Annotated in this window: 56 protein-coding genes (2 of these 56 cut by a window edge); 20 read left to right on the top strand and 36 right to left on the bottom strand. The window is 38.6% G+C overall.

What is annotated here, in order from left to right:
- From NYQ66_RS21315 to NYQ66_RS21295, 5 genes are all read right to left on the bottom strand, one after another.
- A protein-coding gene (locus tag NYQ66_RS21315) for a class II fructose-bisphosphate aldolase (RefSeq protein ID WP_259872464.1) crosses the window boundary here: on the bottom strand, positions 1 to 577 show its 5' portion. 278 nt of this gene lie to the left of the window's left edge; the window shows 577 of its 855 coding nt (coding positions 1-577); it begins with the start codon at positions 575 to 577; its stop codon lies beyond the left edge, outside the window.
- 262 nt (positions 578 to 839) lie between these two features.
- A complete protein-coding gene (locus NYQ66_RS21310) occupies positions 840 to 1,208 on the bottom strand; it encodes a response regulator (RefSeq protein WP_259872463.1) in 369 nt (122 codons plus the stop codon).
- Positions 1,209 to 1,529: 321 nt separating this feature from the next.
- Complete coding sequence (locus NYQ66_RS21305) at positions 1,530 to 3,140, bottom strand: CTP synthase (RefSeq protein ID WP_259872461.1); 1,611 nt, start codon at positions 3,138 to 3,140, stop codon at positions 1,530 to 1,532.
- A gap of 365 nt (positions 3,141 to 3,505) precedes the next feature.
- On the bottom strand, positions 3,506 to 4,090 hold the full coding sequence (rpoE, locus tag NYQ66_RS21300) for a DNA-directed RNA polymerase subunit delta (protein WP_259872460.1): 585 nt from the start codon (positions 4,088 to 4,090) through the stop codon (positions 3,506 to 3,508).
- 726 nt (positions 4,091 to 4,816) lie between these two features.
- The gene (locus NYQ66_RS21295; RefSeq protein WP_259872459.1) at positions 4,817 to 5,401 is read right to left on the bottom strand and encodes an AAA family ATPase; all 585 of its coding nucleotides are present in this window, start codon (positions 5,399 to 5,401) and stop codon (positions 4,817 to 4,819) included.
- Between the two features lie 320 nt (positions 5,402 to 5,721).
- Between NYQ66_RS21295 and NYQ66_RS21290 the strand changes: the two genes are divergently transcribed.
- Complete coding sequence (locus NYQ66_RS21290) at positions 5,722 to 5,898, top strand: hypothetical protein (protein ID WP_259872458.1); 177 nt, start codon at positions 5,722 to 5,724, stop codon at positions 5,896 to 5,898.
- 30 nt (positions 5,899 to 5,928) lie between these two features.
- On the opposite strand, the gene NYQ66_RS21285 is transcribed toward NYQ66_RS21290, so the two are convergent.
- Positions 5,929 to 8,067: a heterodisulfide reductase-related iron-sulfur binding cluster gene (locus NYQ66_RS21285; protein WP_259872457.1), complete on the bottom strand. Its 2,139-nt coding sequence runs from the start codon at positions 8,065 to 8,067 to the stop codon at positions 5,929 to 5,931.
- Between the two features lie 147 nt (positions 8,068 to 8,214).
- Here NYQ66_RS21285 and cls point away from each other — a divergent pair, with 147 nt between their 5' ends.
- Together cls and NYQ66_RS21275 are read left to right on the top strand one after the other, a co-directional pair.
- Positions 8,215 to 9,417, top strand: a complete 1,203-nt coding sequence (gene cls / locus NYQ66_RS21280; protein WP_259872456.1) for a cardiolipin synthase — start codon at positions 8,215 to 8,217, stop codon at positions 9,415 to 9,417.
- A 14-nt stretch (positions 9,418 to 9,431) separates the two neighbouring features.
- Entirely contained in the window at positions 9,432 to 9,608 is a 177-nt protein-coding gene (locus NYQ66_RS21275) for a XapX domain-containing protein (protein WP_259872455.1), read from the top strand.
- Positions 9,609 to 9,680: 72 nt separating this feature from the next.
- Here the strand turns inward: NYQ66_RS21275 and NYQ66_RS21270 are convergent, their stop codons facing one another.
- The 6 genes from NYQ66_RS21270 to speE all read right to left on the bottom strand — a co-directional run bounded on the left by NYQ66_RS21270 (position 9,681) and on the right by speE (position 16,271).
- Complete coding sequence (locus tag NYQ66_RS21270; RefSeq protein WP_259872452.1) at positions 9,681 to 10,472, bottom strand: GNAT family N-acetyltransferase; 792 nt, start codon at positions 10,470 to 10,472, stop codon at positions 9,681 to 9,683.
- Positions 10,473 to 10,767: 295 nt separating this feature from the next.
- Entirely contained in the window at positions 10,768 to 12,435 is a 1,668-nt protein-coding gene (gene argS, locus NYQ66_RS21265; protein ID WP_259872451.1) for an arginine--tRNA ligase, read from the bottom strand.
- Positions 12,432 to 12,869, bottom strand: a complete 438-nt coding sequence (locus NYQ66_RS21260; RefSeq protein ID WP_259872450.1) for a DUF1934 domain-containing protein — start codon at positions 12,867 to 12,869, stop codon at positions 12,432 to 12,434. The genes argS and NYQ66_RS21260 overlap by 4 nt, the downstream gene beginning before the upstream one ends.
- 402 nt (positions 12,870 to 13,271) lie before the next feature.
- On the bottom strand, positions 13,272 to 14,339 hold the full coding sequence (locus tag NYQ66_RS21255) for an AimR family lysis-lysogeny pheromone receptor (RefSeq protein ID WP_259872449.1): 1,068 nt from the start codon (positions 14,337 to 14,339) through the stop codon (positions 13,272 to 13,274).
- A gap of 198 nt (positions 14,340 to 14,537) precedes the next feature.
- Positions 14,538 to 15,410, bottom strand: a complete 873-nt coding sequence (gene speB, locus NYQ66_RS21250; protein ID WP_259872448.1) for an agmatinase — start codon at positions 15,408 to 15,410, stop codon at positions 14,538 to 14,540.
- Between the two features lie 33 nt (positions 15,411 to 15,443).
- Positions 15,444 to 16,271, bottom strand: a complete 828-nt coding sequence (speE, locus tag NYQ66_RS21245; RefSeq protein ID WP_259872447.1) for a polyamine aminopropyltransferase — start codon at positions 16,269 to 16,271, stop codon at positions 15,444 to 15,446.
- A gap of 257 nt (positions 16,272 to 16,528) precedes the next feature.
- On the opposite strand from speE, the gene NYQ66_RS21240 reads away from it, so the two are divergent.
- Positions 16,529 to 18,616, top strand: coding sequence for a transglycosylase domain-containing protein (locus tag NYQ66_RS21240; protein ID WP_259872446.1), 2,088 nt, complete (start codon positions 16,529 to 16,531; stop codon positions 18,614 to 18,616).
- Positions 18,617 to 18,842: 226 nt separating this feature from the next.
- On the opposite strand, the gene NYQ66_RS21235 is transcribed toward NYQ66_RS21240, so the two are convergent.
- A complete protein-coding gene (locus NYQ66_RS21235; protein WP_259872445.1) occupies positions 18,843 to 19,358 on the bottom strand; it encodes a YwhD family protein in 516 nt (171 codons plus the stop codon).
- A 739-nt stretch (positions 19,359 to 20,097) separates the two neighbouring features.
- Between NYQ66_RS21235 and NYQ66_RS21230 the strand changes: the two genes are divergently transcribed.
- Positions 20,098 to 20,280 (top strand): 2-hydroxymuconate tautomerase, encoded by a 183-nt coding sequence (locus NYQ66_RS21230; protein WP_259872444.1) that lies wholly within the window; start codon positions 20,098 to 20,100, stop codon positions 20,278 to 20,280.
- 109 nt (positions 20,281 to 20,389) lie between these two features.
- Here NYQ66_RS21230 and NYQ66_RS21225 read toward each other — a convergent pair whose 3' ends face one another.
- Both NYQ66_RS21225 and NYQ66_RS21220 read right to left on the bottom strand, forming a co-directional pair.
- On the bottom strand, positions 20,390 to 20,890 hold the full coding sequence (locus tag NYQ66_RS21225) for a YwgA family protein (protein WP_259872442.1): 501 nt from the start codon (positions 20,888 to 20,890) through the stop codon (positions 20,390 to 20,392).
- A gap of 60 nt (positions 20,891 to 20,950) precedes the next feature.
- Entirely contained in the window at positions 20,951 to 22,252 is a 1,302-nt protein-coding gene (locus NYQ66_RS21220) for an HD domain-containing protein (RefSeq protein WP_259872440.1), read from the bottom strand.
- Positions 22,253 to 22,556: 304 nt separating this feature from the next.
- On the opposite strand from NYQ66_RS21220, the gene NYQ66_RS21215 reads away from it, so the two are divergent.
- Positions 22,557 to 23,399: a lipoate--protein ligase family protein gene (locus tag NYQ66_RS21215; RefSeq protein WP_259872439.1), complete on the top strand. Its 843-nt coding sequence runs from the start codon at positions 22,557 to 22,559 to the stop codon at positions 23,397 to 23,399.
- Positions 23,400 to 23,933: 534 nt separating this feature from the next.
- Here NYQ66_RS21215 and menC read toward each other — a convergent pair.
- Entirely contained in the window at positions 23,934 to 25,049 is a 1,116-nt protein-coding gene (gene menC, locus NYQ66_RS21210; RefSeq protein WP_259872438.1) for an o-succinylbenzoate synthase, read from the bottom strand.
- A 153-nt stretch (positions 25,050 to 25,202) separates the two neighbouring features.
- A complete protein-coding gene (locus tag NYQ66_RS21205; RefSeq protein ID WP_259872437.1) occupies positions 25,203 to 25,622 on the bottom strand; it encodes a hypothetical protein in 420 nt (139 codons plus the stop codon).
- Between the two features lie 236 nt (positions 25,623 to 25,858).
- Here NYQ66_RS21205 and NYQ66_RS21200 point away from each other — a divergent pair, with 236 nt between their 5' ends.
- On the top strand, positions 25,859 to 26,128 hold the full coding sequence (locus tag NYQ66_RS21200; protein ID WP_259872436.1) for an AbrB/MazE/SpoVT family DNA-binding domain-containing protein: 270 nt from the start codon (positions 25,859 to 25,861) through the stop codon (positions 26,126 to 26,128).
- The gene (locus NYQ66_RS21195; RefSeq protein ID WP_259872435.1) at positions 26,121 to 26,531 is read left to right on the top strand and encodes a PIN domain-containing protein; all 411 of its coding nucleotides are present in this window, start codon (positions 26,121 to 26,123) and stop codon (positions 26,529 to 26,531) included. Before NYQ66_RS21200 ends, NYQ66_RS21195 begins: the two co-directional genes overlap by 8 nt.
- 91 nt (positions 26,532 to 26,622) lie before the next feature.
- On the opposite strand, the gene pta is transcribed toward NYQ66_RS21195, so the two are convergent.
- On the bottom strand, positions 26,623 to 27,594 hold the full coding sequence (gene pta, locus NYQ66_RS21190; protein WP_259872434.1) for a phosphate acetyltransferase: 972 nt from the start codon (positions 27,592 to 27,594) through the stop codon (positions 26,623 to 26,625).
- A 263-nt stretch (positions 27,595 to 27,857) separates the two neighbouring features.
- Between pta and hemQ the strand changes: the two genes are divergently transcribed.
- From hemQ to NYQ66_RS21170, 4 genes are all read left to right on the top strand, one after another.
- Positions 27,858 to 28,607 carry a hydrogen peroxide-dependent heme synthase gene (hemQ, locus tag NYQ66_RS21185; RefSeq protein ID WP_259872433.1) on the top strand — a complete coding sequence of 250 codons (750 nt, stop codon included), beginning with the start codon at positions 27,858 to 27,860 and terminating at the stop codon, positions 28,605 to 28,607.
- Between the two features lie 578 nt (positions 28,608 to 29,185).
- Positions 29,186 to 29,608, top strand: a complete 423-nt coding sequence (locus NYQ66_RS21180) for a cell wall hydrolase (RefSeq protein ID WP_259872431.1) — start codon at positions 29,186 to 29,188, stop codon at positions 29,606 to 29,608.
- Positions 29,609 to 29,698: 90 nt separating this feature from the next.
- A complete protein-coding gene (gene gerQ / locus NYQ66_RS21175; RefSeq protein ID WP_259872429.1) occupies positions 29,699 to 30,208 on the top strand; it encodes a spore coat protein GerQ in 510 nt (169 codons plus the stop codon).
- A 68-nt stretch (positions 30,209 to 30,276) separates the two neighbouring features.
- Positions 30,277 to 30,525 (top strand): hypothetical protein, encoded by a 249-nt coding sequence (locus tag NYQ66_RS21170; protein ID WP_259872427.1) that lies wholly within the window; start codon positions 30,277 to 30,279, stop codon positions 30,523 to 30,525.
- 10 nt (positions 30,526 to 30,535) lie between these two features.
- Here the strand turns inward: NYQ66_RS21170 and NYQ66_RS21165 are convergent, their stop codons facing one another.
- The 3 genes from NYQ66_RS21165 to NYQ66_RS21155 are packed head-to-tail and all read right to left on the bottom strand — an operon-like array spanning position 30,536 to position 32,619.
- On the bottom strand, positions 30,536 to 30,907 hold the full coding sequence (locus NYQ66_RS21165; protein ID WP_259872425.1) for a DUF423 domain-containing protein: 372 nt from the start codon (positions 30,905 to 30,907) through the stop codon (positions 30,536 to 30,538).
- A gap of 18 nt (positions 30,908 to 30,925) precedes the next feature.
- On the bottom strand, positions 30,926 to 31,225 hold the full coding sequence (locus NYQ66_RS21160; protein WP_259872423.1) for a YwdI family protein: 300 nt from the start codon (positions 31,223 to 31,225) through the stop codon (positions 30,926 to 30,928).
- Positions 31,226 to 31,254: 29 nt separating this feature from the next.
- Positions 31,255 to 32,619: a sodium-dependent transporter gene (locus NYQ66_RS21155; RefSeq protein WP_259872421.1), complete on the bottom strand. Its 1,365-nt coding sequence runs from the start codon at positions 32,617 to 32,619 to the stop codon at positions 31,255 to 31,257.
- 180 nt (positions 32,620 to 32,799) lie between these two features.
- Here NYQ66_RS21155 and NYQ66_RS21150 point away from each other — a divergent pair, with 180 nt between their 5' ends.
- On the top strand, positions 32,800 to 33,522 hold the full coding sequence (locus tag NYQ66_RS21150) for a YwaF family protein (protein WP_259872420.1): 723 nt from the start codon (positions 32,800 to 32,802) through the stop codon (positions 33,520 to 33,522).
- Positions 33,523 to 33,720: 198 nt separating this feature from the next.
- Here NYQ66_RS21150 and NYQ66_RS21145 read toward each other — a convergent pair whose 3' ends face one another.
- Positions 33,721 to 33,849, bottom strand: a complete 129-nt coding sequence (locus NYQ66_RS21145) for a hypothetical protein (protein WP_259872417.1) — start codon at positions 33,847 to 33,849, stop codon at positions 33,721 to 33,723.
- A 329-nt stretch (positions 33,850 to 34,178) separates the two neighbouring features.
- On the opposite strand from NYQ66_RS21145, the gene NYQ66_RS21140 reads away from it, so the two are divergent.
- The gene (locus NYQ66_RS21140) at positions 34,179 to 35,048 is read left to right on the top strand and encodes a fructosamine kinase family protein (protein WP_259872415.1); all 870 of its coding nucleotides are present in this window, start codon (positions 34,179 to 34,181) and stop codon (positions 35,046 to 35,048) included.
- 51 nt (positions 35,049 to 35,099) lie between these two features.
- Here NYQ66_RS21140 and ku read toward each other — a convergent pair whose 3' ends face one another.
- Positions 35,100 to 36,014 carry a non-homologous end joining protein Ku gene (ku, locus tag NYQ66_RS21135; RefSeq protein WP_259872413.1) on the bottom strand — a complete coding sequence of 305 codons (915 nt, stop codon included), beginning with the start codon at positions 36,012 to 36,014 and terminating at the stop codon, positions 35,100 to 35,102.
- Positions 36,015 to 36,164: 150 nt separating this feature from the next.
- Here ku and NYQ66_RS21130 point away from each other — a divergent pair, with 150 nt between their 5' ends.
- On the top strand, positions 36,165 to 37,985 hold the full coding sequence (locus NYQ66_RS21130; RefSeq protein ID WP_259872411.1) for a DNA ligase D: 1,821 nt from the start codon (positions 36,165 to 36,167) through the stop codon (positions 37,983 to 37,985).
- A gap of 37 nt (positions 37,986 to 38,022) precedes the next feature.
- Here NYQ66_RS21130 and NYQ66_RS21125 read toward each other — a convergent pair whose 3' ends face one another.
- The 3 genes from NYQ66_RS21125 to NYQ66_RS21115 form a co-directional block, all read right to left on the bottom strand.
- Complete coding sequence (locus NYQ66_RS21125) at positions 38,023 to 39,264, bottom strand: aminopeptidase (protein ID WP_259872408.1); 1,242 nt, start codon at positions 39,262 to 39,264, stop codon at positions 38,023 to 38,025.
- A 37-nt stretch (positions 39,265 to 39,301) separates the two neighbouring features.
- Positions 39,302 to 39,748: an OsmC family protein gene (locus NYQ66_RS21120; protein ID WP_259872407.1), complete on the bottom strand. Its 447-nt coding sequence runs from the start codon at positions 39,746 to 39,748 to the stop codon at positions 39,302 to 39,304.
- Between the two features lie 117 nt (positions 39,749 to 39,865).
- Positions 39,866 to 40,630: a TerC family protein gene (locus tag NYQ66_RS21115; RefSeq protein WP_259872405.1), complete on the bottom strand. Its 765-nt coding sequence runs from the start codon at positions 40,628 to 40,630 to the stop codon at positions 39,866 to 39,868.
- Positions 40,631 to 41,067: 437 nt separating this feature from the next.
- Here NYQ66_RS21115 and NYQ66_RS21110 point away from each other — a divergent pair, with 437 nt between their 5' ends.
- On the top strand, positions 41,068 to 42,150 hold the full coding sequence (locus NYQ66_RS21110) for an AI-2E family transporter (protein ID WP_259872400.1): 1,083 nt from the start codon (positions 41,068 to 41,070) through the stop codon (positions 42,148 to 42,150).
- Between the two features lie 364 nt (positions 42,151 to 42,514).
- On the opposite strand, the gene NYQ66_RS21105 is transcribed toward NYQ66_RS21110, so the two are convergent.
- From NYQ66_RS21105 to NYQ66_RS21095, 3 genes are all read right to left on the bottom strand, one after another.
- Positions 42,515 to 43,552 (bottom strand): DctP family TRAP transporter solute-binding subunit, encoded by a 1,038-nt coding sequence (locus tag NYQ66_RS21105; RefSeq protein ID WP_407652138.1) that lies wholly within the window; start codon positions 43,550 to 43,552, stop codon positions 42,515 to 42,517.
- A gap of 83 nt (positions 43,553 to 43,635) precedes the next feature.
- A complete protein-coding gene (locus NYQ66_RS21100; protein WP_259872399.1) occupies positions 43,636 to 44,907 on the bottom strand; it encodes a TRAP transporter large permease in 1,272 nt (423 codons plus the stop codon).
- Between the two features lie 36 nt (positions 44,908 to 44,943).
- On the bottom strand, positions 44,944 to 45,510 hold the full coding sequence (locus NYQ66_RS21095) for a TRAP transporter small permease (RefSeq protein ID WP_259872398.1): 567 nt from the start codon (positions 45,508 to 45,510) through the stop codon (positions 44,944 to 44,946).
- 393 nt (positions 45,511 to 45,903) lie between these two features.
- Here NYQ66_RS21095 and NYQ66_RS21090 point away from each other — a divergent pair, with 393 nt between their 5' ends.
- From NYQ66_RS21090 to recQ, 3 genes are all read left to right on the top strand, one after another.
- A complete protein-coding gene (locus NYQ66_RS21090; protein ID WP_311202045.1) occupies positions 45,904 to 46,095 on the top strand; it encodes an SE1832 family protein in 192 nt (63 codons plus the stop codon).
- Between the two features lie 194 nt (positions 46,096 to 46,289).
- The gene (gene brnQ / locus NYQ66_RS21085; protein WP_259872396.1) at positions 46,290 to 47,567 is read left to right on the top strand and encodes a branched-chain amino acid transport system II carrier protein; all 1,278 of its coding nucleotides are present in this window, start codon (positions 46,290 to 46,292) and stop codon (positions 47,565 to 47,567) included.
- A 732-nt stretch (positions 47,568 to 48,299) separates the two neighbouring features.
- Positions 48,300 to 50,456 carry a DNA helicase RecQ gene (gene recQ / locus NYQ66_RS21080; RefSeq protein ID WP_259872395.1) on the top strand — a complete coding sequence of 719 codons (2,157 nt, stop codon included), beginning with the start codon at positions 48,300 to 48,302 and terminating at the stop codon, positions 50,454 to 50,456.
- Between the two features lie 52 nt (positions 50,457 to 50,508).
- Here the strand turns inward: recQ and NYQ66_RS21075 are convergent, their stop codons facing one another.
- From NYQ66_RS21075 to NYQ66_RS21045, 7 genes are all read right to left on the bottom strand, one after another.
- Complete coding sequence (locus tag NYQ66_RS21075; protein WP_259872394.1) at positions 50,509 to 51,123, bottom strand: hypothetical protein; 615 nt, start codon at positions 51,121 to 51,123, stop codon at positions 50,509 to 50,511.
- Between the two features lie 32 nt (positions 51,124 to 51,155).
- The gene (locus NYQ66_RS21070; protein ID WP_259872497.1) at positions 51,156 to 51,962 is read right to left on the bottom strand and encodes a GNAT family N-acetyltransferase; all 807 of its coding nucleotides are present in this window, start codon (positions 51,960 to 51,962) and stop codon (positions 51,156 to 51,158) included.
- Between the two features lie 16 nt (positions 51,963 to 51,978).
- Entirely contained in the window at positions 51,979 to 52,512 is a 534-nt protein-coding gene (locus NYQ66_RS21065; protein WP_259872391.1) for a DUF4269 domain-containing protein, read from the bottom strand.
- Positions 52,513 to 52,607: 95 nt separating this feature from the next.
- Positions 52,608 to 52,766 carry a hypothetical protein gene (locus NYQ66_RS21060; RefSeq protein WP_259872390.1) on the bottom strand — a complete coding sequence of 53 codons (159 nt, stop codon included), beginning with the start codon at positions 52,764 to 52,766 and terminating at the stop codon, positions 52,608 to 52,610.
- Positions 52,767 to 52,885: 119 nt separating this feature from the next.
- Positions 52,886 to 54,127: an aminopeptidase gene (locus NYQ66_RS21055; protein WP_259872389.1), complete on the bottom strand. Its 1,242-nt coding sequence runs from the start codon at positions 54,125 to 54,127 to the stop codon at positions 52,886 to 52,888.
- A gap of 84 nt (positions 54,128 to 54,211) precedes the next feature.
- Positions 54,212 to 56,101, bottom strand: coding sequence for an ABC-F family ATP-binding cassette domain-containing protein (locus NYQ66_RS21050; protein ID WP_259872387.1), 1,890 nt, complete (start codon positions 56,099 to 56,101; stop codon positions 54,212 to 54,214).
- Positions 56,102 to 56,609: 508 nt separating this feature from the next.
- Complete coding sequence (locus NYQ66_RS21045) at positions 56,610 to 57,431, bottom strand: VOC family protein (protein WP_259872385.1); 822 nt, start codon at positions 57,429 to 57,431, stop codon at positions 56,610 to 56,612.
- A gap of 148 nt (positions 57,432 to 57,579) precedes the next feature.
- On the opposite strand from NYQ66_RS21045, the gene NYQ66_RS21040 reads away from it, so the two are divergent.
- Positions 57,580 to 57,671, top strand: partial view of a winged helix-turn-helix transcriptional regulator gene (locus NYQ66_RS21040; RefSeq protein WP_259872384.1) — the 5' end (the start) only. It continues 244 nt past the right edge of the window; the window shows 92 of its 336 coding nt (coding positions 1-92); its start codon is at positions 57,580 to 57,582; the stop codon falls past the right edge of the window.

The raw sequence follows: 57,671 nt of genomic DNA, 5'->3' as shown, positions 1-57,671 counted from the left end.
CTTTGAAGCCTAGGTTTGGTTCGCCTTTGTAAGGACCGTGTACAGAACCTAATGCTGGAGCAAGACAGTCGATACCAGTACGCTCAACTAGTTCTTGACACTCTTTAGGGTCAGCATAGATGATGTCACCAACAACGTCATCTTCTTGTCCACCAACTGTTCCAAGCTCTGCCTCAACAGATACACCGTGGAAGTGTGCAAGTTCTACTACTTTAGAAGTAGTTGCAATGTTTTGTTCGAATGGGTCATGAGAAGCATCGATCATTACAGAAGTGAATCCTGCATGAATTGCTTTTGCACAAGCTTCGAAACTTGAACCGTGGTCTAAGTGGATCGCAACTGGTACAGTTGTACCGTATGCTTCCATAAGTGATTTAACCATAGCTACTACTACGCCATAACCACCCATATATTTTCCAGCGCCTTCAGATACACCAAGGATTACTGGAGATTTTTCTTCTTCTGCAGCTTGTAGGATTGCTTGGATGTACTCCAAGTTGTTGATGTTAAACTGACCTACAGCATAGCTGTTAGCTTTAGCAGTATCAAGCATTTCTTTCATTGAAACTAATGGCATGATATTTCCTCCTTTTAACTATACAAAAATGACAAAATATTATTTCCTTCGTCAATAGTATAAGAATACCAACTACTCGTCAAAGGTGCAACAGATGTAGAAATAGTAAGCGTTTTCTTCTTGTGTTTTCTTCTTTTCTATATAGTTATTTGTCACAAAAAAGAAAACATGCATATAAATTATGCATGTTTATCTCCTTAGAAAATCGTTATATCTCGTCTAGTAAAACTAAAGTTTGAACATTTTATGTATAATTTATGAATTATTTTTCTAGTAATAAGCGATTGATCGTCTCACGTGCGTCTTCCACATTAAAAGGCTTTGCAAATATATTTTTGACCGTGGAAAGTCCTTCACATTTTTTAGAAGCTTCATCAGCTAATCCACTCATTAAAATGGTGGGAATATTCGTTCCTTGCTCTTCTAAGCTTTTTATTAAGGCGTATCCATCCATAATGGGTAGTTTATAATCAACTACGAGTAGATCAGGAGCTTCCTTATTTATTTTATCAAAGGCCTCTTTACCATTTTCACAAGCAGTAACGGCATGCCCTTCACTTTTAATAATTTCTTCTAGTAATAAGCGAATTCCTATTTGATCATCTACGATCATTACCCTTTTCCCCATCATTCATTACCCTTCCCTTCCCTTTTCACACTCTATTTATGCATATAGTTATAGTCGAATATAGGTAATAAGTTACTTAAAAATAGCCAAAATATAATAACTAAATTTGATTATTCTAGAAGTAACTGATTACTTCCTGCTAATAGAAAAAAAAAACTCCGATTATCTGTAAAAACATGTGTAAAGACAACCTCATCCCTTCTATGAAGCTAATCCTTTCTTACCCCTTCTGTCCAACTATAAAACATAAAAAATGATTTTTTTCACCTTTTCTGTATTGAAATTGAAAAACTCTTATTTGCATAACAAATAAGAGTTTCCATTTTAGTTGCTATCTTTTGATTGAACGGAAGCACCAATAAATCCATAAAACAAGCGTTGCGGACGGTTTGGTCTAGATTTAAACTCAGGGTGATATTGAGACGCTACAAACCAAGGGTGATCTGTCACTTCTATCGTTTCAATTAAGCGTCCATCAGGGCTTGTTCCAGAGAATACGAATCCAGCTTCCTCCATTTGATCTCTAAACTGATTATTAAATTCAAAACGATGACGGTGTCTCTCATAAATAACATCTTCATCATTGTACACTTCTCTTGTTTTTGTACCTTCTTTTAGACGGCAAGGGTACACACCTAAACGAAGTGTTCCACCTAAGTCAGATACATCTTTTTGTTCAGGCAGAAGGTCAATAATTGGGTATGGAGTTTCCGGATCAAATTCAGCTGAATGTGCTCCTTCTAAACCAACCACATTACGGGCAAATTCAACAGTAGCTAACTGCATGCCAAGACAAATACCAAGGAATGGTATCTTTTCTTCTCTAGCATATCGTGTCGCTTCGATTTTACCTTCAATACCACGGTCGCCAAAGCCACCAGGTACGAGGACGCCATCTACTCCGTTTAATTGTTCCGCTACATTATCTTTATTTAACTGCTCTGCATTAATCCAACGCACTTCTATATCTGCATCAAACGCATATCCTGCGTGCTTAAGCGCTTCTACAACGGAGATATATGCATCTGGCAACTCTACGTATTTTCCAACAAGTCCTATCGTTACTTTTTTGGTTAGGTTCTGCACACTCGCAACCAGTTCATTCCACTCGGTCATATCTGCTTGTCCACAATCTAATCCAAAATGATCACAAGTAAGTTGATCTAAATGTTGCTCTTGTAGCGCTAGTGGAATATGGTAAAGCGTTTCTGCATCTCTTGATTCAATTACCGCTTTTTTATCAATATCACAGAACAATGCGATTTTTTCTTTCATTTCATCGCTTATCGCCATATCGGTACGTAAAATAATCACATCTGGTTGAATACCAAGTGAACGCAACTCTTTTACACTATGTTGCGTTGGTTTTGTTTTCAGTTCACCAGCTGCTTTGATATACGGTACTAATGTACAGTGAATGTACATGACGTTTTCTTTTCCAATATCACTTTTAATTTGGCGAATTGCTTCTAAGAATGGTAAAGATTCTATATCTCCAACGGTTCCACCAATTTCTGTAATAACAACGTCTGCATTTGTTTGTTTCCCTGCTTGGAAAACTTTTTCCTTGATTTCATTTGTGATATGGGGGATTACTTGCACTGTTCCACCAAGGTAATCGCCACGACGCTCCTTCTTAATAACAGTGGAGTACACTTTACCTGTCGTGATGTTACTATACTTGCTTAAGTTAATGTCGATAAAGCGTTCATAATGACCAAGATCCAAATCTGTCTCCGCACCATCTTCTGTTACAAATACTTCGCCGTGCTGATACGGACTCATCGTCCCAGGATCAACGTTGATGTATGGATCAAATTTTTGAATGGTTACTTTTAATCCTCTATTTTTTAGTAATCGTCCTAATGATGCTGCTGCGATTCCTTTCCCAATGGAGGAAACCACCCCACCTGTTACAAAGATATATTTCGTCACCGATTATCCCTCTTTCTTTTCTTATAATTATTTGAATTTAGTATTGGAAAAAAACTACTTAAATCATGCGTGTAAAAGCGATCTATCGAAAATAATGTAATTAGAAAAACTCGCATTCACGTCTTTTTGTGAATGTGCAAGTGCCTAAAGAGATGACCTAGGCCCTTTTTTCTTATACTTTGCACCCTAAAAATTTCCACTACGTCGAAAGACTTCTAGCAAAAATTTTATACTTTCGTAACGTAAAACAAAAAAAGCGCTCCCCAGCAATAGGGGAACGCTTATTACTCATAAAAATTAAATGATAGAGCCCAATTTGCATTTTACTTTTTTATTTATGGAAAGTCAAGTCTGTATTTAGAGGATTATTTTTCTTCTTCCTCTTCGTCTTCATCATCGAAGTCTTCTTCTATTTCTTCTTCATCATCGTCATCGTCGTCGAGATCTTCATCCAAGTCATCATAATTATAGTCATCGTCGTCACTTGTATCATCACTATCGTCATCATCGCTAGAATCATCATCTAGATCATCATCATAATCGTCTAGGTCATCATCTAAATCTGCGTCATCAAAGTCAAGTTCCTCTTCATCCAGATCCTCGTCAAGATCATCTTCGACAACTGCTTTCTTCTTTTTCGCAGCCTTTTTCTTTTTCTTCTTCTTCGGTGCGGATGTAATTTCTTCTTCTATTTGTTCAACTGGATACCAGCTTTTTAGTCCCCATAAATTTGAACCAATTGTCATAAAGCGGCCATCGATGTTTAAGTCAGTATAAAATTGTGTTAATGCATCTTGCTTTGCGTGGCCAGTAAGCCCTTTTAACTTTGCTATTTCCTCAAATACTTCACGGAAATCCGTTGCTTTATTTGCTTCAATTAACATTTCATTTGCCAAATCGATCATTGACATATCTTCTATTTGTTCACTGCTAAATTGTTTAAAACTCATGGCTATTGCACTCCCTCTATGTGTTATTTAAATCGGCTCTCGCTGTAACTATCCTTAATCGTTACAACGCAGCTAATCGCGGGTCCACTTGTATGTCTATTTATGTACGTTGTTATTATTTGCAAAACCTACCATACATTATATTGTTATAAAAATCAAAAAGCAATAATAGCTACTCTTCTATCCTTCACCATTATACATGATTTAAAACGCTTCACATAATGAATTTATTGTTGAGTGGAGTGCCTTGTCTTTATTTTGGGGTTGTTGTCTGGAACTTGTTGAGTATGACTGGATTTGTATAAACTGCGTCGTAAGCCCATCTTCTCGACGAGCTCAATCACTGACTTCATTTAAACCCGTTTGTCATTTGATGTCGGTGATGTGCTTGATCTCTGACTTCATTTAAACCTTTGTGCTGTTTGATGTCAGTAAAGTGTATGATCTCTGACTTCAAGTAAACCTTTGTGCTGTTTGATGTCAGTAAAGTGTATGATCACTGACTTCAAGTAAACCTTTGTGCTGTTTGATGTCAGTGAAGTGTATGATCTCTGACTTCAAGTAAATCTGTGTGCCATTTGAAGTCGGTGATGAGCTTGATTACTGACTTCAATTAGACCCAAGAGCCTATTACTGTCAGTGAAAAACCTATTGAAAAAAGGTACGATATGCTATTGCAACATAATCGTACCCTTTTCAACATATCTCGCGGACTGCATTCTTAAATTAGCCAATAAACTTGATTAAATCATTCACTTTTTCTTCCGTTAAATCACCTGAGTTATCAAAAATTTTAATATTTGATTCTGGAATGTCCCAGTTGATCGTTGGTACGAAGTCTACTCTTGTTTCGTAAGAGCTCCAATTATCTAGCTTCCATTTGTCACGGACTGTCCCTCGGTCTTCAATGCGGTCTTTTTGTGTTTCGATATCGCTTAGTGTAACAACGATAACCTTCACGTCCACTTCACTCTTTGTCTTACCGCTAGCTTCGATTACTTCATCAATCCACTGTTTGTTTTTTAGCTCAGCAGTGAATGGAGAAATCATGAAGACATCTTGTCCAACACGAAGGTTTTCAATACAAATTTCTTTCGTAGTATCATATTCTAAATCACGAAGATTCTCTTTATAAAATTCGGAGTCACGATCATCCGTATCGAGGCCATTCACTTCTAGAAATTTCTCTACAAATCTGCCTCCAACCGTATCACGATCTAAAAATGCACACGGTTTATGTGCTGCAATTTTCTCTGCGACCGTTGTTTTACCTGTTCCTGCTACTCCAACAAAAAACACTAATTTTTGCAATCTTAACACCTCTACTTTTATATTCCTAGATAGGTTATGTACGTTACCTATATGTTAACGTATTATTACCCAAAACGCACATGTTATCTGTGACCATTTACTAAACCTTACGCTCGATTATGATGTAATGAATGACTAGTTTCAAACTTAATGCCAGTGTTGGGCACGCATACTTCTGATTATGTATTGCCTCAATGTCATCATACAGTTAGTAGTCGGCTTGCAACGGTCCGTATCCTACTTTTCCATCCTATATCATTTTAAAAATCTAGAACTTTTTAAAGTAGCTAATCGTACATAAGAATAAAGGGAGTGGTATGATGAGAACAAATATATTAAATGTCATCTGTGCCGGTATATTCTTTGGACTATTTATCATTGGAATGGTTTTTGCTGAAGAAATGAAATGGCTCGTATCGGTAGGGATCTTGGGGCTATCTGGATTTATTTTCTTTATCTATCGGATTGTTTCTTTACTAAAAACAAAAAGGACGTAGAATTCTACGTCCTTCCAATTCCAATACAGGTTATGCGGTTTGTTCTTCCCGCTTACCACAGACGGACAATGCCAGTATTTCCGCAACATCCATTGTGCCGATTTCATCTTCTACTTGCTTTGCTTTTGTACCATCGCTTAGCATCGTTAAGCAAAATGGGCAAGCACTAGATATCATTGTTGGATTCACCCGCATTGCTTGTTCCGTCCGCGCTTCATTAATCCGATTGCCTGTTTTATCCTCCATCCACATCAGACCACCGCCAGCGCCACAGCACATGCCGTTTTCTCTCGTTCGGTCCATTTCGACAAGCTTGATTCCTGGTATTGCTTTTAATATTTCACGTGGTGGATCATAGACCCCATTGTATCTCCCGAGGTAGCAGGAATCATGATACGTCAATGTTTCGTTAATCTCTATTGTCGGCCTTACTAATCCTTCAGAAACCCAATCATACAACAGCTGCGTATGGTGATAGACTTCTGCTTCAAATCCGAAATCAGGGTATTCATTTTTGAATATGTTGTACGCATGTGGGTCGATTGTGACGATCTTCTTTACATCATGTTTCGTAAATTCCTTTATGTTTTTCTCGGCAATCTCTTGGAACATAAATTCATTCCCTAAACGGCGGGCGGTATCGCCAGAGTTTGCCTCTTTATTACCTAGAATGGCAAATTTAATGCCAGCTTCGTTCATTAAACGAGCAAAAGCTAACGCGATTTTTTGACTACGACTATCGTATGACCCCATGGAGCTCACCCAGAATAAATACTCAAAATCCTCTCCTTGCTTCTTCAATTCTTTTACTGTAGGAACCGAAACGTCTGGATCTTGGTCTCTCCAGTTTTCTCTTTCGCGCTTGGAAAGCCCCCACGGATTGCCTTGGCGCTCGATATTTTGCATCGCACGTTGGGCATCTGGGTCCATTTTACCTTGTGTTAAAACGAGGTAACGGCGCAGGTCAATAATTTTGTCGACGTGCTCATTCAACACTGGACATTGGTCTTCGCAGTTTCGACAGGTCGTACATGCCCAGATTTCTTCCTCGGTAATAACATCTCCAATAAGAGAAGATTGTTCAAAAGCTTCGACTGTTGCAGCAGCTTCCTCCTTCGTTGTCTTATTAACCTGAGCCATTTTTGCTAGACGATTGCCTTCCGTATGTGCAAAAGCTGTTGCCGGGACCCATGGAGATTTGCCTGTAACCGAAGCGCCTGTCATCGTCAGGTGATCACGAAGTTTTATAATTAAATCCATCGGAGATAGCATTTTTCCTGTTCCGGTTGCTGGACAAACGTTTGTACAACGTCCACATTCGACGCAAGCATAGAAATCAATCATTTGCAGTTGCTTGAAATCTTCTATCTTTCCTACCCCAAATGCGATGTCCTCGGTTGTTTCCTCGTCATCAATTTCAAAATCAATTTTTTCTAGTTTACCTGGATTTGTTTGTCTACTTAAAAAGACATTGATTGGTGCGGCAATTAAGTGTGCGTGTTTGGATTGAGGTACATAGACTAAGAAGCTAAGTAAAGCGAGTAAGTGAATCCACCAGGATACAAAGAACAAGGAGGCGGCTATTGTTGTTGGCAGAAACGAGAAAGCGCTTGCAAATATGCTTGCAATTGGTTCTGTCCACGTTACACTCTCTCCATGCCACACCATTGCCATTCCATTCCCGAATAAGACAGATAGCATTAACGTGCCGATAAAAATAAGGACAAGACCTGCTTTGAATCCTCTTTTTAAGCGGACTAACTTTTCAATATAACGACGGTAAAACGCCCATACAACCGCTACTAGGATCATGAGCGTGACAAGCTCTTGGAAAAAGGTAAAGCCTGGATAAAGTACACCGAGCGGTAAATGATTCCCTGGAACGAGACCTTTGTAGATAAAATCAATGGCACCAAATTGAACTAATAAAAATCCGTAGAACATCATTACGTGGATGATTCCAGATTTTTTGTCCTTTAACAGTTTCTTCTGCCCAAACACATTGACGATTACCCGGTTGATGCGCTCTTTTAATTGCTGATCATAGGATTCTTTTTTGCCCAGTTTAATATATGCTATACGCGTTAGAATGACACGCACAAATAAGTAAACCGCATAGACCGTGACCAATAGAAACAAGATACCGTTAATCCATAACCTTTCGTCCATCTTTCTCCCCCTCACAAAATGTTTGTTACCCCTCTCTTATGTATACTGTAAAATATGAATGAACATTCAGTCAATATTTTTCTTCCTATTCCACATTATTTCTTTACCCTGTGGGAATAGTATACGAGCAAAGAAAGGGGAATAGACTTGATATTGCTTGGATTACTTATCGCGGTTATTGTTTTTGTCGTTTTGCTACTGATTGATTATGAACTCGGAAAACGAGCATATCAAAAGAAAGCTCCTGTGTTTGACTTCGGGAAAAATCAAGCGGACAGAGATTTATTCACGAATGGTGACGCTCTATTTTCTTCTCTTTTTGAGGATATAAAACAGGCAAAGAAAAGCATAGATATGATGTTTTTCATCATTCGAGACGATAGCATTAGTAGAGAGTTGTACCATTACCTCGAACAAAAAGCTTTAGATGGGGTGAAGGTACGTTTAGTTGCCGATTATGTCGGAAGTTTTTCGATGAATAAAGACATCGTTAAAGAGTTAGAAGCTAGCGGTGTTCAATTTGTATTTAGCGACCGACCAGCAGTCCCTTATTTTTTTTACCGATTGAACAGACGAAATCATAGAAAAATCACGATTATTGATGACGAGATTGCCTATGTCGGTGGCTTTAATGTTGGAACAGAGTATATGGGCAATGACCTGAGATTTGGAAAATGGAGGGACTATCATTTACGGATGACTGGTGAAGTGGTAGGAAATATCGCTAGGGTCTACCAGTATGATTGGAATGATGCTACCAAAGAAGAGCAATTCAACAAGAAGATTATTTCTAAGTCCTCCAGTGGTAAGGATAAAACGATTGAACTTGTTGTAACAGAGTCTGGGCAGTTAGAAGAAATATTCCTTTCGTGGATTAATCAAGCTACACATGAAATATTAATAGGGACGCCCTACTTTATCCCGAGTAAAAAAGTTTTTCAAGCATTAGTTAATGCAAGAGAACGAGGGGTTGAGCTTCATATTCTTGTTCCTATTAAAGCAGATCACCCACTAGTTAAACCAGCTGCCTTTCCCTATTACAAAAAATTATTGGATTGTGGAGCAAATCTCCACTTATATACAGATGGGTTTTATCACGCAAAAATTATGATTATTGACGAATCGTTTTGCGATATTGGAACAGCAAACTTTGATATGCGTAGCATTTTTTTAAACAAAGAAATAAATACTACGATTGATAGCGATCCGGATTTTATCAGTCATATTAGACAAGCTTATTTTCATGATTTAAAATCCAGTAATTCGATGACACATGATTGGATCAATAAGCAACCGTTGAAAACAAAGATTTCGGCTTGGATTGCTTATTGTGTTAGACCTTTGTTATAAAGGAGGGTTTTTGCATGACAGAAGTAATACTTGCACTCATTACGGGTACGATTGTTGGTTTTTTATTTGCTTTGCTAAAATTACCAATCCCAGCTCCCCCTGCACTTGCTGGTGTAATGGGAATTGTCGGTGTTTATTTGGGTTTCAAGCTTTTTCATTGGGTTGTACCAATGTTAAAGGATATGTTTTAGCGGAGTGGAAGCCCCTTCTGTTTTTGTTGGAAGGGGCTTGTTTTATCTGGCAAGTTAAGGACTTAATCACACTTAATCCAAGTAATACATCGTCCAAAAGCCGATATCTCTAAATCCGATCCGCTTATATATTTTCCCTGCATCTGGATTATCATAAAATAAGCACAGTTCTTTTCCTTCCGCTAACACATCCTGACAAAGTTTACTGACACACTTCGTTGCATAGCCTCTTTTTTTGTAGTCTTTATCCGTGCCTACACCAACGATCATGGCAGACTTACTATTTTCTGCGGTTGTAGCTGCTGTGGAGACCATTTCCCCGTCTTCCTCAACATAATAGGCTCTAGTCACACCTTTTTCCATATTTCTTTTCTTCGTTTCTATTTCAAACTGAATGTTTTCAAACTCTGGAATGCTTGTTAATAGCTGTTTCAACCTCGGAAGATCCTCTACTGTTACTAGCTTGATTTCTAAATCAGTAACAGGTTGTATCGCAGCATCATCGGTGCATTTGGCATAGTAGAGCTCTTTTTTGTTTGCTATTCTTCTGTCTATAAAAGGCTCTAGTTGCTCTGTTACGTGTTTTAGTCCTGATAACATTTTTCCGTTATCGTCTTGGTTAATGATCTTAGCAAAACCCACTGCATCGAACGCACTATTCGCGTATGGCAGAAAATTTTTCTCATACTTTAGAAGAACCGCTCTTAGCTGCCCTTCATCATCAAAATCTCCCCAGATTTTTTGAAAGTCCTGTTCATAACCGTAAGCTTCTATATCTCCAATAATAAATAAATTTTCCGCCGGTTGTTGCTGGATTAGTTGTTGGCAAATTTCATCATCTGCCTTTGTTAATTGTCTAATCACGCGAGATCCCCCTCTGTAGTTTTTAGAGAATATCATACCATTGGTAAATTGCGAGAGTAAAGTATTTTTTTGGCAAGAGCGAGAAAAGTTGGGGTAGGAGGTCTGTGCCTCTGCCCCAGCGGTGTAGGTAATCCAGTGAACCCGACACCGTATTCGGTTACTTTTTGCGTTAATTCAGTGAACTCGACAGCTAATTCAGTAACTTTCATGCTAATTCAGTGAACTCGACAGCTAATTCAGTAACTAACAAAAAAAAGCGCCCCTGATGACCGAATCATCAAGGACGCTTTAGCTGTTACATACTTTCTGGTGCGTGTACGCCGATTAATTGTAGGCCGTTTGCGATCGTAATGCGTACGGCTTTCATTAAAGCTAGGCGTGCTTTTGTTAACTCTGGATTTTCTGGATCTAGTACTTTTTCTGCATTGTAGAAGCTATGCAGAGTAGATGCAAGATCAAAGATATATTGTGTGACGCGGTGTGGTGTGCGATTTTCCGCAGCATCTGCTACGACTTGAGCAAATTCACCGAGACGCTTTAATAATTCTTCTTCTTTTTCCGCAGTAAGCAAGGACACGTCGAAGTCATCTGCTGCTAAACCTTTTTCTTCTGCCTGTTTTAACATTGTACAAATACGCGCGTGTGCATATTGTACGTAAAAAACAGGATTTTCGTTTGATTGTGAACGAGCTAAATCCATATCAAAATCTAGATGTGAATCAGCCGAGCGCATCACGAAGAAATAACGCATCGCATCAATGCCAACCTCTTCCATCAGTTCACGTAACGTAACTGCTTTACCGGTACGTTTACTCATTTTCACTTTTTCACCGTTTTGGAATAGGTTCACCATTTGGATGATCTCTACCTCTAACGTTTTGGCATCATAGCCCAATGCTTGAATGGCAGCGCGCATTCTCGGAATGTAGCCGTGGTGGTCTGCGCCCCAAATATTGATTAATGTTTCAAAACCACGGTCGAGCTTGTTCTTATGATATGCAATATCTGGTGTTAAGTACGTGTATGTGCCATCATTCTTAATAAGTACACGATCCTTATCGTCACCAAAATCAGTGGTACGGAACCATGTTGCACCGTCTTGTTCATAGATGTAGCCTTTTTCTTTAATAACATCAAGTGCCGGTTGGATTTTTCCATCATCATATAAAGAAGTTTCTGAGAACCAGTGGTCAAACTCCACTCGGAATTGGGTTAAATCGTTTGCCAATTTATCTAACTCATACTTTAGTCCATATTCACGGAAAAATGCTAAACGGTCTTCTTCAGACTGATTTACATATTTATCCCCGTATTCTTTTGCTAATGCTTCTCCAAGATTGATGATATCTTTCCCGTGATAACCATCCTCAGGCATGTCCCAGTCTTTGCCCAACGCTTGCATGTAACGAGCTTCTACAGATGTCGCTAGGTTAGCAATCTGATTTCCGGCATCGTTGATGTAGTATTCTCTAGAAACATCATAGCCTGCTTTTGCTAAAATGTTACAAAGAGAATCCCCTACCGACGCACCACGCGCATGACCTAGGTGTAGGTCACCTGTTGGGTTAGCTGATACAAACTCAATTTGGATCTTGTGACCTTTCCCGGTATCAGATGAGCCGTAAGCATCACCTTGCTCTAAGATCGTTGGAACCAAGTCGGCTAAATATTGGTTGTTCATATAAAAGTTTATAAAACCAGGTCCTGCAATCTCTACTTTGTTAATGGACGCTTTTGTTTGATCAAAGTGGTTAATAATCTCTTCTGCAATTTGTTTTGGTGCTTTTTTTGCAATTCTCGCTAGTTGCATTGCGATATTGGTTGCATAATCACCGTGCGTTTTATCCTTTGGTTGCTCTAAAATAATAGCTGGTAATTCTGCTTCTGAAGCAAGCTCCGCCTTTACTACGGCTTGCTTGATTTCTTCCTTTAACGTTTCTTGCATTTGTTGCATGACGTTCATGGGGTAACCTCCTTCATCGTTATCGTTAAGCGGTGCCTTCTTTCCCCTTCACCATTTAACTTTGTTGTATAGCTAATAAATAATTTTCCTGTACTTCCGTTTTCAGGTTTTTGATATGTAATCTGGTCTGTATGTGTCTCCATATGAATTGTACCATATGCATGTCGATATACATTTTCAGTCACTTGTTTCTTTCGGAATTGTTGAAACATGTCCATCGGTCCGGTTCGTTTCACGCTCACCTTTTCTGGATATATGGTGATCATTGCGTTCACATCATCGTCTTCCTCTTGATGCTCGACAAAGGTCAAAACCGTCGTTTTTCCCTTTTCCAATAACATGCCCTCTTCTTCCAAAACGTTGACATCTTTTTGTCCTAATTCTCTAATTTCCGTTGTCATCTTTATTTTAACTGGGGTTTTTTTGGTCTCCATTTTTCCATCCTTTACAAACGGGATATGAAACTAAGTATAAAAACGAATACGTAAAAATACAAGTTTTGCGGTATATCTTTTTATTGTTGCTTTTATCACACCGAATCAAACATCTTAATGGCTCTTTTTGTGAAAATTGCTGTTGATTAATGTCGTTGTTGACATAAAGTTTGTGTCAACTACATTACAGCAATTATAGTAACGCTTCAACAGTCCTTTAACTTTCCGCGTGTGCGGCGTCAGGGGTGATTCTGACTCTCAATGACTTTCGTTCGCTCTTCTTGTCCGAATACGGACCTCATTCTGACTCTCAATGACTCACGCTCGCTCTTCTTGTCCGAATACAGGGATGATGCTTTACAATAACCCGCCACATGAAAAGCGCTCCCAATTAAGGAAGCGCTATATAGTGTCATTTAATTTCTTTAATTCTAAAAGCGGTAACCTGGCAAAAAAGAAATCACTGCGTTCTTTCATAAATCGTTGGTATGACGCCATGAGAAGATCTTCATCTCTTGTAGCTTTTCCAAGATAGTATTGTTGAAACGGTGTCAGTGGTTCCATGGTTTTCAGAATGTTAACGCATGTTTCCACATCGTCATTTGCTAGAGCAAGGTGTGCCTGCTCTGATGGATCGTTCGATGTGATGCCTTCTGTTTTTCGATGGAATGCGGCGATAAAAGGGATGGTTTTATTGTTAATTCTATCAAGCGCCAATGTGAAGCCTTCATTTTCTGCAAGTTCTTTCGCTTGGTTAGCATGATAGATTGCTTGTTGGAAATTATCAAAAAGGTAACCCAATGCCAATGTGTTATGCATATCAATTTTTTTATGAGCACTTGATGTTCTATTTAATACCCGATAACCAAACTTACGAGCTATAATCATTTCATTTCGCTTCCAGTGGTAGATGACTATGACTTTATCAAGTCTAGTTGTAAACAACTCCATGATCAGTGGGTCTTTTATTTGATCGATTGATGACAATAAACGATCCGTAAATTTCCCTAATTCACTGTACCTTTTCATATCGAAATAACAGTACACGTGTAGAAAATCTCGTAAGCACTGTAGCTCTACATCTTGTTGTTCCCCTAGAGCTTTTACTTTCTCTAACAGTTCTTGTAATTGCATATTGTCCTTATTTGGTTGATTAATATATTTTTTGCGCTCATTCACTAATTGATACATTATTGCCCAGTCGACATTAGCACGTTGATTGGTAGCTAGATTTCGATTTATAAGTGCATCTAACTCTTCCATTGAACCGTGCACTTGAATGAATTCGAGGCCTTTTCTCATATTTTCTTCCGACTTAGCTTGTAGACATAATGCACGCATTTTGTTGATCGCGATTTCCTCTTTTTCGGTAACTTTAAGCATTTGAAACACTTGATAGAGAGGTAATTCGTTACCGTGAAACGTAAAAGATGCCCAGTCTACTGTTTGACCATAATTGTTGAAATCCATTGCCTCCCCTGCCATTCCCCTGTGACATTCGACTAATCTTGACAAAAAAGTCATAATACTATTTATTTTATCATAAATAGTATTGGTAAACATATACAAAAATACGACAATTATATGAACAATATAAAGAAGCCCGCGAATGACAAAACTGCCATTCTAAGGGCTTCTATGTTCATTACCTAAAGCAAGCTCGCTCCGTTATTTCACCCAACCCAACAACATTTCTCTGACAAATTTACTAGCTGCGATAACCGTTTGTTCCGTTGGGTCATAAACTGGGGCAACTTCAACAAGATCGGCTCCAACTACATTTACATCTGATTGTGCAATGTATTGGATCGCTTGTAATAGTTCCTTCGATGTTATTCCACCCGCTTCTGCCGTCCCCGTTCCAGGCGCAAACGCCGGGTCTAACACGTCGATATCAATCGTTACATAGACGTTTCTTCCCTTTAATGTTGGTAAAATTTCTTTTAATGGCTCTGCCACCTCGTACCTAGACATATGCATGCCACTTTCTTTTGCATATTGAAATTCCTCACGCATACCGGAACGAATACCAAACGAATAGACATTTTCTGGCCCGATTAATTCACACGTTTTACGCACAGGAGTCGAGTGGGATAATGGCTCTCCCTCGTATTCTTCTCGTAAATCTGCGTGTGCATCAATATGAATCAAAGCCATGTCTGGATACTTTTTATAGAAGGCTTGAATAACTGGCCATGATACGAGGTGTTCACCGCCCAAGCCTAAAGGAAATTTTCCTAAGTCTAGTAACTGTGTCACGTAATCTTGGATCATATCAAGGCTACGCTGTGGGTTACCAAACGGAAGCGGAATGTCTCCCGCATCAAAGTAACCTACTTCTTCCATATGCTTGTCCATATAAGGACTGTATTCCTCTAGCCCTAGTGATGCTTCTCGAATTCGATTCGGGCCAAATCGTGAACCCGGACGAAAGCTAACCGTCCAGTCCATTGGCATGCCGTAAATAACCGCCTTTGACTCTTCAATTGTCGGATTCGACATGATAAAAACTTTTCCAGAATATGCTTCATCAAATCTCATTGTTCTATTTCCCCTTCCCATATCTTCTAACCGTTATTCGGTTAAATCTTTTACAAACTTAGGTAATGCAAACGCCGCGAAATGCAAATCACTTGTATAATACTTTGTTTCGATTGGATCAAAACGATCTTGCTTCACTTTTAATGGGTCATGTTCCTTACTTCCCATTGTAAATGTCCATAAACCACTTGGATATGTTGGAATGTTCGCTGTGTACAATCTTGTAACCGGAAAAATTTCTTTCACATCTTGGTAGACTTGTTTGATTAGGTCTGCTTTAAACCAAGGGTTATCTGTTTGTGCGACAAAAATGCCGTCGGCTTTTAACGCCTTTGCAATGCCATCATAAAACCCTCTGGAAAATAAATTTACTGCAGGTCCAACTGGCTCTGTTGAATCGACCATAATAACATCGTATTCTTCTTCACTATTGGCAATATGCATGAAACCATCATCGACTTTAACCTCTACCCTTGGATCATCTAAGTCCCCTGCAATTTTCGGTAAGTATTGTTTCGAGTATTCAATCACTTTGCCATCTATTTCCACAAGTGTCGCTTTTTCCACAGATTTATGTTTTAACACTTCACGAATAACGCCGCCATCTCCACCACCGACAACGAGTACGTGCTTTGGATTTGGATGTGTATATAAAGGTACATGTGCAACCATTTCATGATAAACAAATTCATCTTTTTGTGTGGTCATCACCATACCATCGAGCACAAGCATATTTCCCCATTCTTCCGTTTCGATCATGTCTAACTGTTGAAATGCAGTTTGTTCGGTGTGATGTGTTTTTTTAACTTTAGCTGTAATACCAAAGTGTTTTGTTTGTTTTTCTGTAAACCATAGATCCATACCCGAAAACTCCTTTTGATCAAAATTCCTATGTTTAGGGTTTGTATCGCGCCTATTTTTATCCCTATTTATATCAAAATCACACGTGACCTTTTCCTCTTTATTACTTGTTTACCAATAACTACATCATCAAACAAATTAATTCTAGAGATTTTTCAAAAAAAATCAAGTTTTTTTCTGAAGCGGTCTATGTTTATTTTGTTGTTTATTTTCCCATAATGTAGAAAACGATGTTAAAGCCTCACAGGAGAATGAATATGATCCGATTGATGAAGCATTTTCAAGCAAATTTTAAAAAAAGACCGCTGAAATGGATAGTAAGGCTATCCATTATTTTTGCATGCCTCATGATTGGGGTTGGACTAAGTGTAATCCTTTATGCTTACATGCTCGGTGCCCCGCCATTAACAAACACGCAAACCACGGTTTACTATGATCGTGAAAGTAACGTGATTGGGGAAGAACACGGTGTCGAAAACCGCTATTGGGTTGACCTAGAAGATATCAGTCCAAACATTATCCAAGCAACATTAGTAACGGAAGATCGTCGGTTTTATGACCATGTCGGGTTCGATGTTAAACGGATCTTAGGTGCCGCATGGAAAGATATAAGCTCGATGTCGATGGCAGAAGGTGCGAGTACAATCACACAGCAATATGCTAGAAACCTATACCTTTCACATGAAAAAACATGGAAACGAAAGCTAAAGGAAGCTCTCTATACGATTCGATTGGAAATGTTTTATACAAAAGATCAATTACTAGAGGGCTATTTAAATACAATCTATTATGGGCATGGTGCATACGGGATTGAGGCAGCAAGTCGCTATTTCTTCGGGAAATCTGCCGAGGATCTGAGCCTAGCAGAAGCATCTCTTTTAGTAGGTGTTCCTAAAGGACCCACTTATTACTCTCCTTATCATCATTATGAAAATGCGATGACTCGGAAAGATCAAATTTTGACTGGATTATACGAGCAAGATGTCATTACAGAGGAACAACTTTTTTTAGCAAAAAAAGAGCACTTAGCATTATTTGAAGAAAAAGATCGTTCGACTAAAGTATTTGCACCATACTTTCAAGATGTAGTATTAAAAGAGCTACAGCAGGTTCTTGGAAAAAATCTAGAGGATATTCGCTCTGGCGGGTACCAGGTATATACAACCCTTCAGACTGATCAGCAAGAAACTTTGGAGGAAACGGTTGTAAAAACGATTGATCCCCAAACTGAATTGCAGACAGCAGCTCTGGCAATGGAGCCGAATACCGGCGCCATCAAAGCGCTTGTTGGTGGCAAGGATTACGAAAAGAGTCAATTTAATCGTGTAACGCAAGCAAAGCGGATGCCAGGCTCTTCCTTTAAACCATTTTTATATTACGCAGCTTTAGAAAATGGCTATACAGCAACGACACCTCTTATGAGTAAACCAACGAATTTCGAGTTGGCAGATGGTACCGTCTATCAACCAAGTAACTATAACGGTTATTATGCAGGTAGATCGATTACGCTTGCACAGGCACTCGCTCTTTCAGATAATGTGTATGCTGTTAAAACGAATCTATTTTTAAAACCTGAAACATTAGTAGAAACGGCTAAACAGTTCGGGATAAAAAGTGAACTAAGCCCAGTCCCTTCTTTAGCACTAGGAACCGAGACAGTAAGTGTGCATGAAATGGTATCCGCTTATAGTAAGCTGGCAAATGGCGGAGCGAATATCACGCCTCATACGATTACAAAGGTAACCGATGCAAAAGGTAACGTTATTTATGAACGAGATACGGCTAAACAAGAACAAGTCTTGGATCCAAAACTTTCGTTCATCCTCACTCATTTAATGACAGGGATGTTTGATGAGTCGCTAAACGGATACATGCGTGTGACCGGAGCAACCATCGCTGATGAATTAACACAACAATATGCCGGTAAATCCGGGACCACACAAACCGACAGTTGGATGATTGGATACAGTCCATCATTAGTGACAGGCGTTTGGACAGGGTATGATAACAATCAAGCTATTGAAAAAATGAAAGAGCACCAATATGCGAAAGACATTTGGGCTACTTTTATGGAACATTCCCATGAAGGGAAGCCACTTGAGACGTATCCTGTTCCAGAGGGAATCGTTGGAGAGTATGTTGACCCATCCACTGGTGAACTTGCTACACCGTATTGTGAAAATGAGCGTTTGATGTATTTTGTTGAAGGTACGGCACCAACCTCTTATTGCTCGCTCCACCTACCTCCGGATGAGGAGCAAAAGGAACATGAACACGAGGAAGAGACCGAAAAAGAGGATAAGAAAAAAGGTTTCTGGGATTGGCTTCCGTTTGTTGGGGATTGATTCTTTCTGGTTCGCTCCTGCTGAGTTTGAGCGGACCAATAATAGGGTGAGCGAAGCAACTTGTTATTAAAAAAAGACAAAGAAAAAGGCCGGATAGCTGATCCGGCCTTTTTCTTTGTCCTAGTGCTACATGGAATAACCATGTGATACATATTGTACAAATTCCTATTACAAACCACAAGATTTTTCAACAAAATTTCTCTTTTGTTCACAAATTGTTCACTTTTTATTCAAAAGGTTGTTTCAATTCTTCAGGAGCGTTTTCCCACATTTCAGCACTAAACTCACGTAAAAACTTTCCGAGTAATTGCTTCGAATGATCGTCCATATGATCAACAACCACTTTCCCTTTCATCGACTTATCCATGTTGTTTACATGCTCTGGCATCGATTTGTATGCACGTTTGATTGAGCGATCTACTACAAATTCACATGCACCTAAGCCGTGATAATATGGACCTTTTTGTCCTCTATTTACCGTAACCCAAACCATCCAATACAGTTTGCCATTGGGTACTTCATCTCGATTAGGTACGATTTTTACACGTCTTTCAATCTTACTACGTGCATGCATCGCATCCATATCAACATATGCAAGGTCTTCACCTGGGTCGATAATAACAGGGGAGATATTTTCTAAACTTATGGAACCAACGCCATACCCACCATGGCCGTCATTAGAATCATCTTTCATAATGGTGAACTGATTATTCTTCTTTTTCTTTGGCGTCTCATCTGCCATCGTTTATCCTCCTTTAACCTCTACGTCTATGTAACCTATTATTTCCTAAAGTTTACTGTAAAAACATTGTAGCAAATAAGGAAATGGTTTTCATCTATAGGGATTTTGTATAAACTCCGTCGTAGTGAATTAATCATTGAGGTTACCAATATAACACCGTTCCGGCAGAATACTTCGCTTTCCGCGGGCACGGCCTCAGCCTCCTCGTGGAAGGGCACCACTGCGGGGTCTTCACCTCGCGCTGTTCCCGCAGGAGTCTCCGTAATCTGCCTCCACTCTTTTGTGCTATCTACTCATTGATTCATTTAGACATATGATGCATATATAATACATCTAGGAATTAAATCTCGAACCAAATTACATTACTAGATATTAATACCTGTATCATTAGTTTGAAGCAGTTACTAGCGGATCGAGTGAAATTGGCGACACTCCTGCGGGAACAGCGCGAGCCGAAGATCCACTCAGGAGCGTACTTTGCGACTGAGTTAGCTGAGGCCGTGCCCGCAAGAGGAATCTGAACTTAGAAAAAATCCGGGTTCTGGGATTTTTCGTGATTCCTCCTCGGAAAGGGAGCCAATTTCACTCGAGGAGCGGGTGGGTTAGTTACGTCGCATTTTACATCTACTCTGCAGCAAGTACGACGGTTATGTTTTTACAAAAGTTCTTATTTCAGTTATCTTTATGTTATTACAAAACTATCACCCAGTTGTGGGATACAAACAAGGAGTGTTTCGGAATGCCATATGTAACTGTTGAAATGTTAGAGGGACGTACAGATGAACAGAAAAAGGCGTTGATTGAAAAGGTAACTGACGCTGTTGTAGAAACTACTGGTGCTTCAAGAGAAAAGGTCGTTGTTTTCGTTGAAGAAATCAACAAGCAACACTATGGTGTTGGCGGTAAAAGACTGATTGATTAATTCTACATAGCCAAAAAAAGCTTAGGTTCCATCCTCGTTGGGATAGTAACCTAAGCTTTTTACTTGTTTAGAATGTTGGCTTTTCTAATGGCATGCATCTCAAATCAAATTAATGCTTTTGTCTTAATTCAGAGATAAAGACCCAAGCTTCTGCCATATCTTGATCCGTATAGTTTTGTTTCTTTTTCACTGTTCGTACTTTTTCTTCTACCTCTTGGGGCTCTAAATGATCAAAATATAGCATCGTCGAGACTAATTCGAGAAAACGAGAGCTTTTTTCTTTCATAAGGTTAATCTTTTCTTCCATTGGTGGCAATTGCACTTGTGAATGGTGAAGAAAGTCTTCCCCTTGTTTGGTCATTTGATAACGGTATTGGTAATAATTACTTTTCTTTTCCTTAAGCTCTGAAATGAACCCAAGATTACATAATTCCTCGATGCGTAATGTTAATTCCTCTGAGTATGGACCATAAAAGTGGAACTCATATTTTTCCTCAAAAGGCACTTCGCACTTTTTCAATATATAAATCATCTTTTGTAATTTTTTTCTTCCAGTCACTTCTTCTGATGCTAGAAAAAATTTCATTAGTTTCGCATGATTAGCTAACAACACAAACATCCCCTAAACTTAGAAATTCTATTTATACTTCTCCCCTCTAAAACAAGAGGTCTAATTGTTTTTAAACAAGATTTCAAAGATACGATCTTTTATCGTACTATCTTCTGGCAGCGCCTCGATAAAGTCTAATGGAAAATATAATTTGTGATCGGTACGTTTTTTTCCAGAAATAGACTCCACGATATCTGATTGTCTGGATAACTCCCTCAAATCATTATTTGGCATTAATAAATGAATTGGTAGTCGCTCTTCTTCTTCTCCAGGTCGGTAAAAATCGTATGGTAGATCCGATGAGGAGTCGACTACTAAGTAATACTCTGGATCAATGCCCGCATCTCTAAATAAGCTATAAAGTTCCATCCATTCTTGTAATTGCAAGTTAGGATTAAATTCAATGTACTTAAATAAATGGCGGTTCGTAAATCGTTCACAAAGGTCCCTTAAAATCTCGTCTTTTTCATCTGCCCACATTTGAAAGTAATATAATACCACCGGCTCGTCCAAACGTAAATAGGCTTCTAGTTTCACTTCACCCTCAAAAAAGGATAGAAAGTGTGTCGGTTGTAAGGAAAAGTTATAATTATTTTGATATAAATATTTTGCACGGTGTAAGATTTTTGACAAAATTACTTCTGCACTTCTTGTAACAGGATGAAAATAGACTTGCCAGTACATTTGATAACGACTCATAATGTAATCTTCTACGGCATGCATGCCAGATTCTTTAATCACCACTTGATCATCAAGCGGACGCATTACCCGTAGGATTCGTTCCATGTCAAAATGACCATAGCTAACGCCTGTAAAATAGGCATCGCGTTGGAGGTAATCCATACGATCTGCATCGATTTGGCTTGAAATTAAACTTACGACAAGCTTGTCCTCGTAAGTTTTATTAATAACATCCGCCACTTTTTGCGGGAAGTCTTCACTTACCTTTAACAAAATCTGATTAACATGCGTGTTACCAAGTACAATTTTTCTAGTAAAATCTTCATGGTCTAGCTTAAACACCTTTTCAAATGAATGGGAAAAGGGACCGTGACCAAGATCGTGTAAGAGTGCTGCACATAAGCATAATAATCTTTCTTCACGGTTCCAACTTGGACGACCATCAAAATTGAGCAAAATTCTACGAACAATTTCATAGACACCAAGCGAGTGATTAAAACGACTATGCTCTGCGCCATGAAATGTTAAGTATGTTGTTCCTAGCTGTTTAATTCGACGTAATCGTTGAAATTCTGGTGTACCAATCAAATCCCAAATTACTTGGTCCTTGACGTGTACATAGCGATGAACGGGATCCTTAAACACTTTTTCTTCATCTAATTGTTCATGTTTATAAGACATCTTTTGATCCTTCCTATGTATAATTCTATCAAAACGCGTTCGATACGAACTACCCATTTGCGAACTATTTTCGTCATGTTGATTACACCCATTATATAATAGTTTGGCCCGAATCGAAATGCATTGTGCGGTATCTTTTTTGAAAATCATGGAGAATTTTGGTGGATGTTGTTAGGTAGCGCTTTTCTTCAGTATCTGACATGTTGGAAATATTATTTCATGGGTAGACCAAATATTAACACAACGTTTTGTTGTGATCTTTGCTATAATGTTACAAGCTAAGTAAGTGAAGGAGTAATTTTTAATGGAAAATTGGAAAGATCATTTTCGTTCTTCTCCCATTCGATATATTGACCATAGTGATGTGAATAGCCTACCATCCGCAATGGCATCCTTTGCGGTTGATGATGCACTCGCAATTTCTGTTGGTAACGGCACATCTTCCCCTACCGTACGCCTTTGGGTTCATGATCGTACCATTGTGCTCGGAATTCCTGACGCTAGGCTCCCTTTTGTGGCAGAAGGGATCGGTTGGTTGCAGACCAACGGCTATCGGACAGTCGTACGTAATTCAGGTGGACTTGCAGTTGTTCTTGATACAGGCGTCTTAAATGTATCGTTAATTTTACCTGATGTGAAGAAACTTGGCATTCATGAAGGCTACCAAGCGATGGTGGATTTCACCAAATATATATTTCGGGATCTAACTGATAAAATCGAGGCGTTTGAAGTAACGGGATCCTATTGTCCAGGAGAATACGATTTAAGTATAAACGGCAAAAAATTTGCAGGGATCTCACAGCGCCGTGTCAAAAACGGATCTGCGATTCAAATTTATTTGTGTGTAGAAGGCGATGGTAGTGAACGTGCTGCATTGATTCGAGCGTTTTATAAACGTGGGCTTCAAGGAGAAAAAGGTCGATTTGATTATCCGACCATTGAGCCTGAAACGATGAAATCGCTCGCCGAATTACTTTCCATCCCGCTTACCATGGAAGAGGTAAAGTCCCGTATCTTTAAAGGAATTGCCAATATTTCTCCTGGTGTTGTGGAAAATGATCTGCAAGAAATAGAGTTGGAGGATTTTCAAAAACGAATGGAACAAATGATTGATCGAAATGAAAAAGCACTTGGCGACCTTGCTTGAGGTTGCCTAGTGCTTTAATTATAGATAGTCGTTGTTTTATGAGTATGTTTCTATAAACTCTGTTTGGAATTAGCATTATAACGCCGTTCCGGCAGAATACTTCGCTTTCCGCGGGCACGGCCTCAGCCTCCTCGTGGAAGGGCACCACTGCGGGGTCTTCACCTCGCGCTGTTCCCGCAGGAGTCTCCGTATTCTGCCTCCACTGTATTATGCTTTCTGTCAATGATTCTTTTAGACTTCATTTTGCAACCATTTTAACAGATATCATGAAACATAAAAACATTGCGAGATGTAAATATGGAGAATGTAATTACACTACTAGATAATGCTTGCATCATAATTTTGAAGCAGTTATTAGCGGATCGAGTGAAATTGGCGACACTCCTGCAAGAGGAATCTGAACTTAGAAAAAGCCGGGTCTTGGGATTTTTCGTGATTCCTCCTCGGAAAGGGAGCCATTTTCACTCGAGGAGCGGGTGGGAAATTACGTCGCATTTTCCATCAACATACTATAGATCATCCTACAGTGATAAATTAATTAACAACCATCTTATCAATCCGGAATGCTTCTAACAGAGTCCAATTGATTTGATAACCAATACCCGGCTCTTCAGGTAGAATCACTTGTCCATTGTCCACTGTTACTTCAGGTGTGATGATGTCACTTGCCCAATAGTTTGCAGATGCTGCTGTATCACCCGGGAGTGTAAACTGTGGTAAGGTTGCAATCGCCAAGCTATGTGCTCTGCCAACCCCCGCCTCTAACATACCACCACACCAAACTGGTATATCGTGTTTGGCACAAAGGTCATGGATTTTTTTCGCCTCGGTTATGCCCCCAACACGCCCAGGTTTAATACTGATGATTTTGCAACTTCCTAGTGCAATGGCAGTTTTGGCATCGGAATATGTGTGGATGCTCTCATCTAAACAGATTGGTGTATTTAACTCTTTTTGAAGTGTTGCATGGTCTATAAAATCATCGTGTTGAAGCGGTTGTTCAATCATCATTAAATCTAACTCATCCAATTTTTTTAAATGTTCCAAGTCTGCTAATGTGTAAGCAGAATTTGCATCTGCCATGATCGGTAAGGTTGGAAATTGCTTACGAACCTCTCTTAATACTTCTAGATCATGCCCTGGTTTAATTTTTAGTTTTACACGCTTATATCCTTGTTGTGTGTATTGTTCAATAAGCTCAAGTAGCTCGGTCGTGGATGATTGGATGCCAATAGCAACACCAACATCAACTGCTTTCTTTGTACCGCCGATCGCTTCAGAAAGGGATATTCCCTCTCGCTTGGCATAAAGATCCCAAACAGCACCTTCTAGCGCTGCCTTTGCCATATTATTTCTGCGGATGACTTTGAATCGTCCGGACACTTCATCCGGGTGTTCAATTGGCGATTCCATAAGAAGTGGAATTAAGAAGTCTTCCATCACATGCCAATTCGTCTCGACCGTTTCTTCGGTGTACCACGGGCTAGGAAAGGCAACTGTTTCTCCATACCCGCTATTCCCTTCTTTGTCGATCACTTCTACAATAAAAAAGTCTTTTTGTTGAAAGGTACCTAGGTTCGTTTCAAACGGTTGTTTTAATAGCATTAACATTCGGTGTAGAATTACTTGCTTCACATTGATTGCTGTCATCGTAAACTCCTTCCATGATGTCCCTATATTTTACATCATAAAGGATTAACAGAAGAGAAGGAAATTTTCTAGTTATTAATAAGTGCGTTTTTCAGCAGTAAGACATATCGGATAATCTAATTCTCTTCGGCTCTAATATTGATAAGTACTGCATTATTTATTTTTGAAATAAAACGTTATCCCAAATAAAGTTATATAAAACAGTGACATGCATAATGAAAATACATCATAGCTAAGATCGATTAAAAAATTTAATCCAAATAGAGGAATGATAAAGATGAAAAAAGCAGGATATTGTATAGATGTTACGACATCAACTATGACGTGAACACCCATAACCTGTTCTACTTTAGCCAAAACAAATACAATTACCCCCGATAATGCTCCTATCAGAGAAAAATGCAACATTTGCTTACTACCTCTCTTGGTAGCCAATAGTAAAAGTATCATAAGTAATGTGCTTGTAATTAAATGACTGAAAGGCATATGTAAGTCTGGGTGCTTTATTGCCGGCATAAGGTTGATTGAAAATGCGATGACATACGAGGCGATGAGTAATAATAAGAATTTCACAAGAACTCCCCCTATTTTTCCATAACGACTCATTTTGTGTAATTTTACACCATTTGAAATATATGTCAAATAACTTTCTACAGAATTGGACTATCTGCATATACATTTCAACGTCATTTGTTCAATAACTAATTATCCTGCTTTTACCTGACCAGGTTTAATACAATTTGCATAAAAACATGGTAATACTTATAATAAAAGTAATACTAAATTATAAGTAAGAGGTGAGAGGTTATATGGAACTAGTCAGCGGTAAAATGACAAGCAAAGGGCAGATTACAATACCTAAAGAACTAAGGGATAAGTTAGGTTTAAGTGAAGGTGATCAATTTAGATTTCTTCTTGAAAATGATGAAGTTAAAATCTTACCGATCAAGAAAAAAATGTTAAGTCAAGCAATAGGCAGAATTGTCTCTGAAGAAGAAATTGACCTTGATAAAATGAGAAAAGTTGCTCAGCAAGAAGCGTCTGAACACCTTTTAACTGAGGACATTGATCATGAATAGATTTCTAGTAGATACAAATGTACTTATTCGATTATTAGTAAAAGATGATCCAATCAAATTTAACACAATATTGAAACTTGTTGAAAAGGTTGAAAAAAATGAATTAACCTTAGTAATTCCAACCGTCGTTATTGCTGAATGTTGCTGGCTACTAAAGTCTTTTTATAAATTAGATAAACAAAGAATAGCGGCGTATTTATTAGATGTAATTCTGTCTGAGAATGTTGAAGTAGAGGAAAAGTACGTCATTCAAGCGCTAAAAACATATGCAGATAAAAATGTTGATTTTGCAGATGCATTAATCGCTAGCAAATCCAGTAGTAAACTAGCCGTGCTAACTTGGGATAAGAAAGATTTCAGGAAATTGGAATGCGAATATTACATCCCAGAAGAATTAATATAAGTAATATCCATCGGGATAAAAAACAAGACGCCCTGATCAAAATCCAAGCGCCTTGTTTATTATTCACACAAACTTCTATTCAGCTCAATTTTTACAACGATTGTGCCGCTGTAATCATTGCTAATTTATAAACATCTTCTGAGTTACATCCTCTTGAAAGGTCGTTTACTGGTCGATTTAGACCTTGCAGGATTGGACCAACTGCGTCAAAATTACCTAAACGTTGGGCGATCTTGTAACCAATGTTGCCTGCTTCTAGTCCAGGGAAAACAAATACGTTCGCATCCCCTTTGATAACAGAATCTGGCGCTTTCTTTTCCGCTACAGATGGCACAAATGCTGCGTCAAATTGGAATTCACCGTCTAAGACAAGATTTGGATTTTGTTCTTTTGCAATTGCAACAGCGTTTGATACCTTTTCTGTTTCTTCTGATTGTGCAGACCCTTTAGTTGAAAAACTAAGCATCGCAACGCGTGGTTCAATATCAAATAAACCTGCAGTTTCTGCACTAGCCAAAGCAATTTCAGCTAGGTCTTGGCTATTTGGTGAGATGTTAATCGCACAATCCGCAAATACGTATTTTTCATCGCCACGAACCATGATAAACACACCAGAAGTTTTCTTAATACCAGGTTTTGTTTTAATAATTTGCAAAGCAGGGCGTACTGTTTCTGCAGTAGAATGTACTGCACCACTTACTAAACCATCTGCTTTATTCATATATACAAGCATCGTTCCGAAATAATTTTCATCTAATAAAAGTTTTCGTGCATCTTCTTCTGTTACTTTTCCTTTACGACGTTCCACAAAGCTTGCGACCATTTCGTCCATTCCATCGTATTTATTTGGATCCATAATCTCTGTGTTTACAATATCCACGCCAAATTCTCTTGCCTTCTGTTGTACTTTTTCTTCATCTCCGACTAGTACAGGTACTAAAACACCCTCTGCACCTAGTTGGCTTGCAGCTGTTAAAATTCTTTCATCTAGACCTTCAGGAAACACAATACGTCTAGCATTGTCTTTTAATTTCCCTTTTATTTTGTCAAATAAATCACTCATGTTTAACCCTCCAAAACTAATTCTGTACTATATATTACGCCTTTTTGTGTTTGATTAAAAGTAATAGGTGTACTTTTCCATCAGATTTTCTTTTTTCTCGGTGTATTTGTTCAAGTATTTGTCAATATCGTTACAATTATTTACATATCTATGTTTTTTCTAGGGCGCGTCTGATTATGTTGGATTATGGAATCCTTCCGTATGATTATATTTCCCCAATTATGTTATATTAAAAACAAATGAGACAATAAGGAGAGATACATATGGTAGCAGAAGCAGTAGAAACCATGGATGGTTGGTATTGTTTACATGACTTAAGACAAATCGACTGGACATCATGGAAACTCGCACCAGTGGAAGAACGTGAAGCAGCGTTAGCCGAATTTCAAGCGTTATTAGCAAAATGGGATGAAGTAGAACAAAGTAGAAATGGAAGCCATGCCGTCTATTCCATTTTAGGACATAAAGCTGATTTTATTATGATGATTCTTCGTCCAACGATGAAGGAATTAGAGGAAGTGGAGCTTGCATTTAGTAAATCTAAGTTAGCAGAATTCACGACACCTGCTTATTCCTATGTGTCTGTGGTCGAGCTATCTAAATATATGACGAAAGAAGGAGAAGATCCTGAACAAAATCCAGAAGTTCAAGCACGCTTAAAACCACGCCTTCCAAAGTGGGAGCATATTTGTTTTTATCCTATGGACAAGCGTCGTTCTGGAAATGATAACTGGTACTCACTTCCGATGGAGGACCGCAAGAAGTTAATGTATGAGCACGGTATGACTGGCAGAAAATACGCTGGAAGAATCCGTCAGATTATCACAGGATCCATGGGATTTGATGATTGGGAATGGAGCGTTACGTTATTTGCACACGATTCACTTGATATTAAAAAGTTAGTATATGAAATGCGTTTTGATGAAGTAAGTGCAAGATACGGCGAGTTCGGTGCCTTTTATGTAGGTAATTTATTAGATCGCGATGCAATTCCAGCGTATTTGCATGTGTAAATAGGATTGAAAGGCTTATGGATGACTTATCTATAAGCCTTTTTTCTTTCAAATAAGATCTCTGGCAGCCGCTTAGAAATCTAAGAAGATTTTGGCGGCTATGAGATCCGTTATTTGCTTAAAATCAAGGATTAAATATCTTTAGCGGTTACCAGATACCTTATTTGACCAAATTCCACTGATCTTAATGGCATTTTGTTAAAATAGCGTACTGTATAGCCGCTCAGATTCAATACCAGTCTAAAACAACAAAATAAGGTACCTCATAACCGTTTGCAATCCCATTCACTAAAGCGTAGTTTATATAACCTCATCCATTAAACCCCGAAAAACATTTACAAACTTCCATGTCTACTTCGTCTACTCCAACATACATTTGTACAGAGTGATTCCGTTATTAGTCTCCAAGGTCTCAAATTCCTTATCTAATCCACCCGAAACAGAACAAGTACAACATCTTCAAAAAAATTGGACATTTTAATCATCCTTTGTACTATTCCTGCATACGTATAGGTATTAGAGTATGTGCGCTTTAGGCATCTATACTTCAATGTTTTGCTTCAAAGAGAGGTGACTAAATGGCAGTTGTTAAACATACGGATGAGGATGTGAAACTGCTAGCACGGTTAATGCGGGCAGAAGCGGAGGGGGACGGTCAGCTTGGCATGTTAATGGTAGGGAATACTGGTGTAAATCGTGTTCGATCTGATTGTTTAGATTTTACCAAACTAAAAAGCATCCGAGATATGGTTTATCAAAGCCCTGGCGGATTTGAAGCTACGCAAAAGGGTTACTTTTACCAGAGGGCAAGACAACAAGATATTGATCTTGCAAGAAAAGTAATTAACGGTGAACGACACCATCCTGCATCAAACGCTCTATGGTTCTTTATGCCATCGGGCAGTTGTCCAGCCCAGTGGTATGATCAGTGGAATTCGGGTCGTTTTAAGTCACATTGCTTTTATACACCCACGCAGTCTGATTGTCCACAAGTGTTTTAAGGTTGGTAGGGAATATGGAATGAACCATTGTTTCTTCCACCTTACTAGTAACATAGATTGTTTCATACTTAGAAGGGAGAGGTATTCAAGATGAGTAATGAAGAGAATCGTCAAATGCCTGAAGGGTACTATCCAAACTATAATCCGGGTGCTGCCGCTACCCCAGGTGCAAACATAGCGCAAGGGCAAGGGGTGCCAGGATATCAAGCACCTAGCGGATATGGCAGTCCTTATTATCCTCAAATGCCTACAGCTCCACAAATGCCAATGGCACAGCCTTATCCAACACAAAACCCGATGTCTAATGTGCCAGGGATGCTCCCAGTTGAGGAGTCTTACATCGAAAACATATTAAGGCTTAACAAAGGGAAAATTGCTACCGTTTATATGACATTTGAGAACAATGAGCGATGGAATGCTAAAGTATTTAAAGGTGTTATAGAAGCTGCTGGTCGTGACCATATCATATTGAGTGATCCTGAGTCTGGTAGACGCTACGTTCTGTTGATGGTGTATTTAGATTATATTACTTTTGATGAGGAACTTAATTATGAATACCCATACGGAGCACCTGGTTTAGCAGCATATCCTCCAAGATAGGTTAAAAAACCCTTGCGCAAGTGTGCAAGGGTTCTTTTTCCACATTTTTAAACTAGAGGAGGGAAGCAATGAGACATCCATATAAAAAATTCGCACAACTACAATTACTGACCTTGTTTATTAGTCTATTCATTGGAACGATCGCCTTCATACAAGGAAGTGTTTTCTTAGCATTGCTCTCCATTATCACATTATCCTTGAGCTTCCTTTTCGAAGGTATTGTAGCAATGAAAAAGGATCACACACTTCTTTTTGGCCAGCAATTACTTCGAGCCATTATTATTATCTTATGCGCCGGTTTTATCTATTTTTATTAACATCAGACGGTTAACCGACAAATTTAACGATTGCATAACCTAGCAGAATCCATCCAATTAAAAATGCAACACCACCAAATGGCGTAATCATCGCAAAGACCTTTACTGATGTTGTGGCATATATATAAAGGCTGCCCGAAAAAAGAATGATACCCGCAAAGAAGAACCATCCTGCAGTAACAAAGGACGTTCCCTCATACTTTGTTAATAAGAAACCTACTAAAAACAAAGCAATGGTGTGGAACATCTGATAGTTTACTGCTTTCTCCCATGTTTTTATTGCTTTTTCTGTTATTTTACCTTCTAAACCATGTGCACCAAACGCACCTAAAGCAACCGCTAAAAACCCGTTAAGCACGCCCAGTAATAACAATATTTTCACGCGTGTTTCCTCCTGTCCTTAAAAATCAAATATAGAATCTCCATTTGCTTCTTCATCATCGATCTTTCTCGTTGGTGGTGTTGTGTTTGGTTGAGATTGGCCTAAATTCCCCATCATTTTTTTCAATTCTAGTTGATCGATGGAGGGTTTCGGTTCCGTCGTTCCGGTTGATTCCGGTTCTGAATCTAAAATTAAATCACACAACAAACGAACGGCACGAACATGTTCGCGGACGACATTTGTCTGTCCACTTTTGTTAAGCGCTTCTTGCAGCTCATTCATCATTTTCGTTAGTACAGTTTGATCTGAAATTGCCAAAGTGAATCCTCCTAACGGTTAAATAGTATTTAGATTATGTCTAATGCATTTAAGAAAATGATCGCAATTAAGATTGGTGCTATATAACGAACAAGTACTAACCACACATTACGAAGGGGTGATGTGGTTAAATCCGTTGCTTCAAATGCTTCTTCTTTTGTAAAGTACCAGCCAATAAAGATCGCCATTACTAGACCACCAATTGGCAGGAATATGTTTGATGCAATATAGTCCATCGAGTCTAAAATATTTCGATCTCCAATCGGTGTTACACCACTCCATATACCAAAACCTAAGGAAACAAAAACACCCAGAACGAACATCACACTACCCGTTACAATTGTAGCAACCCTTCTGCTCCAAGAACAAACGCGCATAAAATACGCTACCGGTACTTCTAACAGGGAAATAGAAGATGATACCGCCGCTAAACATAGCGCTAAAAAGAACAGAATCGCAACGATGCTTCCAAATGGCATCTGTTCAAAAATACTTGGTAGCGTAATAAATACTAATGGTGGTCCTGAAGCTGGTTCAATTCCAAAAGCAAATACAGCAGGGAAAATAACAATTCCCGATATGACGGCGAATAAGGTATCCATTAACCCTATGCCAACCGTAGCTCCCGGCAACTTATGCTCTTTTGATAAATAGCTTCCATATGTCATCATCGTACCAACACCCAAGCTTAGCGAGAAGAATGCTTGTCCAAGTGCAGCTATATAGACAAAAGGATCGGATAACACCGACCAATCTGGCTTAAATAAAAAGGCTAACCCTTCCATTGCGCCATCCAGCGTAACACTATAACCTGCTAATACTAATAGTAAGATCGCAAGGATCGGCATGAAAATCTTATTTGCTAATTCAATTCCTTTTTTAATTCCTATTAATACGATCACCATTGTAATGACCATAAATAAACCATGCCAGAATAACGGCTCATACGTGGTTGAGGTGAACTGCCCAAATGCAGCTCCGTATCCTCCTTCAGGTTCTACAAATAATTGCCCTGTCAGGTAATTCCATAAATAATAAAAGGCCCAACCTGCTACTACACTATAGAATCCTAAGATTAAGAATGCACCACCAATACCTAAAAACCCAACCATATACCAAGGCTTCTTCGGCGCTAGCTTTTGGTAGGACCCTACTACATCACTTTGTGCTTTACGTCCTATACTAACTTCAGTTAGCAAGAGCGGTACACCAATGATTAAAACACTCAATAGGTAAATAATTAAAAACGCACCACCACCATTTTCTCCTGCGACATAGGAAAAGCGCCAGATATTGCCTAAACCTACTGCTGAACCCATGGCCGCTAACATAAAGCCTAATCTCGATGCCCAATTTTCTCTTTGCAAAACGATAACTCCCTTCACTTTCCTCATTCAAATTAATCCATTTCACCATATCAACCTTGTGAAATTGACTCATATAAAAGAAAAATAATTGCCTTTATTAATCTCCTATTTTACACAAAAAGATGCTAAGATGATAGTTATTGATGGAACGGAATAACATCTTATGCTACGTTTAAATAGTAGACACCTTGTAGGGAGCGTGTACATATGGAAACTTGGTTTAGTAGATCCATTGATCAACCCTTTGTTGCTTTTTCTTTCATGCACTTTACGATGTTAGCCATCTTTATCTTAGGTATTGTACTTATTACGCTATTACATAAAAAACAACTAATAAAACCTCGGGGATTAGAGGTAATTCGTTGGACATTGCTTGCCGTATTGCTTCTTTCTGAACTAAGTTATCAATTTTGGGCCATTACTAATGAAACGTGGAGTATAAGAGACCGCGCGCCACTCCACCTTTGCGGAATTGCTTCTTTTACCGCCATGCTAGCGTTAATTTTTAAAAAAGAGAAGCTTATTCAACTCTGCTTTTTTATCGGTATCATTCCCGCAACCTTAGCATTAGTCACACCTGACATTCCACATGATTACCAACATTTTCGTTTTTGGAAATTCTTTATCCATCATATAGCAATCGTTTGGACTAGCATCTTCCTTGTTCTTACGACAAAGACTAGCATTCACTTACGTTCATTTATATATGCTTACGGATTTCTAGTCTTCTATGCAATCATAATTGGATTCTTCGTCAATCCTGTCATAAACTCCAATTTTTTATATCTGGCAAATACACCTGCCGCGAGTACACCACTTGCCTTTTTCGGTACTGGTTTTTGGTATTATATTAACCTTGGGATTGTAGCGAACATCGTGTTTTTCATTCAGTATTTAGCTTTTCGATATTGGAATAGTAGGAAAGGATGAGGAGTTTATTACATCTACGTTCTTGGCATTGATTTAACCTTCCTTGGATTGGGTCTTTCGGGGATATGCGCCGTTTTGTCTCGATCTATGTGCCCTATACCTCAACGCGCCCAATCAAGTCTGAAATTCGGGCAAACAAAAAAGCCTTGGAGCTCTTTATCCTAGCCAAGACTTACTTCTATTAAGTAATTGAATTTATTATGCATTTATTTTAATTTCATCTTGGTGTTCTTGGTACAACCAAACTAAAAATTCTCTTTCATCTTCTTGCAGTGTTCGATTTAATTGTTCTTCTACGCTTTCGACTAAATTCGAAAAGTTATTCATTCCAAGAATCCCCCCTCAATATGAAAACGATACCAATACCCGTATTTATATTGTATAGTTTTATCCAAAATTATTCAATACATTTTAATTTAAAAAGTTTGTGTATATAGTTAAACCGCTCACTCTCCCCCTTTTTTCATCACTAGTTTGTTTTGTTAAGTTTATGTAAATGATTTCAATCGTTCTATTTTTCGCTCTACTTTATCACCCTTACCCACTAATTTGGAACCTTAAACATGTATATGCAATTTTTTCGTTTTTATGTATGATTGAAATTTGATAAAGTATAATTCAGGGAAATGAACGTTATGAGAGGGGGTTATGAAGAAATGGAAGCTGCAATAAATCATGGTCTCATTCAGATTGATGATCATAGTCAGATTAAATCGATCACGAACGTATCCGGAGGTGACATAAATCAAGCATTCCAAGTCATCACTGATAAAAGAACCTATTTCATAAAAGGAAACCATGGTGTTTCGAGTGATTTTTTCCGAAAAGAAGTCCAAGGTTTAACCTTAATGAGAGAAACGAATACAGTCGGTGTTCCTGAAGTCTTTTATTATGATCAACCTACAGATCATGAAGATGGCGTACTCATTATGGAGTGGGTGGAAGGAGTAAATTCACCCCAAACTTTGTCTCATTTAGGACGGGACCTTGCGCACATGCATCTCCATACAAGTGAGCACTACGGGTTTCATGAAGATACATACGTTGGCACTTTAACCCAACCAAATGATTTGTATTCAAACTGGCTAACGTATTACCGCGAGAAGCGATTGGTGACACAGTTTACCTATGCGATAGAACGCGGGCGCATGCCGAAGCAACGTCGGGAACACATGGAAAAACTATTGGACAGACTAGAGAAGTGGATTGAGCCACACCCGCGTGCTTCTTTACTGCACGGTGACTTATGGAGCGGAAATTGGTTAGCTGGACCAGACGGAAAAGGATATCTCATTGATCCCTCCATTTCATATGGTGATCACGCGTTTGAATTAGCATTTACGGAGCTATTCGGTGGTTTTTCCACTTCGTTTTATGATGCGTATCAAGAAGTATTCCCGCTTCCTGCTAACTATGAAGACGTTAAGCCGTTATATCAATTATATTATCTGCTAATCCATTTGAATATTTTTGGAGAGACTTACGGCGGTTCTGTTGACCAGATTGTAAACCGCTATGGCTCTTAGAACAGCATAAGTAAGGACCGCTCCATATTGGAAGTGGTCCTTTTATTATGTTTATGCTTTTTTCTTTGTCTGTTTCTTTTTTGGTGTTACTGTCTTTGGTTTGGTGACCTTTTTCTCTACTTTCTGTTTTGCTTTTTCTTCTGTTTTTGGCTCGTCTTTTTTCACTGCCTTCTCTTTTGCAGCAGGCTTCGTCCCTTTTGCTTGATCTAAGGAAGCTTCTAATGCTTCCATTAAATTCGTTACGTTCGTTGCAGTTGGTTTATCTTTTGCTGTTGTCGTTTCATCTTGATTCTTTTTATTTTCTATTAACTCTAGCAACGACGTGCGGTAAGCATCTTGGTATTTTTCCGGGTCAAATGAAGCTGTTAATTGATCGATGAGCATTTTTGCCGTATCAAGCTCTTTTGCTGGAGTTTCCGCTTCTTCAGGCACGTTTGGTACGTCTTTTACATTCCGAACTTCATCGGGATAATGAATGGTTTCAACAACTAACGTATTTTCATATACGCGTATACAAGCCAATTGTTCTTTTGACCGGATAATCATCTTTGCAATTCCAATTCTACCCGTTTCTTGTAATGCTTTTCGGAGCAAACTGTACGCCTTTGCTCCACCTTCATTTGGTGAGAGGTAATAGCTTTTCTCAAAATAGATTGGGTCAATTTCTTGTAATTCAACAAAATCAACAATTTCTACCGCTTTATCTGTTTGTTCCTCTTGTAGCTCTTTTAGTTCATCTTCTGTTAGCATGACAAATTTGTTTTTGGCATACTCATACGCTTTTACCAGGTCGTCATTGCCCACTTCCTCTTCGCAAATGGGACAGACCTTTTCATATTTGATAGGCGACTGGCACTTTTTATGAAGTTGTCTTAGTTTGACATCTTTATTTTCCGTTGCGGCATGAAGTTTTACTGGTATATTTACGAGTCCGAAACTTATTGTCCCTTTCCACATTGTATGCATCGTTTATCTAAACCTCCGATCACTATTTGCCTACATGTTTCGGATAGTTTTTGCTTTTTAGCAGAAATTTATCCTTCCTGCATTCTTTCCTACATACGAAAACGTATAGGAATATAATGAAACGCCATTCTAATAACAGAGGTGGTTTGTATGCGGCTAATGCAACCAAAACCTACGGAAGACATTCCTGTAGGAGAGAAGTGGATTTATGAAATCAAATATGACGGATTCCGTGCTGTTTTACATTGGAAAAAAGGTAAGGCTACACTGACTAGTAGAAATGGCGTTGATCTGTCTGCTAATTTCCCTGAGATTATTGCATTTTGTTTAGACTTCGAAGAGGAAGTAGAGCAGCTCTTACCGGTTCAACTTGATGGTGAGATTGTCATCTTGAATACAAAGATTCAATCTAATTTTCCTTTATTACAAAAAAGAGGTCGGTTAAAAGCTATGGATAAAATTAATCAAGCCGCCATGGCAAGACCTGCTCATTTTTTATGTTTTGATATGCTCGAGGCGAAAGGAAAGTCGCTGAAAAATGATATATTGCAGAAGCGAAAAGAGAGCCTTTACCATTTTTTTAAAAAAATCACACCTTTTCAACCTGTAGATTGGCACAAACCTTTAGGGATAGTGGAACCATTTTCAGAACCGAAAGCTGTCTTAAATCCCTTGCAAGCACATCTTGGTGAAGGACTGATCGCGAAACGAACAGACAGTAGATACATAGAAGGAAAAAGTCATGGGGATTGGTTTAAGATTAAAAATTGGCGAACGGTGACCGGAATCATAACGAGCTACAATATAGATAACGGTTATTTTGAATTATCCATTTACCGGGATCAATCATTACAAGCCCTCGGAAAATTTAAGCATGGACTTGATGGTGAAGCTTTGGATACGATTAAAACATTGATCAGGACAAAGGGAGAAAAGCATGGAAATACCTATACGCTACCTCCAGCCATTTGTGCGGATGTACATTGTTTAGAGATTAGTGAAGGGGATTTGCGCGAGCCTCAATTCAAACAATTTCGTTTTGATCGCACACCTGATGATTGCACTTTTTCAAAAGTAAAAGAAGCACTATGTATGTTTCCAGCATCAATTGAACTGACGAAGCAAGAAAAGCTTTTTTGGCCGAAACCGGGTGTAACGAAAGGGGATTATCTTATTTACCTTCGTCAAATAGCGCCGTATATGCTTCCATTTTTAAAGGATAAGGCATTGACGGTGATCCGGTGTCCGGATGGTGTTGAAGGGGAGTCGTTTTATCAAAAACACATGCCAGATTATGCACCAGATTATGTAGCAGGAGCACCTTCTGGGAATGAAACGCTTCTTCATTGTAGAAGTATCGATGGACTTGTTTGGTTTGGTAACCATGGAACGATGGAATATCATGTCCCTTTTCAATACATGGGGAAGAATACACCAAATGAAATTGTTTTCGATTTGGACCCACCTGGGATCGAAGCTTTTGATTTAGCGATTTTTGCAGCAACTTTACTGAAGCAATTACTAGATCAGTTGCAGCTAATAGCCTTTGTGAAAACATCCGGAAATAAAGGTCTACAAGTATATATACCTATTCACGAAAATAGTTTAACTTACGAGGAAACAGCACAATTCACGCAGGCAATTGCGCTCCTATTAGAAAAAAAACATAACGATTTATTCACAACGGAACGCTTAAAGAAAAACCGCCATAATCGGCTATATATTGACTATGTGCAACATGGAAAAGATAAGACATTGATCGCACCCTATTCCCCACGAAAAACAGAAGGAGCAACCGTATCAACCCCTTTGTTTTGGAATGAAGTAAAGGAAGGATTGTCTCCAGAAACCTTTACATTTGCCCACGTGCTAACACGAGTAAAAGAGTTCGGCTGTCCTTTTATTGGTTACCAGCAAGCAAGGGATGAGCAAGACCTTACGATTTTGAAACAATTTTTACAAGAAAAATGACAGGTAAACCTAAGCGGTTACCTGTCATTTTTTTAAATTAATTAAAGTCAATCGCCCAGCTACCATCGCGGAAGATTGCTTCTTTTGTACCATCTTGCGTAACACCATCGATGTTAAGCTTTTCAGAACCAATCATAAAGTCCTCGTGCACGATACTATCGTTCACACCTTTTTCATCCATTTCTTCTTTACTCATCGTTGACCCATTCTTAATATTGGTTGGATATGCTTTTCCTAACGCTAGGTGACAAGATGCATTTTCATCAAATAAGGTATTGTAAAAAATGATACCCGATTGCGAGATCGGTGATTCATGTGGCACGAGTGCCACTTCCCCTAGTCTACGTGCACCATCTTCATCCGTGTCCAGTAGGTTTTTCAATGCGTCTTGCCCTTTTTCTGCAGTAAAATCAACGACTTTACCATCTTTAAAGGTTAAGGTGAAATTCTCTATCAAATTACCACCGTAGCTTAATGGTTTTGTGCTTGAAACAACACCATTTACGCCATATTTATGGGGCATGGTGAACACTTCTTCGGTTGGTAAATTCGGATTAAATTCTGTTCCAGACTCCGCATTCGTGGAGCCACCAGCCCAGATATGGTTTTCCGGAAGGTCTATGGTTAGATCTGTTCCATCCGCTTTGTAGATTAATTGCTTATATTGCTTTTTGTTTAAGTACTCTCTTGCTTGTTTTAATGTTGCATTGTGCTCCGCCCATGCCTGAACAGGGTCATCTAAGTCTACGCGTGTTGTCTTGAAAATTTCTTCCCATAGCTTATCTACTGCTTCTGCCCCTTTAAGTTCCGGAAACACTTTCTCTGCCCAAGGTGTAACCGGATAGCCGATAACAGACCAGCATACTTTATCATTCATCACATAGTTACGATACTCCGTCAATGCTACGCCACTTGCTTTACTAACAGCAGCTATTCGGTTGGAATCAATCCCACTTAATAAATCTGGATCCTCCCCATAAACAGATAATACCGCATAGCCATCCTTCGCCATTTCCTCTAATCCTTGCGCGCGCCACGCAGGGAAGTTTTCCAACACGTCCATGGATGCGTTTTTCATTTTCTGATAGGTTAATTCCCCATCGTTCCATTCAATATGTACATTCTTCGCGCCGACTGCATACGCTTCTTTGGCCACCAATCTTACAAATTCAATTGCTTCTATCGGAGCGTTAATAATGATCCCCTGATCTTTTTGTAAATTCACACCTGTTTGTATAGCAAGCTTTGCGTATTTTTCTAATGATTCTTGTTTATTCATCTTATTCATCCTCCTTCTATTTTTCTGATGTAAAGCTTTAGCCAATAGACACATTTTCTTGTAATTCAAGCTCTACATTTCCTTGAATCGCTCGAGAAATCATACAAGACATTTCTGCTTTCTTTACTAGTTTTTTAGCTTTTTCTAATTCTTCTACAGTTGCTGTCTCACTTAAAATGACCGTTGGCTTATGAATGATCTTTTTATAAGTAAAAACACCATTTGTTACATCAACCAGACCAATCGATTGTAAGTCCATGAATGCTAAAGGTAGCTCTGCCCTTTCGATCATGGCTGCTAATGTAATGATATAGCATGTAGCTGCAGCACCTAATAACATTTCGTCTGGATTGGTGCCTACGCCTGGACCGTCCATCTCAGGTGGAATGGAAATCTCTGTTTTTAAATTTCCTGCATCGATATAACCGACATTATTTCGTCCTCCAGGCCAGTCTGCTTTTAAATGAAATTGATGTATAGCCACTTAACACCCACACCTTCCAAACGTACTTTATTTTATTTTACGCTTCCAATGGACTTCTTTAAAGGAAAATGCCTTTCCAATAGCGAAAAGCACCCATTCGAAAATGAGTGCTCCTGCTTAACCATGCTGTGTTTCTTTTTCACCCTTCGGCGATAAGAACCAACCTGCTACTGCAATTCCTACAAGGACAACATAGAAGGTCAGTTTCCATGCCAATGAGTGCGCAAAATCATGCGGTAAGATGTGTAGTGCATCATGTGCAAGTACACTTACGACCAGCTTGATTCCAACCCAACCAACAATGGCAAATGCTGCAATTTCTAATCCCGGACGATCATGTAGTAATTTCACAAATACATTTGCTGCAAAACGCATGATGATTAAACCAATCATCCCGCCTGCGAAAATGACGGCAAACTGTCCACCATCTAAACTACCTACATTCGGAAGGCCTGTAGCTGGTAGTGCAACGGCTAGTGCAACTGCCGCTAATATAGAATCTACTGCAAAAGCAAGGTCTGCCAATTCTACCTTGAGGACAGTCATCCAAAAACCGCTACCTTCTTTCTTCACAGCGGTGTCTGCATGATCGTCCTCTTTGGATTTAACTTTATCATATAAGTGCTTAATCGATATAAATAATAAATATGCTGCACCTAACGCCTGCACTTGCCATACATCAACCAAGAAAGAGATGACGAATAACGAGGCAAAACGTAATACAAACGCACCTGCGAGCCCGTAAAATAATGCCTTTTTTCTTTGTTCATCTGGTAGGTGTTTTACCATAATTGCTAAAACAAGCGCATTATCTGCAGCCAGTATTCCTTCAAGTCCTATTAGAACAAGTAATACCCACCCGTATTCCAGTAATAAATCCATCACAATCACTCCTTCGTCGATTAGAAAACGAATACCCTTTTGTATCATTGACTTTATTAGGGTTTAATTATGTAACTTTTTCAGATCAAAAATAGAACATATAGAGAGTTTCGCAACAATTGTTTTTAGCAGGTAAAAAGCAACAAAAAAAGAGACCTTTACCGCTTTACGGTAAAGGTCTCGCAAACAACGTAGAGTTGCCAATGAAGCCGGAGATTACTCTCGAAATGACGACTTTCATTGTATAGCTACTCCCCTTTATGTATGTATCATCATAGCACTTATTGGAAATATGTCAACAAAATAATGTTTAAAGTATATTTCCATGTTTATATCAATCTATGAAAGGACATGCTACTAATAGAAAAATTAGGGTATGCTTCCTATTAATTCTAGTTGTATAATAGAATAAAATAGAGTGAAGGTTGTGTTTGAAGTTGTCGAATAGTAAACTATTTCGCGGTCTAGTGATTGCTATATTAATTTTTGCTTTACTTTACCTCATTTCTCTAACAGGATTTATTTTCGATCCAATATGGGCATATGTAGGTGCAGTTGCAGTACCTTTTATTGGTGCAGGCTTTATATTTTACGTTACGAATCCGATCGTTAAACTATTAGAAAGATATAAAATCCATAGAATCATTGGTATCTTTATTGTATTTTTACTTCTCATTTTAGTAGCATATTTATTCATCAACTTTATTGCTCCAATTGTTCAAAGTCAATTTAGTCGTTTAATAGATAATGTTCCAAAGTGGAGTAAAGTTGTTCAAGGATGGATTGATGATTGGCAACAAGACAATACAATTATCCCGACACAGGTTAATGACACCATTCAAGGATTTATTGGTAATCTAGATACATATATAGAACAGGCGGTTAGTTTTCTGATTGCTTTCTTTGGTCAAATCTTTGGATTTGTTTTCTCATTTTTGCTTATCCCATTCTTTTTGTTCTTTATGCTCAAAGATGCAGATAAGTTAGTACCTTTTATTTCAAAATTTCTTAGCAAACCAAAAGCTGACAGTTTCCGTCGTCTAATGGATAGCATCAATCATACATTAGAGTCTTTTATTCAAGGACAATTTATTGTTAGTTTATGCGTTGGCGTTATGTTATACATTGGTTATTTAATTATTGGACTACCATTTTCACTAACACTAGCCTTAGCAGGTTTCATTTTGAATTTCATTCCTTTCTTAGGACCATTTCTTTCTGCTATTCCTGCAATTATCGTCGGGTTCTTCCAAAGCCCAATGCTTGCAGTGTGGGCGATTGTAGTAATGGTCGTTGCGCAACAAATCGAGAGTAATTTGATTTCGCCAAACGTAATGGGGCGGGTCTTACAGATCCACCCACTAACCGTCATTACTTTGATTTTAGCTGCAGGTAGTATTGCTGGGTTTATTGGGTTACTATTCATTATACCGATCTACGCAATTGCTAAAGCCATCGTCTCTCACTTTTATCTTGAATGGCGTAAAAAGCAACCCGATGGAGAAAAGGACATCATTTAGATCAAGATTGTTAATTAGTCGGATTGGCTTCTTGGGAAGCTGATTCGGCTTTTTTTATGGTTTTTGGTGGAGATTTTCTATTTTGTTGTTATGGGATAGTTTCCGCTTTGTGTGGAGGGCGCATTTGTCTGTTGTTTAGGTGCATATTTTACTTTTGGCTAGGGCTTTTCTTACCTTGTCCGTAGTTGGAAAGCCTCGGACTATTACCACATCTCGACCTTTTTCTTGTCCATAGTTGAGCTCACCTTGGACTCTTACCACCTCTGGGGGCAACTTTTTGTCCGTAGTTAAGCTCATTCACGCATGACCTAGCACAAACACAAAAAAGCCCGAACACATAGGTTCGGGCTTTCAAATTAATCTATTATTCTGTAGCTGCTTGAATTTCTTCAAGAAGCTTGTTATAAATCGCACCGTCTACTTCAGAAACTTCATTAACATAGAAGTCACGTACAGGAAGTGCTGCTTCTCTGAATGCTGCACGTTGCTCTTCTGTTAACTCAATGATTTCAGTAGGGTGTTCCGTGTCTTCTTGCATTTGTGTAAGGAAATCTTCGTTTTGCGTATTTTGCTCTTCGAAGACCCAATCTTGCATTTCTGCTACAGTTTCGTCAACAATCTCTTTATACTCGTCAGAAAGATCATTGTACCATTCTGTGTTTACTGTAGTCATTGCCACATAGTTATTGTGGTTAGATATAGTCATTGTGTCTTGTACTTCATGGAACGCAGCGTCATAGATGAAGAAAATTGGGTTTTCTTGACCTTCAACTGTACCACGATCTAAACCTGTATATAGTTCACTCCAGCTTAGCGCCTGTGGAGCAGCACCATATGCTTCATAAGAAGCCATCATAAGCGGCGATTCTTGGACACGCATTTTTAAACCTTCAAAGTCAGCCGGCTCTTGGATACCTGCGTTACTCGTCCACTGCATTGCACCCTCTGTCCAGAAAGAAAGTGGTGTAATATCATGTTCTTCATAACGCTCTCTTAAATCTGTATTTAATGCTTCACTCGTATTAAGAATTTCTTGTGTTGTTTCTACACTGTCTGGGAATAAGAAGTGTAGTGCAAAAATTTGACCTTCTTTAACCATGTTACCTGTGAAACCTGGTGACATAACAGCTAATTCAACAGCACCATCTTGTAGCGATTGCACTTGGTCAACCTCACTACCTAGTCCACCATATTCATAAGGCTCAACCGTAACTTCACCGTCTGTTTTATCTGAGATACGATTTGCGAACTCTTCTGCATATTCATATTGCACCTGGCCGTCTACTTCTTCCGTAATAAACTTCCATGTTGTACCTTCTTCTTCACCACATGCAGCTAGTAATAAGCTTAATGCGATTAATGAAATTAGAGAAAATAAATATTTCTTGTTTAAAATGATAATTACCCCCTAAGTATTTTTAAAAAATTTATAATAAGAACCTTACAAACCTATATGTAGGTTTGTATAATCCTTAAAAGCATGTGTTATAAAAGCATTAATGATAAACTTGGGAACGCGATTAACAATGCACCAATAATCAGCAACATGATAATAAATGGTGGAGTTCCCCTAATAACATCTAAATAGGATTTGTTGAACACCGCACTGGCGGTAAATATGTCTACCCCAAATGGTGGTGTCGCAGAACCTAGTGCTGCTTGGAATGTAACAATGATCCCTAAGTGAATTAAATCGACTCCAGCATTCGCTGCTGCCGGTGCAAATATTGGTGTTAAAATTAAGATAACGACAATCGGATCGACAAACATACATCCGACAAAGAAGAAAATACTTACCATAATTAACACATAGGTTGCACTTGGATCATTTCCTAAAACCGCTTCTGTAATTTGTTGTGGAATTCTAGCATAACCAAGCACCCATGTGAATGCTTGCCCGCCAGCCACTAACACAAATACTGCGGAGGTTACTAGTCCAGTAGATAATGCAATTTTAGGTAACTGTTTTATATGAATCGATCTATAAATAACAAATTCTAGTATGAAGGCATATAGAACAGAGATACCAGCTGCTTCTACTGGTGTAAATGCACCTGTATAAATACCACCAATGATGAGGACTGGAAAGCCTAAAGGTAGAATAGCTTTTCCAAGAAATCTAACTCTGTCTCCCCAATTTACTCTGTCTGCTAGTGGGATGTTTTTCACCCGCGCATAGATATAGCTATAAATTGCAAAACTCAAGAATACGATAAGACCAGGTATAATACCTGCGATAAACAGATCACCAACAGATACACCAGATCCTGCCGCGAGTGCGTAGATGATCATACCGATACTTGGTGGCACTAATAACGCTACATCACTAGAATTTATAATTAAAGCAATTGCACTAGAGTCTTTATAACCGACTTTTAAAAGTCGTTCACGCATCGGTCTACCAATTGCTACTACCGTTGCTTGTGTTGAACCTGATATTGCACCAAACAGTGTACAAGCAGCAGCAGTTGTTACCGCGTACCCGCCACGGATATGCCCTACGAATGCACCAATAAAATCCAACAAGCGATTAGATGTCCTACCTGAGGTCATAATATCAGCTGCAAAGATAAACATTGGCACACATAAAAGTACTGGTGATTCGATTCCAGTTAATAGCTGGTCCATGAGTATGTCTGGGCCTAAACTAGGAAAGAAAATCAATAGAATGATTACTGGAGCTGCGATTAGCGGAATCATCATTGGGAAGTTCAGTAATAACAGAACAACCATAATGGCCATTAATGTAAATAGCATAATAGTTTCCTTTCTATGTAGGATATGGAATTTTTGTTACACATTATTTAAATCCTGTTGTGCTATCTCTTCATTTTTCTTATCGTTATAGTCTACTGCATCTATTCCGATATACACATTGTCTTTATCACGAATATTTATCCACATATTCCTTAAGAATTGAATACCGCCCATTAAGAAACCAATAGGGATAAATATAACCATTAAATACTGTGGGATTTGCAATGATGGTGTTACCGCACCAGTTTGATATTCCGATATAACATAATCTAATGAAAAGTAAGCTAGGACTAACAAGATTATGGCTGTAATCAAGTTAATGCAGATCATCATAATTTTTCTTACTTTAAAAGATGCAAAGTCGTAAAAAGCAGACATACTAATATGCCTTCCCTTTCGTGCCGCATATCCGATTCCCATAAATGTCGCTATAACAATTGCAAACTTACTTACTTCTAAATTAAATGAGAAAAAACTAGAATTGAAGACTTCACGCGCAATAACATTACTAACTGTCATTACAGATATTACAATCACCGCAAAACTTAAGATGAATTCTTCTAGTTTCATGATGACTTTGTCGATTATTGAAAAGATTTTCAATGGTTTGCTTCCTCCTTTGTAAGGATGAAAAAACTTTACGGATAATTCAATGTTATCGAAATGTTCGTGTTTTCTCAAACAGGCTATGCCCTGATAATTGGGAATTATTGTACAAATTTTTGTCTTGTTTCAAAATGTGTTGCCTAGATTTATATATAGGCTCAAATCCTCCTTTTTATGGATAGATACTCCAAATTCGCATATTCAACCATTCATTTCCTTTACTTTTCGATCTGGAAATAGCTTATTTTCATTTGAAGGATACACTGTTTTTATTCGACACTATTTTATTTCCCCCACCTTCATTCAGGTTTTACTTGCCCATAAAGTGCTTATGTTTCGCATTATTATTCCAGAAATGATTATACTCATTACATACCAATAAAAAGGAGTATGATCGATTTGAATAGAAGTGAGTTAGAGCACAAAAAAAGTGAATTGAAGTCTGATTACGTAAGAATTCAGGCCGATCTAGAGAAATTAGGATCTGTTGGGGGAAATCCAGCCAATGGTGAAAAGGTATTAAAAAGAATAGAAGAAGAGCTATCTGAAGTAAATAAACAGTTAAGTCAACTAGATGATTAATATTCGAAGGACCATTCGTATCATTGTGGATGGTCCTTCTTTAATTTTTCACTACACCTCAATTAAATTGATGTAAAAATTAACAATTGTATGAATTCTTTTAAATTTAATTGACATCTAAATCCCTCATTGATAGCATTATCTTGCTATATAGATCAAAAAATAACTATCACACATCTATGGAGGAAACATCATTGAATAAACATATTTTTTTCACGGGTTTTATGCTCTTTGCCTTATTTTTTGGTGCCGGAAACCTGATTTACCCACCTACACTTGGAATCGAAGCAGGAACATCTTTTTGGTCAGCTATGTTAGGATTCATTGTGACTGGTGTAGGTTTACCAATTTTAGCAATAACCGCCATTGGTACATTAAGTAATGAAGCTACTGATCTTGGAAGTCGTGTCCATCCTTCTTTTGGTTACCTATTTTCATCTGTAATCTATTTAGCTATTGGTCCCTTTTTCGGTATTCCCCGTGCTGCAAATGTAGCTTATGAAATGGGTATCACTCCAATTTCTCTGGTAGACCATCGTATGTTGCTCCTAGGTTTTACGATCATCTTCTTCCTAATTGTGTACTTTTTAAGCCTTAATCCATCAAAATTAGTAGACCGAATTGGACAATGGCTTACCCCTGCTCTTGTTATCGCGATTGCAGCGCTTAGCATTGGAGCACTATTCATGTTGTCCTCAGATGTACAAGCTCCAATGGATAAATACGAACAAAACGCGTTCTTTGTTGGGTTTGTAGAAGGTTATTTAACGATGGATGCAATTGGAGCAATTGCATTTGGACTTATCGTCATCACTTCTTTAAAAGAAGCTGGCATTCGAGATCGAAAAGTAATGGTCGCATCTACACTAAAAGCCGGGTTGGTTGCTGGTGTAGGCCTTACACTAGTGTACAGCTCTATCGGTTGGATTGGTTCAAAGATGGCTACGGCTGGTTCGTTTGACAACGGTGGACAAATCTTAATAAGCGCAGCTGCTATGACCTTTGGGGACTTCGGAAAAATTCTACTAGGTATCATCGTGTTTTTAGCTTGTTTAACTACATCTATTGGGTTGACTGTTGCTTGCGGACAGTTTTTCACAAGAAAAACCTCTTTGAGCTACAAAACAGTCATTGGACTTGTTAGTTTAATCAGCTTTCTAATTGCTAATTTAGGATTAAGTCAGATCATTTCCATCTCTATTCCTGTACTGGTCGCGATCTATCCAATAGCTATCGTACTTATTCTATTGGCTTTTCTTAATCAGCCATCGATCGTTCACCGGTTTGTTGTTGGGATGACTTCAATTGTTAGTGTGTATGATGGTTTCTCCGCAGCAAATATTAAGTTCGACTTTTTGGATTCAATTTACACAATTCTTCCTTTTCAATCGATTGGATTAAGTTGGATTGCACCTGCACTCATTGGGTGGGGGATAGGCAAATTGATACACACGACAGGACTGCGTTACTAGCTTGGGGAAAAGTAACTGACTTAAAGGGAAAGGCTCTCTTCCTTTTAGGTCAGATTCATTCCATCTATGTTCTCCCCTTTCTTTTCCTCAAATCTGCCATATATCCAAAACATAGCAGGGCACCGACTATCGTTCCAAATACCCAAAACACATGAGCACCCCCTTTCTTCTTATTCCTATTCATATCGTTATTAAAAAATAATCCAACTATTTACGTGACTTGTCATTTTGTTGAGGCTGTTTTCTTAGAGATTATTGTTATGTGGAAGAGTTTCTATAGACTGTAGCGTGAATTAATAATCAGAAACTAGCAACAATGATTATGAGCGGACATTTTTTCCGTTATTTTCACTAAAACTATCATTTTAATATTTCTAAAGGACATTTTTTCCGCTATTTCTTCATACTGAAGCAACTTTCTTACGTTTTCTATGGAATAACGGAAAAAATGTCCGCCAAAATGCTAAATGACTAAGAAATTACTAAAATAGCGGAAAAAATGTCCGTTCAATTTCTGGATCCTTCTAGTATTCAGGTGAAAACTCAGCAAGTGGCTATTAAGACAGATTTCCCATCAAATACGCTTCTTGAATTGCAAAAAAGCTATCGCATGTTTTTTCAATCGATAACCTACCAATTACTTCTTTACAAATGCAATAAAAAAAATGATAGGATAAGAGATAGTTTAATTGAATTTTTCTTGTCCTTATTAACAGGTAAAGGAATGAGTATATGATAGAACAGGCACAGCAATTATTAAAAGAATACTATGGATTTGATACTTTTCGACCGGGTCAACAGGAGGTCATTCAGCACGTTTTACATCAACAAGACACGGTTGCGATTATGCCAACTGGTGGAGGGAAATCACTTTGCTACCAGATTCCCGGTTTAACATTAGATGGAACTGCTGTGATTATCTCACCGCTAATCTCTTTAATGAAGGATCAAGTGGATGCATTAACCTCCCTCGGTATTTCGGCTACTTATATCAATAGTTCCCTGCGTGCAAATGAACAACGTGAACGGATGCAAGCATTACGTGAGGGACGCTATAAATTTGTTTACGTTGCCCCAGAGCGATTTGAAACTGCTTCTTTTTTAGAAACATTAGCAAGTGTAAAACTATCATTAATTGCTTTTGATGAAGCGCACTGTATTTCTCAATGGGGCCATGATTTCAGGCCTAGTTATCGATCGGTTGTCCCAGCCTTATCCAGACTGGAAGAATTACCCGTCATTATGGCGTTAACGGCTACTGCAACCGAGGATGTTATTCGTGACATTCAGCAGTTGCTTCATGTTGAGTCTGATCATGTTGTTAATACTGGTTTTGCAAGATCAAACTTAGCTTTTCACGTTGTAAAAGGAAAAGATAAAAACACTTTTGTTACACGCTATATTAAAGATCGAAAACAGGAATCTGGAATCATTTATGCAACGACAAGAAAGCAAGTGGAGAAGGTGTATGATCTATTAAGCGACCAAGGATTGTCGGTTGCAAAATATCATGCAGGCTTGTCGGAACAAGATCGTAAGGATGCTCAAAACGCATTTATCCAAGATGAATCAACGGTAATGGTTGCAACGAACGCGTTTGGAATGGGAATCGATAAATCAAACGTACGCTATGTGCTCCATTATGCCTTACCAATGAATATTGAATCGTATTACCAAGAGGCTGGGCGTGCTGGACGTGACGGAGAGCCAAGTGATTGTATCTTGCTTTTTGGTGGACAAGATATCCAAATGCAGAAGTTTTTAATTGATCAGTCTTTGATGGATGAAGAGAAAAAAGTAAATGAATATAAAAAGCTACAAGCCATGATCAACTATTGCCATACGCATAATTGCTTACAAACGTATATCCTAGATTATTTTAATGACAAGGCGGATGTATCAGACTGTGGTAAATGTACGAATTGTCTTCATGCGCATGAACGTGAGGATATGACAAGAGAAGCACAAATGGTCTTATCCTGTGTGAAGCGCATGGATGAACGTTTTGGCGCCGGCCTTGTTGCAAAAGTATTAAAAGGTTCCAATGATAAAAAAATTAAACAGTTTCGTTTTGACCAACTATCTACGTATGGATTGATGTCCGGTTACACGGAAAAAGACCTTACTAATTTCATACATTTCTTAGTTGCCGAGGACGTACTAACGGTTGGCGATTCCAAATATCCAATCTTGCAGTTGACGAAGGAAGCAGAGTCAGTCTTAAAAGGACAAAGGCAGATTTGGATGCAAACGAGTACCGTGAAGCAAACGGAAGAGACTGATTATGAACAAGAACTGTTTGAATCGCTAAGGCAACTTCGTAAACAAATCGCCGATCAAGAGAAAGTGCCACCATATGTACTTTTCTCAGACGCAACCTTGAAAGAGATGTGTCGTTTCTTCCCAGAAACAAAAGAGGAAATGTTGGACATCAAGGGCGTTGGTGAGCGGAAATATGACCAGTATGGGGAAGCTTTTTTAGAAGTAATTATCGAATGGACAAAAGAGCATGATGTAGAAAAGCAAACACAGCCTACGATGTTGAAACAAGAACCGCTCAAGAAGAAAAAAGCGAAACAACATACGGGAGACCAACCTAGTTATCAAGTAAGCTATGACATGTATAAAAATGGTTCTTCTTTTAAAAAGATTGCCTCAGAAAGAGAATTAACCGAGCAAACGGTTACCAATCATATTTTCCAAGCTTACCAAAACGGCATGGAACTTGATTGGAATGAATTTTTTGATGAGGAACAAGAAGTAGCTATTTTAGAAGCAAGAGAGAGCCTTGAAGAACCAAGGTTGAAAGCCTTGAAAGAAGCATTGCCTGATGGATATGATTATACGATGATTAAGGCAGTCTTGGTGAAGCATGGGTTTTTGAAATGATGGAAACAGCAGGAGCTTTTTAGACATAGCTCCTGCTTTCTTTGTCTTTATATTAATCTGCTAATCTTTCCTCTACCTTAATTTTAAGCAAAAGTACCAAATCGTTATCTTGAATTAATTTTTCAACTTCTTCCTCACTACTCAGACTAATGGTGCTCATACCATTCCCCTGCGTTTCCCGGTAAGAAGCTAATATTTTTGTTTCACCTAACTGTAATTCAAGTTTTTCATCATCCTGAAGTGCATAATCCCAGGAACTCATGAGGTTAGATTCGGGTAACAAATCAATATTTCTAGGCTCAATGCTTACTCCAGGTCCATACAGGAAAATTGCTGTATCATCAGTGTTTTGGTTTAACATACCAAATCCTAATAGACCTTCCTCAACTTCTGAAGGACTATTGCCATACGATAATATGGCTACAGGTTCTGTATCTTTTTTGCCTTCGCTATATTTCTCCACCCAAAGCGTTACCCAGGTTTGATCAGCATTAGGCAAATGAAAATCAAAATCGAATATTAGGCCTAAATCTAATTTTTCAAAAGTGTTTACATATTCTGATTCTGCGTTTATCGAAATGGTAGGTGACTTACTTTCCTGACTAGAACATCCGACACTAATTAAGACACAAATAATCATAACTATTGATCTATAATACTGTCTCAAAATATCTCTCCTTCCCCACAAGAAAGGGCCACTTATTTTTGTACCCAGATTGCCTTCGTATAAGCAATTTTAAAGCCTGCCCTTTCCATATTATTTTGACTGACGGAACCAAACTTCGCTTGCCCAACGATTAATTCGCAACCTTGTTGAAGCGCTTGGTCCATGCGATATGCAATCAAGGCACTTTGAATACCTTTTTTTCTTAGAGTAGGGATGGTTGCTGCTGCAGCAAGTGTTGCTATTTTATCTTTGATGTATAAAACACCTATTCCAGCCGGCACATTTTGATAACATGCAAGATAAAAGGCCCAATGTTTATTGTCGTAAAGGATTTGATTATTTTGAGCTACTCCATCTTTTAAGAAAGATGGCATCCCAAAACCTTGGACATAGATATCAGCAAACACGCCAAATTCCTCTATTTGCAGCCTCCGAATCGTTATTCCACTTTCATTCTTTGCTGTTAATTGAGGTGGTTCTGAATATAAAGTTGTATGGAAGTCTTGTTGGTAGAACCCCCTTTCACTAAGATAGGTTAGTAAATCTGGTGATGTGTGTGCCGGGGTTAATTCAAAACGAACTGGTATTTCTTTTTGTTTATAAAATTCGATAATCTTTCTGATTTGCGATTCACCCCCTGCTTTTAACCCTTTTACAGTATTGAAGCTAGGTCCTGGTATATGTTTAACCGAAAAAGCAGTCGCACTCCCAAATGATTGAATCTCCACATCCATTGGATTCCAACTAATTCTTTGCATTTCTGTAAGCCTTGAACGTAAAGCGTCTATTTCTGATTTCTCGAATTTTTCCGCCAGCTCTCTAGTAACAACGATTCCCATATCGACACCTCTGTTTTTATTCAATATAGTTTTTTGTTTTTCCAAATTCGATTAACGCTCCATAAGGATCTCCATCTAGTCCGAGTACCTTGCAAAACGCAGGTTCTGTCTTATAGCCTTGTTCCTTTAACATGAGAATATTCCCTTTTATAGAAGGATCAGCTTGTATTAAATGGTACTCTACTATCATATGTAAGTATGCGTTCTGCTTTTTGGTGGGTTGAGGCTGGCCGAACAACTCAAATTCGAATCCCCCAAAAACAAAGTTTGCTTTCACAATCGGAACATTTCTGATGATGTTCCGTTTACGCGAAAAACCTTCCATTCCCCGATACAAGCGAATCACTTTTGTTTCAAACTGATCAAAGTCGTGCACTTCCATAATGATATCCAAATCAGAACCACCAACCGCTATGTCTAGAGGGAATGTGCCGCATAACATTGGTTGAAATTCAGACAAGTTTTCCATAATCTCTAATTCTGATATTGCCCTATATGCACACTTCTGTTGCTCGTTTCCATGTTTTAATTGATAAATAGGATCAAACATATATCTTTTTCCTCACTACCTTCACCTTATGGTTCTTCCTACTTTTATTCCACAAAAAACACGTGAACCCTTTTCTGAATTCACGTGTCAGTCTTTTATATTTCTTCTACATCCTTATGTCTCTCTTGGCAATCCTGACAAAGCTGCATTTCTTTTTCCTGCTTCGTCTTTAACACCATGCCACAATTGTGACACTTCCCAATATCATTAAGGTTCGATTGATAGCCAACTAGCTCCGAATCTCGCTGAACCACGGTATCTCCCCTTTATATAGGTTGGAAACATGGGGACGGTTCTACCGTTTCCAACGGAAACAGGAGAACCGTCCCCGTGTTTCCTTATTAATCGATACCCTTGTGTAAGGTGTGTAAACTTATTTGGTGAAGTCTAGTGTCCATGTGCCTTTGCGGAATACTGCTTCTGATTTACCGTCTTCTGTTACACCGTCAATATCTAGGTCTGCTGAACCAATCATGAAGTCCACATGTGTTAAACTATCGTTTACGCCGTGTTTGTCTAGTTCTTCTTCATTCATCGAAGAACCACCTTCCATGTTGGTTGGGTATGCTTTCCCTAAAGCAATATGACAAGATGCATTTTCATCATATAACGTGTTATAAAAAATTAACCCTGACTGCGATACTGGTGATTCATGCGGAACAAGCGCTAATTCTCCTAAACGACGTGCTCCTTCATCTGTATCTAATAAATGTTTTAATGTGTCATAGCCTTGCTCTGCTTTAAAATCAACTACTTTTCCATCTTTAAACGTAAGGCTAAAGTTGTCGATTACATTACCACCATAGATTAATGGTTTCGTGCTTGCAACTGTACCATTTACACCATATTTGTGTGGCATTGTGAATACTTCTTCCGTTGGCATGTTTGGATTAAAGTCACGGCCCGCTTCTGTTTTCGCTGCGCCGCCTTTCCAAATATGACCTTGTGGTAATTCAAATTCGATATCTGTGCCAGGTGCTTTAAATACAAGCTTTTTGTAGTTCTTTTTATTTAAGAATTCTCTAGCATTTTTTAAGATAGCGTTATGCTCATCCCATGCTGCAACTGGATCTTCTTTATCAACACGGACAATCTTAAATATTTGCTCCCAATGGGCTTCGATTGCTTCTTCCTCTGTTTTGTCTGGGAAGATCTTTTTCGACCAATCTTTCAATGGAATCGAAACGATTGACCAAGGAATTCGATCGTTCATTGTGTATTTTCTTAATTCCTTCATCGCTTCTGCACTAGCTTTTGTTGCTTTAGCAACCTTGCTCGGGTCCACATCTTTCAGTAAGTCAGGGTTTGTAGCGCGGATGGAAAGAAGTCCTGCACCTTCTTTGGCAAAGCTTAGATATTGTTCTATTTGCCATTCAGGGATATTTGTTAGTACTTCATCCGATACGTTTTGGTACTTTAATAACGTAAGCGCATCATCACTCCATACGACATGTACATTTTTCGCACCAAGTTCATATGCTTTTTTTACAACGATTCTAGTAAAGTCCGCACCTTCAATTGATGAGTTAATGATTAAAGGTTGACCTTCCTGTAAATTAATTCCCGTACGCAAAGCTAACTCTGCATACTTTTCTAACATTTGCTTCTCTGCCATGACATTCCCTCCAATTATGTATCACTTTTTTCTCTCTTGTTTATTATTCCATAATGTGTACAATTAACAAAATATTTTTACCTTTTATTTACTATTTTCTATTTCTTCTACCAATAAGGATAGTTCCGTCCATCGTTCCATCGCAGCTTCTAACTCTTGCTCGACTTGGCTCTGCTCTTTGTATAAGTCTGTCACTTTTCCTAGATCACTTCCGGCATCTGCAATAAGTTGTTCCATGTTCTCTAATTTTTGTTCTAATGCAGTAATCGTATCTTCAATCGTTTCCCAATCTTTTTGATCTTTATAGGATAGTTTTTTGCGTTTAGGTTTTGCCTGTTCCGCTTGCTTTTTCGATGCTTTACTTTGTTCTTGTTTTTCTGGTAAAACAACTTGCTCTAAATATTCCGAGTAATTTCCATAAAACGGTTTGATCTGCCCGTGTTCGAATGCTATTAACTGATCTACTACGCGGTCAAGGAAATAACGATCGTGGGAAACGGTAATTACCACGCCCGGGAATTGATCTAAATAATCCTCTAATACACCCAATGTTTGTGTATCAAGGTCATTTGTCGGCTCATCTAAAAATAGTACGTTTGGTTCACCCATTAACACGCGTAAAAGATATAACCTTCTTCTTTCCCCACCGGAAAGTTTACGGATGTAGGTCCATTGCTGCGACCTCGGAAACAGAAATCTTTCGAGCATTTGCTCTGCTGTAATAACGTCTCCTTTTGCGGTATGAACGACTTCCGCTTCTTCTCGAATGTAATCGATGATTTTTAAGTCCTCATCCATTTCCGAGTGATCCTGTGTGTAGTACCCAATTTTAACCGTTTCACCTTTATCTAAAGTCCCTGTATCTGGCTGAATACGCTCCGCCATGATATTCAGTAAAGTAGATTTACCACTACCATTTGGCCCGATAATCCCAATTCGGTCGTTTGGTGTGATTAGAAAACTAAAGTCTTTGATTAACGATGTGCCTTGAAAGGATTTTCCGATTCCTTCTAATTCTATTACTTTATTACCTAAGCGCGTGGAACCAATCTGGAAATCAAGATCTTGCTTAACGGTATCAAACGTTTTCTCTTTTAATTGTTCCGCACGTTCGATTCTAGCTTTTTGCTTTGTTGTTCTTGCTTTAGCACCACGTCTTAGCCATTCTAATTCTCTTTTTAACGTGTTTTTGTGCTTCTGTTCATTTTGTATTTCTAATTCTTCTCGCTCTGCTTTTTTCTCCAAAAATGTTTCATAATTGCCTTCATATTGATATAGATTTCCTTTATCTAGTTCATAGATTTTATTCGTAATTCGATTTAGAAAATATCGATCGTGCGTTACAAGGATAATCGAACCCTTGTATTGTGGTATGTAACTTTCTAACCAATCAATCGTTTGATTATCTAAATGGTTTGTTGGCTCATCTAAAATCAATAAGTCTGCTGGCTGAATTAGTGCACGTGCAATAGCCACGCGTTTTTTCTGACCACCTGATAATTCACCAGCTATTTTGTCAAAAGACGTAACCCCTAATCTGGTCAGAATCGTTTTTGCAGTGGTATTCGCATCCCATGCTTCGAGCTGGTCCATTTGTTGTTGTGCTGCTAATTGCTTTTTTTGTATAGAAGGATCTTCTGGGCTTTGCTCAAGCTCCATTAATGTTCGTTCATAATTACGCATGGCTACCATAATCGGGGAGTCGCCATAATAAATTTGCTCAAAAACAGTCAGGTTGTGGTCTAGTTCAGGCTCTTGGCTCAAATACTCCACTCGGAAATCATTGGCATGCTTGATCGTCCCTGCTTCTGATGACTCGATGCCAGCAAGTACTTTAAGCAACGTAGATTTGCCGGTACCATTTACACCTATTAACCCAATTCTTTCTTTAGCAGTAATGCTAAACGTAATGGAATCAAAAAGCACTTTCTCTCCATACGATTTATATAAATTTTCTACAGATAAAATAGTCATATGCTTCACCTTTCGCTTTGGCTCTTGCTCCCTTCATAGTATAAAGCAAATGGAGGGGAGTTGAAAACTATGTGGTAGGTTTTGTTTGAATTTGTGGGGAGAAAGGATTAGCGCGTTAGGTATTCTTGGGAAGGGTGAAACTGTTGGATTTGAAGTATATGACTATACTGATTAAACCCTCGGATCAAGATTGAACTGCCAAATAAGATGCAGTTTTGACAGTTAAGACTTCCGAATCACGATTGAACTGCCAAATAAGATGCGGTTTTGACAGATAAGACTCCCAGATCACGATTGAACTGTCAAAAGAGGCTGAGCAGACTCCTGTTTCAAATAAAGTATTAGAGCAAAACCAAAATCCCCCCATAAACCCCATAGATCTATGCGACCTAATAGACTTCGTTCAAAACTCAAACCACAGGAAAAAGGTGTGTCTCATCTACCGTCAGATTACACACCTTTTTAATACCAATCTAAACAAGTATCAAACCCCTCTGTCCAATGCGAACTAATTAACTTTGTACTTCACTCCAAATGGATCTGTAATTTCATTGTTGTTTTGGTCTAGCAGGTCTTCTTCCACTAGATACTCTGCATCATTGTCACTCACTGTTATGTGGGCTTTAGTTAATCCAATTACGTCACCCGCCGGAGGCTCCGTGTTGGTCCCTCGCCATGTGTTTAAACCTAGGTGGTGGTGATATCCTTCTGCAGATACAAATGATACTTGTTCCCCAAACGAAAGCATAGATGACAGTCCAAGCTTGTCGATGTAGAACGCATTGGCTTTCTTTACACTGTTCACATAAAAATGCAAGTGACCGATCATGGTGCCGCTAGGGAATGACGTCCACTTTTCTTGATAATGCTTCATAAGATCATCGACATTTAATGGAATGGTGGCCATCTCAATTTGATCACCTTGATAACGCCAACTCTCCTTAGGACGGTCGACATAGACTTCAATTCCGATGTCATCTGGATCCTGTAAATAAATCGCTTCGCTTACTAGGTGGTCAGATGCACCGACTAAAGGATAGCCTGTTTCTATCATATGTTTGAGAAAGGAAGCAAGGTGTCCGCGACTAGGGAGTAAAATTGCATAGTGATAGAGCCCCGTGTACTGTTTAGATGGTGGCAATGCGTTGCTATTTTCGATCAGATGAACAAGAACGTGTCCATCCTTTATGCCTAAATCCGCTTCTTTATCTGATTTCTTTAACAGAGAAAAACCCAAGATATCTGTATAAAATGCAATCGATTTTTCCAAGTTAGATATAACTAGGTCAATGTGATTAATCTGAAACTGCTCCAACTTATATGCCGTCATATTTACTTAACCCCTTCTTTTATGATAAAATTTTATTATTACTTACTTTAAGTAAGTTAGTGTAATTTCGTAATTCTATTATAACAAAGAATTTCTACCTTCCTAAACGATAAGGTATGATAAGATAGAAAAGAGGGGTGAATGCGAAATGAAAGAGTTGTGTCCGCGATTTGAGAAGGCCATGCAGCTTTTTAGTAAGCGCTGGGTTGGTTTGATTTTATTTGAACTGCTTGAGGGCTC

It is taken from the genome of Aquibacillus koreensis (assembly GCF_025154055.1).
Taxonomy (GTDB): Bacteria; Bacillota; Bacilli; order Bacillales; family Amphibacillaceae; genus Aquibacillus_C; species Aquibacillus_C koreensis.
The sequence above is the reverse complement of the archived record's forward strand: the minus strand, read 5'-3'. Positions and strand labels throughout refer to the sequence as shown.

What these genes read in the sequence shown, in the direction of transcription:
- NYQ66_RS21310 (WP_259872463.1), bottom strand. Translation starts at nt 1,208, where the DNA reads ATGATGGGGAAAAGGGTAATGATCGTAGATGATCAAATAGGAATTCGC.
- rpoE (WP_259872460.1), bottom strand. Translation starts at nt 4,090, where the DNA reads ATGAGTTTTAAACAATTTAGCAGTGAACAAATAGAAGATATGTCAATG.
- NYQ66_RS21290 (WP_259872458.1), top strand. Translation starts at nt 5,722, where the DNA reads ATGAGAACAAATATATTAAATGTCATCTGTGCCGGTATATTCTTTGGA.
- NYQ66_RS21285 (WP_259872457.1), bottom strand. Translation starts at nt 8,067, where the DNA reads ATGGACGAAAGGTTATGGATTAACGGTATCTTGTTTCTATTGGTCACG.
- NYQ66_RS21275 (WP_259872455.1), top strand. Translation starts at nt 9,432, where the DNA reads ATGACAGAAGTAATACTTGCACTCATTACGGGTACGATTGTTGGTTTT.
- argS (WP_259872451.1), bottom strand. Translation starts at nt 12,435, where the DNA reads ATGAACGTCATGCAACAAATGCAAGAAACGTTAAAGGAAGAAATCAAG.
- NYQ66_RS21260 (WP_259872450.1), bottom strand. Translation starts at nt 12,869, where the DNA reads ATGGAGACCAAAAAAACCCCAGTTAAAATAAAGATGACAACGGAAATT.
- NYQ66_RS21255 (WP_259872449.1), bottom strand. Translation starts at nt 14,339, where the DNA reads ATGGATTTCAACAATTATGGTCAAACAGTAGACTGGGCATCTTTTACG.
- speB (WP_259872448.1), bottom strand. Translation starts at nt 15,410, where the DNA reads ATGAGATTTGATGAAGCATATTCTGGAAAAGTTTTTATCATGTCGAAT.
- speE (WP_259872447.1), bottom strand. Translation starts at nt 16,271, where the DNA reads ATGGATCTATGGTTTACAGAAAAACAAACAAAACACTTTGGTATTACA.
- NYQ66_RS21240 (WP_259872446.1), top strand. Translation starts at nt 16,529, where the DNA reads ATGATCCGATTGATGAAGCATTTTCAAGCAAATTTTAAAAAAAGACCG.
- NYQ66_RS21235 (WP_259872445.1), bottom strand. Translation starts at nt 19,358, where the DNA reads ATGGCAGATGAGACGCCAAAGAAAAAGAAGAATAATCAGTTCACCATT.
- NYQ66_RS21230 (WP_259872444.1), top strand. Translation starts at nt 20,098, where the DNA reads ATGCCATATGTAACTGTTGAAATGTTAGAGGGACGTACAGATGAACAG.
- NYQ66_RS21220 (WP_259872440.1), bottom strand. Translation starts at nt 22,252, where the DNA reads ATGTCTTATAAACATGAACAATTAGATGAAGAAAAAGTGTTTAAGGAT.
- NYQ66_RS21215 (WP_259872439.1), top strand. Translation starts at nt 22,557, where the DNA reads ATGGAAAATTGGAAAGATCATTTTCGTTCTTCTCCCATTCGATATATT.
- menC (WP_259872438.1), bottom strand. Translation starts at nt 25,049, where the DNA reads ATGACAGCAATCAATGTGAAGCAAGTAATTCTACACCGAATGTTAATG.
- NYQ66_RS21200 (WP_259872436.1), top strand. Translation starts at nt 25,859, where the DNA reads ATGGAACTAGTCAGCGGTAAAATGACAAGCAAAGGGCAGATTACAATA.
- NYQ66_RS21195 (WP_259872435.1), top strand. Translation starts at nt 26,121, where the DNA reads ATGAATAGATTTCTAGTAGATACAAATGTACTTATTCGATTATTAGTA.
- pta (WP_259872434.1), bottom strand. Translation starts at nt 27,594, where the DNA reads ATGAGTGATTTATTTGACAAAATAAAAGGGAAATTAAAAGACAATGCT.
- hemQ (WP_259872433.1), top strand. Translation starts at nt 27,858, where the DNA reads ATGGTAGCAGAAGCAGTAGAAACCATGGATGGTTGGTATTGTTTACAT.
- NYQ66_RS21180 (WP_259872431.1), top strand. Translation starts at nt 29,186, where the DNA reads ATGGCAGTTGTTAAACATACGGATGAGGATGTGAAACTGCTAGCACGG.
- gerQ (WP_259872429.1), top strand. Translation starts at nt 29,699, where the DNA reads ATGAGTAATGAAGAGAATCGTCAAATGCCTGAAGGGTACTATCCAAAC.
- NYQ66_RS21170 (WP_259872427.1), top strand. Translation starts at nt 30,277, where the DNA reads ATGAGACATCCATATAAAAAATTCGCACAACTACAATTACTGACCTTG.
- NYQ66_RS21155 (WP_259872421.1), bottom strand. Translation starts at nt 32,619, where the DNA reads ATGAGGAAAGTGAAGGGAGTTATCGTTTTGCAAAGAGAAAATTGGGCA.
- NYQ66_RS21150 (WP_259872420.1), top strand. Translation starts at nt 32,800, where the DNA reads ATGGAAACTTGGTTTAGTAGATCCATTGATCAACCCTTTGTTGCTTTT.
- NYQ66_RS21145 (WP_259872417.1), bottom strand. Translation starts at nt 33,849, where the DNA reads ATGAATAACTTTTCGAATTTAGTCGAAAGCGTAGAAGAACAATTAAAT.
- NYQ66_RS21140 (WP_259872415.1), top strand. Translation starts at nt 34,179, where the DNA reads ATGGAAGCTGCAATAAATCATGGTCTCATTCAGATTGATGATCATAGT.
- ku (WP_259872413.1), bottom strand. Translation starts at nt 36,014, where the DNA reads ATGCATACAATGTGGAAAGGGACAATAAGTTTCGGACTCGTAAATATA.
- NYQ66_RS21130 (WP_259872411.1), top strand. Translation starts at nt 36,165, where the DNA reads ATGCGGCTAATGCAACCAAAACCTACGGAAGACATTCCTGTAGGAGAG.
- NYQ66_RS21125 (WP_259872408.1), bottom strand. Translation starts at nt 39,264, where the DNA reads ATGAATAAACAAGAATCATTAGAAAAATACGCAAAGCTTGCTATACAA.
- NYQ66_RS21115 (WP_259872405.1), bottom strand. Translation starts at nt 40,630, where the DNA reads ATGGATTTATTACTGGAATACGGGTGGGTATTACTTGTTCTAATAGGA.
- NYQ66_RS21100 (WP_259872399.1), bottom strand. Translation starts at nt 44,907, where the DNA reads ATGCTATTTACATTAATGGCCATTATGGTTGTTCTGTTATTACTGAAC.
- NYQ66_RS21090 (WP_311202045.1), top strand. Translation starts at nt 45,904, where the DNA reads ATGATCGATTTGAATAGAAGTGAGTTAGAGCACAAAAAAAGTGAATTG.
- recQ (WP_259872395.1), top strand. Translation starts at nt 48,300, where the DNA reads ATGATAGAACAGGCACAGCAATTATTAAAAGAATACTATGGATTTGAT.
- NYQ66_RS21070 (WP_259872497.1), bottom strand. Translation starts at nt 51,962, where the DNA reads ATGGGAATCGTTGTTACTAGAGAGCTGGCGGAAAAATTCGAGAAATCA.
- NYQ66_RS21065 (WP_259872391.1), bottom strand. Translation starts at nt 52,512, where the DNA reads ATGTTTGATCCTATTTATCAATTAAAACATGGAAACGAGCAACAGAAG.
- NYQ66_RS21055 (WP_259872389.1), bottom strand. Translation starts at nt 54,127, where the DNA reads ATGGCAGAGAAGCAAATGTTAGAAAAGTATGCAGAGTTAGCTTTGCGT.
- NYQ66_RS21050 (WP_259872387.1), bottom strand. Translation starts at nt 56,101, where the DNA reads ATGACTATTTTATCTGTAGAAAATTTATATAAATCGTATGGAGAGAAA.
- NYQ66_RS21045 (WP_259872385.1), bottom strand. Translation starts at nt 57,431, where the DNA reads ATGACGGCATATAAGTTGGAGCAGTTTCAGATTAATCACATTGACCTA.